This window comes from Rhizobium indigoferae, from assembly GCF_034554815.1.
In the GTDB taxonomy this organism is placed as follows: domain Bacteria; phylum Pseudomonadota; class Alphaproteobacteria; order Rhizobiales; family Rhizobiaceae; genus Rhizobium; species Rhizobium leguminosarum.
In genome coordinates this window covers 57,672-115,342 of record NZ_CP140636.1, presented here as the reverse complement: position 1 = coordinate 115,342, position 57,671 = coordinate 57,672, and the positions used below count along the sequence as shown (strand labels likewise).

The 57,671-nt window shown below is 60.5% G+C and carries 44 protein-coding genes and 2 pseudogenes (2 of these 46 cut by a window edge); 25 read left to right on the top strand and 21 right to left on the bottom strand.

Annotated elements, in window-relative coordinates:
* Positions 1–2,615, top strand: partial view of a GH36-type glycosyl hydrolase domain-containing protein gene (locus U5G49_RS24385; RefSeq protein ID WP_193444032.1) — the 3' portion only. The gene continues 673 nt to the left of window position 1, outside the view; 2,615 of the gene's 3,288 nt are visible here — the last part of the coding sequence; its start codon lies off the left edge, out of view; it ends in the stop codon at positions 2,613–2,615.
* A 6-nt stretch (positions 2,616–2,621) separates the two neighbouring features.
* Here the strand turns inward: U5G49_RS24385 and U5G49_RS24380 are convergent, their stop codons facing one another.
* From U5G49_RS24380 to U5G49_RS24340, 9 genes and pseudogenes are all read right to left on the bottom strand, one after another.
* Positions 2,622–3,362 (bottom strand): FadR/GntR family transcriptional regulator, encoded by a 741-nt coding sequence (locus tag U5G49_RS24380; protein ID WP_193444030.1) that lies wholly within the window; start codon positions 3,360–3,362, stop codon positions 2,622–2,624.
* Positions 3,363–3,558: 196 nt separating this feature from the next.
* Positions 3,559–4,323 (bottom strand): 2-dehydro-3-deoxy-D-gluconate 5-dehydrogenase KduD, encoded by a 765-nt coding sequence (gene kduD, locus U5G49_RS24375; RefSeq protein ID WP_028732556.1) that lies wholly within the window; start codon positions 4,321–4,323, stop codon positions 3,559–3,561.
* Positions 4,320–5,156 (bottom strand): 5-dehydro-4-deoxy-D-glucuronate isomerase, encoded by an 837-nt coding sequence (gene kduI, locus U5G49_RS24370; RefSeq protein WP_018448657.1) that lies wholly within the window; start codon positions 5,154–5,156, stop codon positions 4,320–4,322. Before kduI ends, kduD begins: the two co-directional genes overlap by 4 nt.
* 622 nt (positions 5,157–5,778) lie before the next feature.
* Positions 5,779–5,925, bottom strand: a complete 147-nt coding sequence (locus tag U5G49_RS24365) for a DUF1127 domain-containing protein (RefSeq protein ID WP_003548073.1) — start codon at positions 5,923–5,925, stop codon at positions 5,779–5,781.
* 190 nt (positions 5,926–6,115) lie between these two features.
* Positions 6,116–7,096, bottom strand: a complete 981-nt coding sequence (locus tag U5G49_RS24360; protein WP_193444027.1) for a 3'-5' exonuclease — start codon at positions 7,094–7,096, stop codon at positions 6,116–6,118.
* A gap of 94 nt (positions 7,097–7,190) precedes the next feature.
* Positions 7,191–7,361, bottom strand: a pseudogene (locus U5G49_RS24355) (ATP-binding protein); the annotation flags it as partial.
* Positions 7,362–7,425: 64 nt separating this feature from the next.
* The gene (locus tag U5G49_RS24350) at positions 7,426–9,861 is read right to left on the bottom strand and encodes an ImcF-related family protein (protein WP_193444164.1); all 2,436 of its coding nucleotides are present in this window, start codon (positions 9,859–9,861) and stop codon (positions 7,426–7,428) included.
* 32 nt (positions 9,862–9,893) lie between these two features.
* Complete coding sequence (locus U5G49_RS24345) at positions 9,894–10,793, bottom strand: M15 family metallopeptidase (protein ID WP_193444025.1); 900 nt, start codon at positions 10,791–10,793, stop codon at positions 9,894–9,896.
* Positions 10,794–10,798: 5 nt separating this feature from the next.
* A complete protein-coding gene (locus U5G49_RS24340; protein WP_193444023.1) occupies positions 10,799–11,569 on the bottom strand; it encodes a PP2C family protein-serine/threonine phosphatase in 771 nt (256 codons plus the stop codon).
* 120 nt (positions 11,570–11,689) lie between these two features.
* On the opposite strand from U5G49_RS24340, the gene U5G49_RS24335 reads away from it, so the two are divergent.
* Positions 11,690–12,430 (top strand): OmpA family protein, encoded by a 741-nt coding sequence (locus U5G49_RS24335; RefSeq protein WP_193444021.1) that lies wholly within the window; start codon positions 11,690–11,692, stop codon positions 12,428–12,430.
* Positions 12,431–12,466: 36 nt separating this feature from the next.
* On the opposite strand, the gene tssH is transcribed toward U5G49_RS24335, so the two are convergent.
* Positions 12,467–15,199 (bottom strand): type VI secretion system ATPase TssH, encoded by a 2,733-nt coding sequence (gene tssH, locus U5G49_RS24330; RefSeq protein WP_193444019.1) that lies wholly within the window; start codon positions 15,197–15,199, stop codon positions 12,467–12,469.
* 146 nt (positions 15,200–15,345) lie between these two features.
* Between tssH and U5G49_RS24325 the strand changes: the two genes are divergently transcribed.
* From U5G49_RS24325 to U5G49_RS24240, 18 genes are all read left to right on the top strand, one after another.
* A complete protein-coding gene (locus tag U5G49_RS24325; protein ID WP_193444016.1) occupies positions 15,346–17,439 on the top strand; it encodes a serine/threonine-protein kinase in 2,094 nt (697 codons plus the stop codon).
* Between the two features lie 92 nt (positions 17,440–17,531).
* Positions 17,532–18,698, top strand: a complete 1,167-nt coding sequence (gene tssA, locus U5G49_RS24320; protein WP_193444014.1) for a type VI secretion system protein TssA — start codon at positions 17,532–17,534, stop codon at positions 18,696–18,698.
* Entirely contained in the window at positions 18,695–19,231 is a 537-nt protein-coding gene (tssB, locus tag U5G49_RS24315) for a type VI secretion system contractile sheath small subunit (protein ID WP_193444011.1), read from the top strand. Before tssA ends, tssB begins: the two co-directional genes overlap by 4 nt.
* A gap of 3 nt (positions 19,232–19,234) precedes the next feature.
* Positions 19,235–20,743 carry a type VI secretion system contractile sheath large subunit gene (gene tssC / locus U5G49_RS24310; RefSeq protein WP_193444009.1) on the top strand — a complete coding sequence of 503 codons (1,509 nt, stop codon included), beginning with the start codon at positions 19,235–19,237 and terminating at the stop codon, positions 20,741–20,743.
* A 20-nt stretch (positions 20,744–20,763) separates the two neighbouring features.
* Entirely contained in the window at positions 20,764–21,213 is a 450-nt protein-coding gene (locus U5G49_RS24305) for an Hcp family type VI secretion system effector (RefSeq protein ID WP_193444007.1), read from the top strand.
* On the top strand, positions 21,200–21,961 hold the full coding sequence (gene tssE, locus U5G49_RS24300; RefSeq protein ID WP_193444162.1) for a type VI secretion system baseplate subunit TssE: 762 nt from the start codon (positions 21,200–21,202) through the stop codon (positions 21,959–21,961). Before U5G49_RS24305 ends, tssE begins: the two co-directional genes overlap by 14 nt.
* Before the next feature lies 1 nt (position 21,962).
* Positions 21,963–23,837, top strand: a complete 1,875-nt coding sequence (gene tssF, locus U5G49_RS24295) for a type VI secretion system baseplate subunit TssF (protein WP_193444004.1) — start codon at positions 21,963–21,965, stop codon at positions 23,835–23,837.
* Positions 23,801–24,871 (top strand): type VI secretion system baseplate subunit TssG, encoded by a 1,071-nt coding sequence (gene tssG / locus U5G49_RS24290; protein ID WP_193444001.1) that lies wholly within the window; start codon positions 23,801–23,803, stop codon positions 24,869–24,871. Before tssF ends, tssG begins: the two co-directional genes overlap by 37 nt.
* Positions 24,862–26,124 carry a type VI secretion system-associated FHA domain protein TagH gene (gene tagH, locus U5G49_RS24285; RefSeq protein WP_193443999.1) on the top strand — a complete coding sequence of 421 codons (1,263 nt, stop codon included), beginning with the start codon at positions 24,862–24,864 and terminating at the stop codon, positions 26,122–26,124. Before tssG ends, tagH begins: the two co-directional genes overlap by 10 nt.
* Positions 26,124–26,585: a type VI secretion system lipoprotein TssJ gene (gene tssJ / locus U5G49_RS24280; protein WP_193444160.1), complete on the top strand. Its 462-nt coding sequence runs from the start codon at positions 26,124–26,126 to the stop codon at positions 26,583–26,585. The genes tagH and tssJ overlap by 1 nt, the downstream gene beginning before the upstream one ends.
* Before the next feature lie 17 nt (positions 26,586–26,602).
* Positions 26,603–27,937 carry a type VI secretion system baseplate subunit TssK gene (gene tssK / locus U5G49_RS24275; RefSeq protein WP_193443997.1) on the top strand — a complete coding sequence of 445 codons (1,335 nt, stop codon included), beginning with the start codon at positions 26,603–26,605 and terminating at the stop codon, positions 27,935–27,937.
* A 4-nt stretch (positions 27,938–27,941) separates the two neighbouring features.
* Positions 27,942–29,267: a type IVB secretion system protein IcmH/DotU gene (gene icmH / locus U5G49_RS24270; protein ID WP_193443995.1), complete on the top strand. Its 1,326-nt coding sequence runs from the start codon at positions 27,942–27,944 to the stop codon at positions 29,265–29,267.
* 1 nt (position 29,268) lies between these two features.
* Complete coding sequence (tssM, locus tag U5G49_RS24265) at positions 29,269–32,799, top strand: type VI secretion system membrane subunit TssM (RefSeq protein WP_193443993.1); 3,531 nt, start codon at positions 29,269–29,271, stop codon at positions 32,797–32,799.
* On the top strand, positions 32,781–33,329 hold the full coding sequence (tagF, locus tag U5G49_RS24260; RefSeq protein WP_193443991.1) for a type VI secretion system-associated protein TagF: 549 nt from the start codon (positions 32,781–32,783) through the stop codon (positions 33,327–33,329). The genes tssM and tagF overlap by 19 nt, the downstream gene beginning before the upstream one ends.
* On the top strand, positions 33,326–34,438 hold the full coding sequence (locus tag U5G49_RS24255) for a DUF2169 family type VI secretion system accessory protein (RefSeq protein WP_193443989.1): 1,113 nt from the start codon (positions 33,326–33,328) through the stop codon (positions 34,436–34,438). The genes tagF and U5G49_RS24255 overlap by 4 nt, the downstream gene beginning before the upstream one ends.
* Entirely contained in the window at positions 34,435–35,478 is a 1,044-nt protein-coding gene (locus U5G49_RS24250; protein ID WP_193443986.1) for a beta-ketoacyl synthase N-terminal-like domain-containing protein, read from the top strand. The genes U5G49_RS24255 and U5G49_RS24250 overlap by 4 nt, the downstream gene beginning before the upstream one ends.
* Positions 35,478–36,464, top strand: coding sequence for a DUF4150 domain-containing protein (locus U5G49_RS24245; RefSeq protein ID WP_193443984.1), 987 nt, complete (start codon positions 35,478–35,480; stop codon positions 36,462–36,464). Before U5G49_RS24250 ends, U5G49_RS24245 begins: the two co-directional genes overlap by 1 nt.
* A complete protein-coding gene (locus tag U5G49_RS24240; protein WP_193443982.1) occupies positions 36,461–37,390 on the top strand; it encodes a hypothetical protein in 930 nt (309 codons plus the stop codon). The genes U5G49_RS24245 and U5G49_RS24240 overlap by 4 nt, the downstream gene beginning before the upstream one ends.
* Here the strand turns inward: U5G49_RS24240 and U5G49_RS24235 are convergent.
* The 8 genes from U5G49_RS24235 to U5G49_RS24200 form a co-directional block, all read right to left on the bottom strand.
* A complete protein-coding gene (locus tag U5G49_RS24235; RefSeq protein ID WP_064684122.1) occupies positions 37,381–37,731 on the bottom strand; it encodes a hypothetical protein in 351 nt (116 codons plus the stop codon). The genes U5G49_RS24240 and U5G49_RS24235 overlap by 10 nt on opposite strands.
* Entirely contained in the window at positions 37,731–38,156 is a 426-nt protein-coding gene (locus U5G49_RS24230; protein WP_193443979.1) for a DUF6484 domain-containing protein, read from the bottom strand. The genes U5G49_RS24235 and U5G49_RS24230 overlap by 1 nt, the downstream gene beginning before the upstream one ends.
* A gap of 11 nt (positions 38,157–38,167) precedes the next feature.
* Entirely contained in the window at positions 38,168–40,474 is a 2,307-nt protein-coding gene (locus U5G49_RS24225) for a type VI secretion system Vgr family protein (protein WP_193443977.1), read from the bottom strand.
* 192 nt (positions 40,475–40,666) lie between these two features.
* Positions 40,667–42,943 (bottom strand): glycosyltransferase, encoded by a 2,277-nt coding sequence (locus U5G49_RS24220; RefSeq protein ID WP_193443974.1) that lies wholly within the window; start codon positions 42,941–42,943, stop codon positions 40,667–40,669.
* Between the two features lie 58 nt (positions 42,944–43,001).
* On the bottom strand, positions 43,002–43,322 hold the full coding sequence (locus tag U5G49_RS24215; protein WP_193443972.1) for a hypothetical protein: 321 nt from the start codon (positions 43,320–43,322) through the stop codon (positions 43,002–43,004).
* A 187-nt stretch (positions 43,323–43,509) separates the two neighbouring features.
* On the bottom strand, positions 43,510–44,808 hold the full coding sequence (locus U5G49_RS24210) for a phosphoribosyltransferase family protein (RefSeq protein WP_193443970.1): 1,299 nt from the start codon (positions 44,806–44,808) through the stop codon (positions 43,510–43,512).
* 34 nt (positions 44,809–44,842) lie between these two features.
* Positions 44,843–46,984, bottom strand: coding sequence for a caspase family protein (locus tag U5G49_RS24205; protein WP_193443967.1), 2,142 nt, complete (start codon positions 46,982–46,984; stop codon positions 44,843–44,845).
* A gap of 558 nt (positions 46,985–47,542) precedes the next feature.
* Complete coding sequence (locus tag U5G49_RS24200) at positions 47,543–48,433, bottom strand: haloalkane dehalogenase (RefSeq protein WP_193443964.1); 891 nt, start codon at positions 48,431–48,433, stop codon at positions 47,543–47,545.
* Here U5G49_RS24200 and U5G49_RS24195 point away from each other — a divergent pair, their 5' ends adjacent.
* The 3 genes from U5G49_RS24195 (at position 48,434) to U5G49_RS24185 (ending at position 51,528) form a co-directional block, all read left to right on the top strand.
* Positions 48,434–48,946 (top strand): MarR family winged helix-turn-helix transcriptional regulator, encoded by a 513-nt coding sequence (locus U5G49_RS24195; RefSeq protein WP_193443962.1) that lies wholly within the window; start codon positions 48,434–48,436, stop codon positions 48,944–48,946.
* A gap of 61 nt (positions 48,947–49,007) precedes the next feature.
* Positions 49,008–50,276 carry a flavin monoamine oxidase family protein gene (locus U5G49_RS24190; RefSeq protein WP_193443960.1) on the top strand — a complete coding sequence of 423 codons (1,269 nt, stop codon included), beginning with the start codon at positions 49,008–49,010 and terminating at the stop codon, positions 50,274–50,276.
* A gap of 220 nt (positions 50,277–50,496) precedes the next feature.
* On the top strand, positions 50,497–51,528 hold the full coding sequence (locus U5G49_RS24185; protein WP_112908736.1) for an aldo/keto reductase: 1,032 nt from the start codon (positions 50,497–50,499) through the stop codon (positions 51,526–51,528).
* 97 nt (positions 51,529–51,625) lie between these two features.
* Here U5G49_RS24185 and U5G49_RS24180 read toward each other — a convergent pair whose 3' ends face one another.
* Together U5G49_RS24180 and U5G49_RS24175 are read right to left on the bottom strand one after the other, a co-directional pair.
* Positions 51,626–52,273: a LysE family translocator gene (locus tag U5G49_RS24180; protein WP_193443958.1), complete on the bottom strand. Its 648-nt coding sequence runs from the start codon at positions 52,271–52,273 to the stop codon at positions 51,626–51,628.
* A 117-nt stretch (positions 52,274–52,390) separates the two neighbouring features.
* Entirely contained in the window at positions 52,391–53,218 is an 828-nt protein-coding gene (locus U5G49_RS24175) for a helix-turn-helix transcriptional regulator (protein WP_193443956.1), read from the bottom strand.
* Positions 53,219–53,317: 99 nt separating this feature from the next.
* Here U5G49_RS24175 and U5G49_RS24170 point away from each other — a divergent pair.
* Positions 53,318–53,462, top strand: a pseudogene (locus tag U5G49_RS24170) (carboxymuconolactone decarboxylase family protein); the annotation flags it as partial.
* A 59-nt stretch (positions 53,463–53,521) separates the two neighbouring features.
* Here the strand turns inward: U5G49_RS24170 and U5G49_RS24165 are convergent.
* Positions 53,522–55,306, bottom strand: coding sequence for an APC family permease (locus tag U5G49_RS24165; RefSeq protein ID WP_193443951.1), 1,785 nt, complete (start codon positions 55,304–55,306; stop codon positions 53,522–53,524).
* 250 nt (positions 55,307–55,556) lie between these two features.
* On the opposite strand from U5G49_RS24165, the gene U5G49_RS24160 reads away from it, so the two are divergent.
* Positions 55,557–57,671, top strand: the 5' portion of a protein-coding gene (locus U5G49_RS24160) for a DUF1989 domain-containing protein (protein WP_193443949.1). It continues 255 nt past the right edge of the window; only the first 2,115 of its 2,370 coding nucleotides appear in the window; it begins with the start codon at positions 55,557–55,559; its stop codon lies off the right edge, out of view.

Sequence of the window (57,671 nt, the reverse complement as noted above, 5' to 3'; positions counted from 1 at the left end):
GCCCTTTCGGCACCAGCCTGCCGAGCAAACGGCGGCAGCAAGAGACGGCGTGTCCCGCCATCCAGTCGAAATCGCTCTCCGTGCCGGCAAGCGGTGTGACCGCGACCTTCTTTGCCGTCTTCGCCGCCGATCATCCCGAGGCGTCGAGCGATGCCGACCTTTCACGAGTTGACGAGCTTGCGGCGACCAACAGTGCGGCCGCCGATATCGAGGAGGTCACGCCGGTCCGCAGCCTGCTTCAGGATGCTGCCCTGCTGAAGGCCGAGGCGCTGGATAAAAAGGCGATCACCCAGCTCTATCCGGAGCGGAGCCTGGAAGAGCGCGTCGACGGAAAGCTTCTTTCGTTTTTCGTGTCGGACGGCGTTTTGAACCGTCATGTGGTTCTGCGCGACAAGGAGCTCATCGTGGCGCGCCGTCACGGCGCGATCGTCAGAAGCGGTGAGAATATGCTGCTCGACGATGCGACGCTTGCCGCGACCTGCTGGATGCAGGGCATTTTTGCGGCGCAGCTGACGATCGGCAATACGTCTTTTCACAAGCTCTTTTCCGTCTCCCGTGACCCCTACAATCTGACGCGCGCCAGCGGGCTGCGCATCATGGCGGATGTCGGCGCCGGCTGGCAGCTTCTGGCGGTGCCGTCGGCTTTCGAAATGGGACTCAGCGATTGCCGTTGGATCTATCGCCTCTCCGAACGCACGATCATCGTATCGGCAGTCGCCTCCGGCGAGGATGCGGCAATGCAGTGGACCGTCTCTGTCGAGGGCGAGCCATGCCGCTTCCTGGTGTTTGGTCATGTCGTGCTCGGCGAGCGCGAATATGACGCGGGCGGGCAGATCGCATTCGACACCTTAGCCAAGCGCATTCTTTTCCGGCCGGACCCGGCCTGGCTCTGGGGCGAGCGTTATCCCGATGCCAGCTATTGGCTGGTGAGTTCGACGCCCGATGCCATCGAGGAGATCGGTGGCGACGAATTGCTCTATAGCGACGGGATGGCGCGCAACGGCGGCTTCGTCGCGCTGCGATCGCGACCGACGCAGACGCTTTCCTTTGCCGTCGTCGGCTCGATGACCGATGCGGCGGAGGCCGAGCGCCTGGCGCAACGATATGAGGCCGGCGTCACCGGTGATGCCATGCTTGCGCCGGCATCAAAATTCTGGCGGAACGCCGTGCGCGGCGTGACGATCGCCAGCACCTCTCCCGACCTTGCCGCGCAGACGGCCCTGCTTCCCTGGCTCGCGCATGATGCCATTGTGCATCTGAGCGTGCCGCACGGCCTCGAGCAATATACCGGCGCTGCCTGGGGTACGCGCGACGCCTGCCAGGGGCCGATCGAATTCCTGCTCGCCTACGAGCATGACCGCGAAGCCAAGGAGGTGCTGAAGACCGTCTTCAGCGAACAGTACCTGGAAAAAGGCGACTGGCCGCAGTGGTTCATGCTGGAGCCCTATGCCAATATCCGGGCGGGCGACAGCCACGGCGATATCGTCGTCTGGCCGCTGAAGGCGCTCTGCGACTATATCGAAGCGACCGGCGATCTCGCCATCCTCGACGAGAAAGTCTCCTGGCGTGATGAAAAGACGATGGCCCGGGCACCGGAGCCCGACACCATCGCAATCCATGTCGAGAAGCTGCTCGATACCGTTGGCGAAGCTTTCATCCCGGGAACGCATCTGATCCGCTATGGCGAGGGAGACTGGAACGATTCCCTGCAGCCGGCCGATCCGCATCTGCGCGATTGGATGGTCAGCAGTTGGACCGTTGCCCTGCTCTACGAGCAGATCGTCCGTTATTCCGCGATCCTGCGCCGCCTCGGTCATGGCAACAAGGCCAAGGGCTTGCGGAAGATCGCAACGGCGATGCGCCGGGATTTCAACCGCCATCTCGTGCGTGACGGTATCGTTGCCGGCTACGGTATCTTCGATCCCAGCCATGATGGCGTCGAATTGCTGCTGCACCCGAGCGACCGGCGCACCGGCCTGCATTACTCGCTGATCTCGATGACGCAGGCGATGCTCGGCGGCCTCTTCACGCCGGTTCAGCGACGCGATCATATGAAGCTGATCGAAGAGCATTTGCTCTTTCCCGACGGCGTGCGGCTGATGGAAAAGCCCGCGACCTATGCCGGCGGCCCCGAGACGCTGTTTCGCCGCGCCGAATCCTCCTCCTTCTTCGGGCGCGAGATCGGGCTGATGTATGTACATGCGCATCTGCGCTACTGCGAGACGCTGGCGCTGGAGGCGGAAGTGGACGAACTCTGGAAGGCGATCGCTGTCGTCAATCCGATTTCAGTCACATCAGCGCTGCCGCATGCTTCGCTGCGCCAGCGCAATACCTATTTCAGCAGCAGCGACGCGGCTTTCCATGATCGTTATCAGGCGGCGGCCGAATGGGAGCGGGTCAAGGCGGGAGAGATCGCCGTCGACGGTGGATGGCGCATCTATTCAAGCGGCCCCGGGCTCTACACCAGAAGCTTCGTCGAAAATATCCTCGGCTTCAAACGGCGCTTCGGCCGACGCAAACGCAAACCGCTTCTTCCCGCGATCCACGCCTCGGTCGATCTGCAAACCGACCACGCCGCCTGGCGTCGGCTGATGAGGCCGAAGCCTGAGGTGTGAAAAGGATTATGCCGTAGCGTCGCGCAACTCCTCGAAGCGCGCGGCGCTCTTCGACAGGTGGCTTCGGATGGCGCGGCGCGCGGCGGATTCGTCGCGGTCGCGGATTGCCGCGAATATGGCATGGTGTTCCCTGCGCATGCGCGCCGCATGGCGCTTGCGCTCGGCTGATGTCATCTTGTCCAAGCGCGCCCACTGCCGCGGCACCATGATGTTGCCGAACGTGTCGAAGAGGCGGCCGTAATAGGAGTTCTGTGTCGCGACCAGAATGGACCTGTGGAAGGCGTAATCCTCCTGCGCGCCGTATCCGCCCTCTTCGAGCGCCTTGTCGAGGGCATCGAGACGATCCTGCATGCGGTCGATATCCTCCTGCGTGCGCCGCAGCGCGGCAAGGCCGGCGGCTTCGTATTCGATCCCCATGCGCAGCTCCAGCACGCGCAGAACCTCGTCGATCGACTGCAGGTCGTTCGGAATGATCGAGAAGGATCTCGGTGTCGGGTCGTTCGAGACGAAAGCCCCAAGGCCTTGCCGTGTGGTGATCAACCCCTTTGCACGCAGGGCGGCGAGCGCTTCGCGAACGATCGTCCGGCTGACGCCGGTCGCCGTCATGATCGCCTGTTCGGTCGGCAGGCGCTGGCCGGGCTTCAGGTCGCCGGACTCGATTTGCGCCGTCAACATATCGGCAAGGTTGCTGCGCAGGTTCGGCGCCTGCTGAATGGTATTGAAGACCGCGTTGTCCTTATCTGCCATCCTGTTTCGAAATCCTGGTGTCGAGGCGGCTTTGCCGACCCCGTTTCCTGTTCGCATTCCGCATCTACGCCGATGCGGTGGGCAGCAGCCCTAGCGCATAACCCCGAAAACCGGAATCAAGTTTCGGGGTTATGCGGAGAATCGAAGCGATAGAGCAGCCTTAGCGCGCCTGAAAAGAGGCACGGCGTGAGACCGATCAGCGCGCCAGCCAACCGCCATCGACGGGCAGCACCGTTCCATGCACGTAGTCGGACGCCGACGATGCCAGGAATACGGCCGCACCGCCGAGTTCGGACGGCGTTCCCCAGCGCCCGGCCGGGATGCGGGCAAGGATGGCGGCATTGCGGTCGGCATCCTCGCGCAGCGCCGTCGTGTTGTTGGTCACGAAATAGCCCGGGGCAATGGCGTTGACGTTGACGCCCTTGCCGGCCCACTCGCAGGCCAGCAGCTTGGTCAGGCCGGCGAGGCCACTTTTCGAGGCGGTATAGGACGGGATCCGGATGCCGCCCTGGAAGGAGAGCAGCGAGGCGATGTTGATGATCTTGCCCCTGCCCTTGTCGACCATGTGGCGGCCGGCGGCCTGCGACAGGAAGAAGGCGGTCTTCAGGTTGACGTCGATCACCGCGTCCCAGTCTTCCTCGGTGAAGTCGAGCGCATCGGCGCGGCGGATGATGCCGGCATTGTTGACGAGGATGTCGAGGCCGCCGAAGGTCTGGATGGTCTCAGTGACGATCCCCTTGACCGGTTCGATGCTGGCAAGATCGGCCTTGACGACATGAAAGCGGCTTCCCGCTTCCTTCACCAGCGCCTCGGTTTCGTCCATTGAGGAGCGTCCGACGGCGACGATCGACGCACCGGCCGCTGCCAGTGCGGCTGCGATGGCCTGGCCGAGCCCTGTATTGGCGCCGGTGACGACGGCAACCCGGCCGGAAAGGTCGAAGGGATTTGCCACGACGTTCACCTCAGATCCGCAATGGCGATATGGTCCATGTCGGTGAAGCTCTTATTGTCGCCGGCCATCGCCCAGATGAAGCTGTAGTTCTTGGTGCCGGCGCCCGAATGGATCGACCAGGGCGGCGAGATGACCGCTTGTTCGTTGGCGACAAGCATATGCCGGGTCTGCTGCGGCTCGCCCATGAAGTGGAACACACGCTGTTCCGCTTCGAGATCGAAATAGAGATAGGCTTCCATGCGGCGGTCATGTGTATGGGCCGGCATGGTGTTCCAGACGCTGCCCGGTTCGATCATGGTGAAGCCCAGCGTGAGTTGGCAGGATTGGCAGACTTCCGGGTGGATGAACTGGTAGATCGACCGCTTGTTGGCTGTTGCGGCTTCGCCCGGCGTCAGGTGACGGGCCTTTTCGCGGGTGAGCAACACGGTTGGATGGGCTTGATGCGCTGGCGTCGAGACCAGATAGAACTTTGCCGGATTGGCAGCATCGGCGCTCTCGAAGCTGACGTCCTTGGCACCCTTGCCGACATAGAGGCAATCATATTTGGCAAGATCGTAATTCGTGCCGTCGACGATGATGCGGCCGGCACCACCGATGTTCAGGGCGCCGAGTTCACGCTCGGCAAGGAAGGTTTCCTGTCCGATCGCCGTCGGCGCCGTCAGCGTCAGCCCGGGGCCGAGCGGCGTCGCGCCGCCGATGACCATTCGGTCGTAATGCGAATATGTGAGCCGGATCTCGCCGCTCGCGAAGACGGTCTCCACCAGAAAGTGACGCCGCAGCGTCTCCGTGTCGAAATCACGCACGGCCTCTGGATGGGAGGCGTGCCTCACGTCGATCTGCATGTCAATTTTCCTTCCGCTTCATTGTCGCCAGGGGTCGTCGCTATTGCGGAAGCCGGTCTTGTCCGGCCTGTTCCGCTGCTGCGGTATCCATCCGGTTACATAGTTGTACGACAAGTTTGGTGTCAACAGGTTTGTCGGTGCTCGCTTGAGGAGACGCAAAGCCCGCAAGAGCACGAAGGAAAACTGGGAATAGACAGGAGAATTTGCCGAGATGATGACGCCATCATCAAGCGATGATCGCAAGCGGCCGCTTCGGCGCGGTCCGGTATTTTCTTGGGCCAAAACGAAAAAGCCTGCCGCGGGAGGAGGTGCGGCAGGCTTTCGAAAAAAACCGAACGACAGCTGGGAGGAGGAGTGCTGTCATTCCACAGACGACCCTGGGAGGAGAATGGGGCGCCTGTATATCGAAGGGACGCGGGAGGAGGTGCATCGCTTCGATAGAAATAATCATACTTATTTCTTGCTCAGTTGATAGGCATTTCTTTGCAATGCAGCTATGCGCTATGCGAAAAGCGGGCGACTTGATCACCCCGCTCCGTCCGCCGGACGCACAAAGCAAAGCGCCCGCTCGGGAGGAAGCAGGCGCTGGCATAGTCTCCAAGATGCTTGGTCTAATTTGCCGTTAGCGGGCGATGGCCGCGCGGGCGACGTTGCGGATTTCGCTGCGGCCGATGCCGAGGTCGTCCAGTTCGCGTGCGGACATACGACCCAGTTCAGCGACCGTCTGACGGTACTTGCGCCAGTTATTGAAAGAGCGTGCTACGTTCATGATGATCCCCTTTCGTGGGCTTTCGAAGCTCAGCTGCCAGTCCTTGGCGCTTCGTTCGCTTCGATGAGTTGTATATAATATGAGACCTCTGACTATTACAGCGCCAATGCATCACTGCACCTATGCAGCAATTGCATGGATCGTCATATCTGGTAGCGATTTCCCGATCAGGATCCGAACCGCTTCGCGGTCAGAGTTTGAAACGATCGAAGGCCGTCAGCCGCACGATCGGCGGCTCCGCTTCTTTCCACCGGTAAATTTCCGAACGCAGATAGGAAAGCTCGTCGCCGAGATCCTCTTCGCCGACTTCTATCCACCAGGACTTCAGACGGCCGTCGCTTCCGTCAGACCAGCGATAACCCCTCGCCTTCAGGTGGTCCTTCATCTCGAACGGGCTGTGTTCTGCAAAGATGCGGATGCGCGAGCGCTGGCTGGCACGGTAGAGCTCGGTGAACGGGCTTTCACCGTCGCGCTGCTCTCGATCGAGGATCTCCAGAAGCGCGTGGCAGTCGTCCACGGCGCGATGGCCTTCATGGAAATACCCGGCCTGGCCGACGAGATAGCCGAGTTTCGTGCCCTCGAAGCCGCGGGCGCTCCAGTCGATCTCCGAAACCGAGCATGCCCAGGCCTTGCCGGCGAAAATCGTCGAGAAGGCCTCGCAGAACGGCCGGTCGAACCGGGCATTGTGGGCAATGATCAGATCCGCCGGTTCGATCAGCGCTCTCAGAGATTGGATATCGATGAGCTGTCCTTCGACCATCGTATCGGTGATACCTGTCAGCCGGGTGATCTCGGGCGGGATCGGTCGGGACGGCTGTTGCAGGCCGCCGTAAATGCCGACGATATCGCCGACCGCCCCATCATCGTTGAACGTGAAGGCGACGGCGCCGATTTCGATGATCTCGTCGCTGCGGTGGTTGAGACCGGTGGTCTCCGTATCGAGAATGACGCCGAGCTGCGGAAACCCCGGCCGTCTGACTGACGCAACCGGCCGGGCGGCCAGCTTTCTCAAGATGCGATAGTTGCCGCTTTCTTCGAGCGTCCGCGCCATGTCTTCATCAGAGTAGGCGGTCGGTTGGGAAGGTAGCCGGCGCGCTGGACCGCGCACCTTGGCAATCGCGGGCGATGCCTTGGCAAACATGTCGAGTTGCGAATCTCTGTGCACGCTCATCGAATCTATATGTCACGGAGACGCGATTTAATCCATCGCATGACAACGCTGCGCGTCTTTTCGAGAGCCGCAAAGGACGCTTTAGCCCTTTGAATTAAGCAGTCGCCAGGCGCGGCGGCGTGTGAACGCCTGCCGTTTTGTCCGGATTGCGGTTGTCGATCGTCACCTCGCCGCCGTGCATGCGCAGGATGTCACGAACGAGATTGAGGCCGAGATCGGCGCCGCGTCCGTCGTGATGGCGCTTGAAGAACGGATCGAATATCCGGCCAAAAGACTGCGGTTGGCGTTTCAGCATTAACTCACACCGGGCGGGCGCCCCCATGTTGCTCTCAGAGCGCCGACGGACATGTCAATCCCCGCATCAACAAACGCGCGGAGACGGGATTGGCTGGCCCGGCGAATGACATCTGAAGGTAGGCGCGCGCGCCGGTCGTCCGCACGTCGACGAGGAAGCGCTGGCCGCCTTCGCGTGGTCGCAAGCGTGACCCGTCCAGAAAGCGCAATAGGCCCCAGGGCCCGGGCGCGCTCTTTTTCTCGACCGCGCCACTACTGTCGAAGGAGATCTCCAGGCCGCGCGCTGGCAGGTCGCCTGGCCAGTTAAGAGTCACCGTTCCTCCTGACGTGGTAACCGGAGCGTGAGAGCCGCCGATCGAGATGGTTGCGGCACCACGTTGCGCCAGCGCCTCAAGCGACAAAGGGACATGCGGCGAGCTTCCCTGATGAAAGAGCGCGTCGCCGATCGCGGAAGCCCTTTGAAAGAATGCTGCGCTTTCGGGCGCGTATCCGGAGAGCCTGGCTTCGGGTTTCCAACGCCACGGGGACGCCGACGTATCCATCGAAGGCGCCAGCTGTGTACGGAAATATGTCTCTACGAGCCCATTCGGAGCGAAAATGCGCGCTACTTCCGCCATGTCCGCGTCCGCCCCGTCATAGAATGGATAGCGGCCTGCGACAGCCGCCTGGCAGGCCACAGCGACCTCGCCCCAAGCCCCCGACGGCTTTGCTGCCGGAACTGGATCGGCGGGCTTTTCTACCGGCTTTGGAGAGGCAGTCTGCGAGATCACGTCTTCGACCATTTGTACGACGAGGAGCGGGGCCTGCTGCAGGGCGACGACGGAATTGGCGCGATCCTGTGCATCCATCAACGACTTTTTTCCGATTTCCGTGTTTCCGTCCAGAAGGGCAAGCGCGACATTCAGCGATAAGAAAAGGCGCGAGATTTCAGACATGCGACCCTGTTCCACGAACTGGATCGCAGGCCCGAGTGTCGCGGCAATCCGAAGCTGGTTCGCGTGGCTTCGGCTACGGTCGGTGCCACCCGCCTGGCGCCATACCTCACGTATCAGTGCCGAGAGCGGCGAGTTGCTGGCGCTTAGTACACCGCTGACGATCACAGCACTCGGTTGATCGGTGAACGGCCGCACACGAAGATCGCCGAGATACTGCGACCATGTCTCCAGAGTTCGTTTCTGAAGGAGGTCCATAACTGCATCAGCGCTCGTTTTGTCGGCGGAGCCCAGGAGTTTCGCAGTTTCGGCTGTTGCCTTCCCGATCGCCTCCTCTGCGGCGCCAGAGCGCGCATAAGCCCACCCTGTCTCCGTATAAAGACTGGGCACAGTCCGCTCGATAGGTCGTCCGGACCTGCGGATCAAAATCTTGTCGAGACCAGGGGCCGCCTGCCCGAGAGACCAGGCAGGCAAGGCCGCGGGTTTCTCGGCACGGGAAAGCTCGAGCATGGCACGCTCGGTCGCAGAGCCCTCTGAAGCAAACTGTCTCGCCTGGGCGATTGCTTCGGAATCCGGCTTTTGAAGATCTGCCGGGCCCGCTGACATGGCAGCGACATGCACTGCCAGGCCGGTAAGTTCGGGAAATGTCTGAGCTCGATCGTCGATCCAGCCTGCCAGAAACCACGGTTGCCAGTCGGATGTGCCACTCAAGATGGACCAGGCGCGTAGGGAATCGTAAAGTGCAGTCGCCTCCCCTTCCGTTGCAAGAGCAACACCAAGGGCTTCAGCGAGCGGGCTGGCGGCCAGGGCGTCGACGGCTTGGCCATAGCGGCGGCGTGCGGCCTCTGCCGGGTCGAGCATGCCTATGTGATGAATGAGACCAAGCGGAGAACGCTTCGCATCCTGCTCAACGAGCTGAACTGCGGCCAGGAATGCATCGAGTTGAACCGCGCGCGCGGCAGGTGTTGCCGCCTGACCGGCTTCTATGACGCGTGCGACATCGGGCAGTTGCGACAAAAGCCGCTCGCGAAACTGCCATTCGGCCCATCCTGCCCAAACCACGAGGATTGCCAGGAAAAGTCCGATCACAAGAGCAGAAAGACCGCGATCCGCCCGGGTTTTATGCTGTGTGCCCGATAGAAGCGCCGCCTGGACAGCGTCGTTGCAGTGACCGAGGAAGCGGGCGAGATCCCGGCTGGCAGGCCCAGCCTTCGCCGCCGCCCTCGCCCGTTCGGCGAGGCTGCTGGCCGCGATAACGCCCCCGATGGGAAGAGCGGCGGCAAGCGCCCGCTCCCATTTTCGGATTGACAATGCCGGGTTGTTACGCGCTCGCGCATCAACCAAGGCGACAAGGGCATCGCGGGCGTCCAGGAGCCAGTCCTGGGGGACCTTCCTGCGTCGTGCTTCCGTCTCGAAAGCGGCGACGAGGGTCCGTGCCATTGCCGCAAGCTCGCGCGGATCTGGATTCTTCTCGCTTTCGGCACGTTTTGCAAGATCCAGCAGGGGTTGCGCCAGTGCGGCAAGCACATCTGCTTGCAACGCGGCTGGACCCGGCGGCTCGAGAACGCCCTTCACAGCTTGCCCTCGGCCGCCCATTTTCGCAGCAGCGCCTCGCCTACCTCGAAGTGCATGGAATCTTCGCGGCTATAGCCCGCACCCCAATACCAGCCAGCCTCATTGAAGAACTCCGCGAGCACCACGAGCCCGAATTGCGTGCTGTTATCGCCCATGTTGTCGAGGTTTTTCTTAAGCGTTAGGTCGACGGCCGCCCCCCACGCATGTGAGGACACTGACTTCGCCGACCCCCGTACATACCTTGCACAGAGCGCGCCCGCGGTTCCGATTGCGGCATAAATGTCGGGCTCTTCTTTTTTAAGGCGCGCCATGATCTGCTGAAGCGAATCGAGCGCTGGCCTGATCATGGTCAGACGGATACCGCCGATGTCCCGGGTTTCGAGTGCATGCAGCAATTTTGGATTGGTGACCGGTTCACAGGTCGTTGAGTAGGTGCTTCTCGGTTCGCCCAATATCTGTCGCAACACGGCCGGGGTCGGGCGTATGACATTCTCGTTGAAACGCTTCTTGGCCAGTTGCATCGGTTCAGTCAGATTTCCTTCTTCCTCACGCGGTGCCATACCGCCGAACTGATCCGTGAAGAGGGGTGAAGGATCGGTCTGTTGAACGGCTTGCGGATTAATGACAGGGGCTGTCTGAGCAGGGTCGGGATGTGGAGCTTTTTCCAAGTCCGTCACTCTGCCGCCGACGTCAGCCATCTGTCCTTTAAGGACGTTCAATTCAGAGCGCAGCCCCCGAATTTCATTGTCCTGCTGGGCAAGTTGCTGTGTGAGCCGATCTATTTTACCCGCATTCGGATCAAGCTCCGTATCTTTCAAAAGGTTTCCGACGAACGCAAAGATGACGGCTGCGAGAATGATGCTCATGCCGATGACGACGGCCGCGATGGCATTCATTTGCCTCAAGATATCGCAGCTCCATCAATTTCGACGACAATCACAGAGACATTATCCGGGGCACCGTTATCGAGAGCAGCGCCGATCAATCGCTGACAGGTCAACGCCGGCGTTGAAACGGCGTTCATAAGGGCAGCGATCTCTGCGTCCGCCACACAGTCGGTTAGCCCGTCAGAGCAAAGTATGAGGACGTCACCTGGGCAAAACGAAACTTCGGTGGTTTCGACGACAAGATGATCGGATGCTCCAATTGCGCGTGTTACAACATGCGCTTGCGGGTGCTGCCAGGCCGCAGCTGGAGAAAGGCGCCCATCGTCGAGAAGCTCCTGCACCACCGAATGATCGCGCGTCAGCTGTCGTAATTCCCGATCCCGCCAGCGGTAGGCCCGGCTATCGCCCGCCCATGCAAGCGAAATAGTGCCGCCGTCCAGAAGCGCAGCCACCACGGTTGCACCCATCTGCGCCACGTCGGCCGAGGTTGCCCATCGCCGAATGGCGGAATTGGCGGCCTCGAGAGCGCTCACCAGATCGGCACTTGTAATTGGAGCATGGGGAAGAAGGGCGAGGTGCTCGATCACCAGACCGGCCGCAACGTCGCCGTGGCCATAACCGCCCATACCGTCGGCAACGGCCCAAAGCACGCCTGTGGGATCTAGGAGTATCGCGTCCTCGTTGCGTTTGCGAACATGACCGGTGTGGCTCAGCCCGGCCCCTTTCGGCCTGCCCGGCCAGCTCGGGACCCGTGTCGAGGGACTATCGGGATACTCCGGGGTCATGACCGGAAGAACCTCATCATTCGCTCCGCCGTGAGGGCCGCCACTGAAGCGGTTGCACCCAAGATCATCCTATAGTAATTTTTTGGCCAGGCGAAACATTTTTGCCGAGAGGAACCTAAAATGAAGCGCCTGCTGACTTTGAAGCTGCTGGTGTCTCTCGCTTTATTCTTCACGTTACAAAGTGAATTGCGTGCACAGGAACTAAACGAGACGGCACTCAAGGAACGTTTCCAGAGGCAAATGGAATTGTTCAAGGCGGCCAAGCTCGGGCCGTCCCGCGGCCTCGTGCTGACCAATTCCGGGCCTGTGCCCGAGGCGACGCCGATGCCGATCGCCACGCCCGAGGCCAAGCCGGCCAAGACCGGTTCTACTCAAGCGAGTAGCAATCCGGGCAGTTCGGCAAATGCGGCGAAGGAGGAAACTGTCGAGGCCAGCCCGACTCCCGGACAGGGGCCGGTGGAAACGTCACCAACAACTGGAGCAGCGACGATAACAACACCGCAGACATACTGGAAGCTGCCAGACGATGATCAGGTTAACTACCGCGTGCAGTTTGCCTTTGATTCCTCTGCCATCGCACCCAAGCAAAAGCCGATGCTGCAGAAACTGTGCGGTGTCGTGAAAGAGATGGATATCAAGCTCATCCGCATTGTCGGTCACACCGATGCTTCCGGCGGAGCGAGGTACAATCAGAACCTCTCGACGCTGCGTGCAAGGGAAGTGGCGCGCTTCTTCATAGAGGATTGCCATATTCCTCGTGAACGGCTCGAGGCTGTTGGCGTTGGCGAGCAGTTTCCGCTCGATGCAAAAAAGCCGAAAGCTGACGAGAACCGACGCGTCGAATTCCAGGCAGTCAGCTAAAGGCGGCGCATAGCGGCCGCAAATACCGTCTAATCGCTATTCAAAGGCGTAGGTAAAGCCCTCCGCAGACGCTTCGACCGTCGCCTTCGTCAAGCGTTTGCCGTCCAGCGCCCAGTTCAATATGCCGGTGCTGAGGGCCGGCAGAAGTGTGTTGGTCAAGATCGCATCGATCATGCGACCGCCCGACTCGACTTCGGTGCAACGCGCCTTGATCAAGTCGATAACGCCCTCACCTATGACCAGTTCGGCGTTGTGGCTCGTGCGCAGTCGCTCTGCAATTTTCGCGAAATTTGCCTGCGTGATTGCTTCGATCATCGAATCCGAGAGGGGATAATAGGGGACGACGATGACGCGCCCGAGGAAAGCGGCCGGGAACACCTGTAGCAACGGTGCCCGCAACGCAGCCTCGAGTTCTTCAGTTGGCGTGCGGGAGAGCCCGTTGCCGGTCAGTCGCATGATGACATCCGAACCGACATTGGAGGTCAGCAATATGAGTGTATTCCTAAAATCAATCCGTCGACCCTCGCTGTCGTCCATCATCCCCTTGTCGAAGACCTGAAAGAAGATCTCGTGGACATCGGGATGCGCTTTTTCGACCTCGTCGAGCAAAATGACGGAATAGGGCCTGCGGCGAACGGCCTCGGTCAGAATACCTCCCTTGCCGTAGCCGACATAGCCTGGTGGCGCTCCCTTCAGCGTCGAAACCGTATGGGCTTCCTGAAATTCCGACATGTTGATGGAGATCAGGTTCTGTTCGCCGCCGTACAATGCCTCGGCAAGGGCGAGCGCCGTTTCCGTCTTGCCGACACCGGACGGTCCACAAAGCAGGAAAACGCCGACCGGCTTTTCCGGCGACCCTAGTCCTGCGCGGCTCGTCCGCACCCGACGTGCGATCGCTTCCATGGCAAGGTCCTGGCCGACAACGCGTTCGCCCAGAATTCCGGCGAGCTTGAGCGCCCTTTCAGTCTGGCCGGCCAGCATTCGCCCGACGGGAATACCCGTCCAGTCCTGAACCACCGAGGCTACGGCGTTGCGGTCTACCGACAGCAGCATCAATGGCGTTTCGCCCTGCATCTCGGCAAGTTCGTGCGTAAGTGCCCTTAGGCGCAAAAGGTCGGCATTTCCGTCGGGAGCCTCTTTTTCGCCTTCCTGAGGCGCTGAGGGATTTTCGTCGGTGACCGTCGGAACGGACGCGGTATCGCCCCGTTGCGACAACGCCGCATCGAGGCGAACTCCCTCTTTGCGCAGCCTGGCCCGCAGGTCGAGAATGTCAGACACCATCGACCGTTCCTTTTCCCAACGGGCTCGCGCCCCGGCAAGGGCCAACTCCGCCTCGCCAAGCGCCTTGTCGACCTTTGCTTGGCGGTCTGCAACCTCGATGCCGATGGACCTTTCGCGGCCGATGATCCCCTGCTCGATCTCGAGAGACTGTTTGCGCCGCAGAAGATCTTCGACTTCGGCCGGCGTTGCGTGCTGTGATACCGCCACGCGTGCGCAAGCGGTATCAAGCAAGCTGACTGCCTTGTCGGGCAACTGGCGGGCCGGAATGTAACGATGTGAAAGGCTGACCGCCGTTTCGATCGCCTCGTCGAGGATCTGCACCTGATGGTGTTTCTCGAGAATGCCCGCCACCCCACGAAGCATGAGAATGGCGCCTTCTTCGCTGGGTTCCTCAATCTTGACCACCTGGAAGCGCCGGGTCAGCGCCGGGTCTTTCTCGATATGCTGTTTGTACTCCGCCCATGTCGTTGCCGCGATCGTGCGAAGTTCGCCGCGCGCTAATGCTGGCTTCAAAAGATTCGCGGCGTCTCCCGTTCCCGCAGCCCCGCCCGCTCCGATCAGCGTATGCGCCTCGTCGATGAAGAGGATGATCGGCGTTTCCGATGCCTGAACCTCCTCGATCACCGTCTTGAGGCGTTTTTCAAACTCGCCTTTGACGCTCGCTCCTGCCTGCATCAAGCCAACATCCAGCATGTGGAGCGCAACCCCTTTGAGGGGCGGCGGCACGTCTTCTGCCGCAAGGCGAAGTGCAAAGCCTTCAACGACTGCCGTCTTGCCGACCCCGGCCTCGCCGGTCAGGATCGGGTTGTTCTGCCGTCGGCGCATGAGAATATCGACAATCTGGCGAATTTCCGGGTCGCGACCCACAACCGGATCGATTTTTCCGTCTCGTGCACGCCTGGTCAGGTCAGTCGCATATTTCGCCAAAGCGGAATCGCCGCTAGCCGGTCGTTCCTTGCGCACCGGTTGCCCAGCTTCGCGTCTGCCGCGATTTTCAAGTGATTGCGAGAGCACGTCGTCCAGGCGAGCAAGGACGGAATCGGCTTCGATGCGGTCGAACTCACTGCTGATCTTCAACAGCAAGCCATCAAGCACCGGCACCTTTCTACAGGCCAGGAGGACGTACGCGCCGCGCACCTCTTCCGAGCCGAATTGAAGGCTGGCGAGACTCCAGGCTTCCTGGACAGCGTGAAATATGTGGTCTGAAAACTCTTCAATGGACGTCGCGCCATAGGGCAGTTTGTCGATCGACCGTGCCATGTCGGCCGCAAGGCGCCCGAGGTCCACGCCAGCGTCGGCGAGGATTAGCTGGAAATCCGCGCGGTCGACGAGCGCCAGCTGCTCGATCCAATGCACGAGTTCGACATAGGGATTGCCCCGAAGCTTGGCGGCGTCGGCTGCCGCCTTGAATGCACGCAGACATATCGGGTCGAGTTTGCCGATCAGTTCTTTACGTTTGAAGCTGTGAGAAGACATGTTCTGCTGCATGCCGGTCGGGCTCCTGCCCACGTGCTCTCGAATGAACGAGCCTAGTCTTCAATCTCAATGGCAAACTGCCACATTATAGTGTTCTTGACAAATATTCGAACCGCATGTCTTTGATGAATAGTGACCGCGTGGTTTGGAGTTACCAGATGATCGACCCATTGCCCGGTGACATCTTTCGTAAGAACCAGGTTCTCAACAATACCTACGAGATCGAGGGTGTGCTTGGCCGCGGCGGAACGGGCGAAGTCTACCGCGCCAGCAACAAGATCACCGGCCGGGTCGTGGCGCTCAAGGCACTCAAGCGGGAGCTGTCCGCCGATGCCGGCTATCTGGAATTGATGAAGCGGGAAGAGGAGATGCGCGGCATCTCGCATGACGCGGTCGTGCGTTATACCGACTGCAGCCAGACAGCCGAGGGTTACGTCTATCTGGTCATGGATTACGTCGCAGGTACGCCACTCAACGACTATCTCGAGCGTGGCGGGATTTCTTCCAGAGACCTGCTGGTCGTCGCTCAAAGAGTGGCGGAGGGCTTGGTTGCGACACACGAACGCAAGATCGTCCATCGCGATCTGTCGCCCGACAACATCATCTTGCGCAGCGGCCGTCCGGAGGAAGCCGTCATCATCGACTTCGGCATTGCCAAGGACAGCAAGACGGGCGCACGCACAATCGTCGGCAAAGAGTTTGCCGGAAAATATGAATATGCAGCGCCCGAACAATTGCACGGGCAAGCCGAGCCGCGATCCGACCTATATGCCCTGGGCGCATCCTTGCTTGCAACCTTTCGAGGAAAGGTTCCCAACGTCGGAACGAGTCCCGGTGAGGTTGTCCGCTACAAAGAGCGCCGGCTGGACACAACCGGCGTTCCGGAGCCGCTCAAGGGCTTGATCGACGATCTCACCCAACCCGACCCTTCGCGACGCCCGCCGACGGCTGCGGCCGTCGTCAAGCAGGTGGGGGAGTTGTTGCGGACCGATCGCAGCGGCCAGACGGAAGGCGGGCGTGGCGGCAGGCCGGGCTGGCGGCCCTGGCCGGCGATCTTAGCCATTGCTGCCGTAGCGGCGATCGCGGGACTTTGGTTTGCCGGCTTTCGTGACAGCCTGTTTGTGAAAAGCCTTCCGGTCGAGGCGCCCTATAAACTCAGCGCCGGGCTCGACGGGCAACACCAGGCGACCTTGTCCGGCTTTGCTCCCGATGCCGACCAGCAACAGGCGATATTGGCAGGTTTTACGCGCGCAGCCGGGCTGCCCGCGCCCAAGGGTGCGCTCGCCCTTGCGAAGGGCGAACCTTCCGAGCGCTGGGCACAGGACATCGACAGCTTTTTTGCCGCCGCCGACGGGCTAGACGAGTGGAGGCTTGATGTCTCGGATCGCACCGTCCGCCTGACCGGCCTGGCTCCCGACAAGACAGCGCGTGACACTGTCGTCAGCCGGTTCAACGAGGCGAGCAAGGCCGCCGGCTACCAACCTGTCGTGCGGATCGCCGCAGGACCGAGAAGCCTGACGCCCCACCAGTTGAAATCGGCCATCGCACCGTTGGAGACTTGCGGTCCGCTTGTCGTCCAGGCACCGGAGGGGGCAAACCTTCCTCTTGGCGCGACAGTCGCCATTCGGGGAAACGTTGCGGCAAGCGGAGATATCGAAGCGCTCCGGCAGGCGCTCGCACCGCGTCTGGGTGATCGCGATCTGCGATTTGATACGACAGTGCTCAATAATCAGTTGTGTGTCGTCCAGTCATTGTTGCCCGACGTGCCACAAGGGCCGATGACGATCGTGCTCGGTTATGGTGACAAATCCGAACCGAACATGTCTGGCATCTACTCGGTTGGCGACAATCCGGTCATCGATGTGCTGGCTCCGGCCGCGATTACGGATGGCTACCTTTGGGTCGCGATCGCCGATGTCACCGGCAATCTGTTCAACGTCCTTCCCAACATCAAGCGCCCGGACAACGCGCTTTCCAGTCTCGGCACGGTGTCCGATGGCATGCGTACTATCCGCGTCGCCTACTCCACGGCAGATGGAGCGACCGATCCCGCAAAGCTTTCCTTCGCGGTCGACAATACATTCGGCAGAAGCCTGATAATCGCCATGCAGACCGACCGTCCTCTATTCTCGCAACTTCGCCCCACAACTGAATCCACCAAGTCCTTTGCCGAGGATTTACATGCAGTTATTGCCAGCCGGAAGGTTTCGATCCTATCGACTACGACCCGATTGATCGACACTCGGAATTAGTTGCCGCTCGTCGATAAGTGGCATTAGTACAGAGCGAAAATTTATGCTAAAACAGGATCGCGAGAAGAATATTCGGTAAAGCGGGGGATCTGTTGTTCGACTCTGCGCTCTGGTTGAATCCGATAAACGGTGACAACCCGTCCGGCGAAAGCCTACGGAACGACGGACGATTCCACGAGCTCGAACGCCTCGTACAGCCCCAGATCGAAATCAGCCGCGACGAGCGCAACAATCCCGTCGCACGAACGGAAGTGCCGGTCGACTGGTCGACGGTGCTTCGCAAATCAGAGGAGCTGCGGGCGCACGGGCGCGATCTCAGGCTGCTCGTGATTGTAACGCGTGCCCTTGCAAATGAGCGGGGACTGGCCGGCCTCGCCAACGGATTGAACCTGATCGGCCAAACCTTCGACATGCACTGGCAGACAATGCATCCGGAGCTTCGCGACGGTCTGCCTCCCCGCGAGGCCGCTCTTCGCCGCATCAACGCACTGATCCAGCTTCAAAATGACAGGGATGGTCTGCTCGGCGATCTGCGCAAAATGACGTTCTTTACGCCTCGTGGCGCTGGCCCGGTGACAGGACGCGATCTGGAGCGGGGAGCGGTCGACAGCCGCACCGTTCTGAACGAAGCGGCGCCTGGTTTGAGTGCGGCCGAGAAGGCCTCGCTCGTCAGCGAACATGAGCAATTGGTCAATCGCGTGCGGTTCGCTTGCGCGGCATTTGCCGAACAGGCCCCTGATGAAGCAGCGGCGCTGGCCGCCGATGCAAGGACTGCCGTTGCAGCTCTGGAGACCGCCGAACAGTCCCTCAACCTGCAGATCGGCGGCGATTTGCGCGTCACCCTACCAGATCTGAGCCGGTTTCTGCAGCGCGTTGCGGCGACCCTGGAGCGGGCCAAGGCTAATGCGCAGCAGGAGAGCCGGAAAGAGGACACGACAGGTGGCGAACGTGCGCCGGGTGCCACGACCAGCGCTGCGGCAGACCAGGCCCCGAGCGGGGCGGCGGCAGTATTCCCCTCGCGTCTGAGCTCGCGAGACGAGGTCACACGCTGCATCGACCTCATCATCGCCTTTTACGACCGTACGGAGCCATCTAGCCCCATTCCCCATCTGGCCCGCAGGATCAAGCGAATGGTGCCGATGGATTTTCTCGAGCTCATGGAGGACCTCGCTCCTTCCGGGCTGAAAGAATTCCGGCTTCTGGCCGGCGTTTCGGAAAGCAAGAAACCCGCCCCTGGGACAAAAGGTGACCAGCAATGAGCGAAACTAAGGCGAAGGTAATTGAACGCAACAGGGCGCCTCGCGTCCAGATCGCCTATGAAGTGGAAACATATGGCAGTCCGACCACGATCGAATTGCCATTCGTGATGGGGGTGATGGCGGATCTTGCCGGTGCGTCCGAAACGCCGGAGGCTGTCAAATCCGTGCGGGACCGGACCTTTGTCGAAACCGACGCTAACCGGTTCGGTCGCTTCATGGAGGCGCTGAGCCCGCGTGTCAAGGCACGGGTCAAGAACACGCTTCCCCAACCGCCCGGCGAAGAGCGGGACGAGGAACTTGCCGTCGACCTGACCTTTACGAGCATGGGCGACTTCGCGCCGGACCGGATTGCCGAACAGGTTCCGCAGCTTGCCGAACTGTTGAAGATGCGCCGCCAGCTTGAGGAATTGCTGGGCTTCATGGACGGCCGCGTCGACGCCGAAAAGCGTATCGCCCAGCTTTTGAACAACGAGCCGCTTTTAGCAAAAATCGCCGACCAAGCGATTGATGACGGCAGCAAGTCGGAGGGCTAAACCATGGCCGAACAGGAAAGAACCGCCGCTGTTGACGTCAAGGAAGCCGAAGGCGTCGATCTTCAGGAATTCAGTGATCTTCTTGAAAAGGACTTCAAGGTCAAGAAGGATGACAGCGACAAGCTGCAAACCCTGGTGCAGAATCTCGCGCTTGCAGCGCGCGCTCGCTCCCAGTCGACTACAATTTCCTCGAATGCGATCAAGTCGATCAAATCCCTGATCTCGGGCATCGACAAGCTCCTGACCGAGCAGGTCAACGAAGTCCTCCATGCGCCCGAAGTGCTGCAACTCGAGGGAACATGGCGCGGTTTGTGGTATCTCGTCAACAATACCGAGACGGATCAGAAACTGAAGATCCGCGTCATGAATATTTCAAAAGAAGCCTTGGCCGACACGCTCGAAGACTACGAGGGTCAGATGTGGGATCAAAGTCCCATATTCAAGAAAGTCTATACGGACGAATATTCCATGCTCGGCGGCAGCCCGTACGGCTGCCTGATCGGTGCCTACGAGTTCTCCAACCACCCGAAGGACGTCGCTCTCCTTCGCAACATGTCCGGCATCTGCGCGTCTGCGCACACGCCCTTCATTGCAGCCGCCGCCCCGCGACTCTTCCGCATGGAAAGCTGGCAGGAACTGCCAAACCCTCAGGACCTGCAACAGATTGTCTCGTCGCCCGCCTACGCCTCCTGGCAGTCGCTGCGAGAGAGCGAGGATGCGCGGTACATCGGCCTGACGATGCCCCGGGTCCTTGCGCGCCTGCCCTATGGCGCGGAAACCATTCCGGTAAAGGGCTTCGCCTTTGAGGAGGATGTCCAGGGCAATCATCAGCGCTACGTGTGGATGAACGCCGCCTTCCCGATGGGTGTCAATATCAATCGAAGCCACAAGCTATTTGGATGGGGCACGCAAATCCGCGGTGTCGAGAACGGTGGCGCGGTCATCAATCTTCCAGTCCACAATTTCCCGACCGACGATGGTACTGTCGCGATGAAATGCCCGACGGAGGTCGCCATCGACGATCGCCGCGAGGCAGAGCTTGCCAAGCTTGGGCTCATGCCGATCCTGCATCGCAAGAACACAGACATCGCCGCCTTCATCGGTGCGCACTCGCTACAGGATGACGAGACGCGCGCCGGGCGCCTGGTCGATCCGGATGCACAGGCCAATGAGCGCCTGAGTGCGAATCTGCCGTATCTTTTCCCGGTTTCGCGTTTCGCCCATTACCTGAAAGCAATCGCCCGCGACAAGATCGGTTCGTTCAAGGAGCGGTCCGACATGCAGATCTGGCTGACGGAGTGGATCAATCGCTACGTTCTTGCCAACCCTGCCTTTGCCGACGACAAGGCCCGCGCCAAACGGCCGCTGGCTGCGGCCGAGGTTCAGGTCGACAGCGTCGAAGGCCGCCCGGGATGGTATAATGCCCGGTTTTATCTGCGCCCCCATTATCAGTTGGAAGGCATCAATGCGTCACTGCGTCTCGTATCGGAGTTGCCGTCGACGAAGACCTGAATTCACAAGGGAGATTATTCATGAAAATTGACGGTTTTCTCAAGGTGCCGGATATTACGGGACCGAGCGTACGTGATGGCCACGAAGACGAGATCGAAATCCACGGCGTGGAGTTCGAAATGGTCGCCCCCTACGATCCCAATTCGCTCTCGCGACGGGGCCGCGTCAGTCTGGGCATGATCAATTTCATCAAACACTATGACAAATCCTCGCCCTATCTGAAGAAGGCGCTTTTCGAGAATACGCTTCTTGGCGAGGTCAAGTTCTCTGCGCGCAGAACGATCGAAGGCGAGACCAGCGATTATCTGGTCATTACGCTGAAGGACGCTTCGGTCACCCAGTACAAAATGGAGCCAAGCGAGGACGAACCCGATCTCATCGAGGAGCGCGTCGGCTTCGCCTACAAGAACATCACGTTCAACTACGACGACAAGGACGAGGTCGAAATGGATGTCTATGTCGGCAAGTGACGGCTGGCGAAAAGAATTTGGAATGGACTCGAGACCGCTTGGCGGGCACCAGCGCGCAACCCGCGAGACGATCCAGCCATCCTTGTGGGATCGGCTGGTCAATGACCTGCCGGGGCTCGGCTCCGAGATCAAAGATCTCCGGCAGATGTTGCAAAGCGAGATAGACGCAGAGCGGCTAGACGCGATGGTGGCCGGCGGCGTCGGACAAATAGAGTCTGCAACAGATCTTAGTATCGAGCAGAAAAAGAACATCCATCGTCTGCTTTCCCTGGAACGTCGTCGCATGGAACTGGAAAGTCGCGGCGTGGTCGTTTCGAGCGATGTGCTTCGTGAAGCGGTGCGGCGCGACATCGAGGCGCTTTTCAATGTGCAACGTTTCGAATCCTCGCCCCTCTTGACCGATGCGGAGGCCGACCTGGCGGGCGACAACCCTCCCTCGCTTGAGGATTTTCCGCTGGTGCGCCGCAGTGTGGTCAACTACGGCGTGCCGCCATTTTCGGGCCGCTCATCGCGTGACTTCGACCGTGAGGAACTCGCCAAGGAAATCGCACAAGTGCTTGCGGCATTCGAGCCCCGGCTCAAAGAAGGCGCGACCAAGGTGACCGTCAGCCTTGGCGACAAGTCGATTGGCCTCAGGATCGATATTGACGCGCTGCTCCTGACGACGCCGGCACCGGAACGGCTGCGCATCCGCACCATTCTCGATCTCGACAACGGCTCGGCGAGAACCGAGTTGAAGGAAACCTGAAATGGATCGGGTCTTCCTTGAATATTATGAGGAGGAACTCACCCATATCCGTGCGCTTGCCGCCGAGTTTGCCCATATGCACCCCTCGATCGCGCGCAATCTTTCTCTGGATACCATTCCGTGTCCCGACCCCTTTGTCGAACGGCTTCTTGACGGCGTCGCATTTCTGGCCGCCCGCACCCGCCAGAAGGTCGACGCAGAAAGCATGCGATATGTCCGCAGCGTGCTCGAAAATTTCTATCCCGACCTCGTCTCGCCGGCGCCAGCAACGGCCATGGCCTTGCTGAAGCCAGGCCAGCAAGTTCAAACCATGCTTGCCGGTCACCTATTGAAGCGGGGAACACGGCTCGTTTCGAGCGTCCGACCTGGAATTTCGACAAGATCCATCTTCACGACGGTTCAGGACGTGACGCTCTGGCCGCTTGCAATCAGCTCCGTGACCTACATACAGGACCGAAGCGCACTTGCGGCGGCGGGGATAGGCGCCATTGACGGGGTTGCCGGCGCGTCCGGATTGAGCATCACCATCAATCGAACCGGCAAGGGCAAGTTCGCCGACTTATCGCTCGATCGCCTGGACTTTTATTTCAGCGAAAAGAGCAAGGCGCCGTTGCTCTTCGATACACTATTTGGCGCCTGCAGTGGAGTGGGCGCGCGCCCGGAGGGGCGCGACAATCCCTTGAGCCCGCTGCCCGCGCCCGAGATGGTCGGCATATCGGACGACGAGGCGCTCATGCCTCGCACGCGCGAAACTTTTGAGGGCTACCGGCTTCTGCGCGAATATTTTATCGCTCCCGAGCGGTTTCACTATGCGCGTGTGACGGGGATGCGGCCGGTCGTTCGCCGTTGCAGCGAGAGGCTGGAACTGGTCTTCCTGCTTCGCCGGCCCGTTCCGGAGCTTGCAGGCCTCACCGCGAAGGATCTGGAGCTTTTCGCAACGCCGATCATCAACCTGTTCGAGCGCTCCTGCAGCGTCATTGAGCTCAATCCGCGGCGGACCCGGCAGGTCCTCCACGCCGATCGGACGCGGCCGCGCGATTTCGAAATCTATCGCGCGGTGCGTGTGGAGGATGCCGATGCCGAAGGCTCCGATGCCGAGATACCAGCACTTTTTAGTCTCGGCCAGAACCGCACAAACGGTTGGGTCTATTTTACAGAACGTCGCCCACGGCGTCCGAGCGAGGACGAGCTTCGTCAGGGACAGACCCGCACATCCTATGTCGGAGACGACGTCTTCATCTCCCTCTCACGCCCGGCGCAGTCGAAAGCGGGGCGACCGCTCAAGCGGATTGAGGTGACGGCGCTTTGCACCAACCGGGACTTGCCGATACTGGACGACACGCCCTCCCTAACGCTCGAAAGCGGTGATCCTGTCGAGACCGTGCAATTGCTTGGCGCGCTACGCCAGCCCTGGCCTGCCATCCCGGCAACGCTACCGGCCGGCGCTGCCGAGGCCTCAAGAGCCGATGAACTCGCCTGGCGCTTTATTGCACAATTGTCGCTGAACTTTCTCAGCCTGGCGGAGGAAGGCCGCGGGGTCGACCCTCTTCACGCCCTGCTCGATCTTTATGCGCAGCGGGGAGATCCAAGCCTCTCGCGACATGTACGCGCCATTGCGCGGGTCGAGGCCCGGCCTCTCATCGAGCGCCTGCCGATCGCTGGCCCGATGTGCTTTGCCCGCGGCAGCGACATCACGCTCCATGTCGACCAGTCGGTGCTTGCCGGGCACAGCAGTTTGTTGCTTACGGCGCTGCTCGCGAGGCTTTTTGCCCGCTACGCGGCGATTAACGGATTCGTGCGCACAAGGGCGCGGATCCTGCAGAAACAGGAGGATGTGCTATGGCCGATAACGCCGGGCAGCCGCTTCCTGATCTGAAGAATGACGTCATCCGATCTGCCGAGGAGTTCGACTTTTTTGAGCTCCTGCGGCGGCTCGAAAATGCGGACAGGATCTTCGGGCAGGCAGGCCCGCCGCAGCGGGAACCGGCCCGGCTCGGGCAGCATATACGGCTTGGTTTTGCCGTACAGGACATCGCAAGGCTCGAGCCTTCCACCGAAACAGCGCCCGCCCGGGTAACGGTAGCCACGATCGGCCTGCTGGGTCCGGAAGGTCCGATGCCGCTTTATCTGACGCGCTGGGTGCTGGATCGCCTCTCGCAGCGCTGGTTTGCCGGTGCTGACATGCGCGAGGTCAGCGACACCACATTCGTCGACTTCGTCAATGTGCTTCAGCATCGCATGATCGCACTCTTCTATCGGGCATGGGCGGATGCGCACCCGGCAGTCCAGATCGAGCGCGCCGAGGGCGGTCGCATTCGCGCCATGGCGGCGGCCATGGCAGGGATCGGCCTGCGAGGCAGAGCAGAGCGTCAGCCGACTGCGATCGACCTGACGAAGCTTGCTCACGCCGCAGCCCTTGCCCATCAAGTCGACGGGCCCGAAAGGCTCACACAGTTTCTTGGCGATCATTTCAAGGTTCCCTTCAGACTTCGGGAATTTGTTGGTGTCTGGATGGACATACCGCAAAGGATCCAGTCCCGCCTTGCCGGCGCCTACGCACAGCTCGGCAGAAGCGCCACGATCGGGCCGAGGACATTCCAGCGACAGCAAAGGATCGAACTTTCCGTCGGACCATTGACGCTTGGTGATTACGCAAGCTTTCTGCCCGGCAGCAAGCGACGTGCAACTTTGCAAACGGCGATCCGCGATCTGATGGGAAATGGACTCGATGTGGATGTCAGGCTCGTGCTCAAACGAGACGAGGTCCCTGCGGCGCAGCTGGGAAAAGCGCGCCTTGGGCATATAGCCTGGCTTGCTCCGAAACAGGAGCGAGGAGACGCAGCCGATTTGTGCATGCACACCCTCGTTGGTTTTCGTCCTGAGATTGCGGAGGCCGCAGCATGGCCTTGATCCTTACCCTCGAACAGTCCCCCAGACCTCAAGCCGTGCGTCAGATGCGCCTCGTCGAGGGCGAGCTCGTCATCGGTCGCAGCGCAGACGCCGATTGGCGGATCGACGATCCGGACATGTACGTTTCCCGTGCCCATTGCACCATTGCTTGCGTTCACGGTCGATATCAGGTGACGGATACGTCAAGCGGCGGCGTCTTTATAGACGGGTCGCGGGCACCCCTTGGAGCGGGAAATTCCGCCCCGTTGCATGATGGCGCCCGGCTGCAACTCGGCAATTATGTCGTCCGCGTCGAACTGCAAAGCATGCAGGCAGATCGCCCGCCTGAGCAACCGACATCGCCGCCGATCGGTTTCGAGCGGGATTCGTTCTTCTCGGAACGCAGCGAGCGAGTTGAGCCCCCCCGGCGACCTGCCGGATTGCCTGACCCGTTCGAACACCCCGCTGCGGCGCCGTTTGCCGATCCCAACCGGCAGGAGGAAAAAAGCGCGCCCCTGTTCGACGATCCGTTCAGCCTCGACCCGCTGCCGGCCCAGCGGCAGGACAACCGGGCCTGGGATCTTTTTCGCACGGCTGCAGAGCAGCCTGCTCCGGAGCTCGCCATCCCACAAATTAGGCCGCAACCCAGTGCGGAACCACAGCCGGAGCCGAGGCAGCAGAAGACAGCGCCGACCGAGACCGACCTGCGCGATGCCTTTCTGCGCGGATTGGGCTTCAGTGGCGAGGAATTCCCGTCTGCCGATCCCGTCGTCCAAATGGAGAATTTTGGCCGGGAATACCGGATGATGCTGGAAGGGTTGATCCATCTCCTGCGCAAGCGGGCCGAAGAAAAGGGCGAGGCCCGGATCGCACAAACTGTTGTCGGGGCCTCCGAGGTCAATCCTCTCAAATTCATGCCGACGGTCGACGATGTGATCGCGACGTTCCTCACGCAGCGCAATGTCGGCTTCCTGCCGCCCGAAGCGGCGATCAACGGCTCCATCCGCGATCTCGCCCACCATCACGTGCGCACGTGGCGCGGCGTCCAGGCCGCGCTGACAAGGATGGTGGACCGCTTCGATCCGGCGGCGCTGGAAAGCGAATTGAAGTCTCAATCCGCCTGGGACGCGCTGCTTGCGGGCGGGCGACGGGCAAAGCTCTGGGAACTTTACGAGAAACGCTATCGCGAAATTGCCAGGAGCGCATCTACGCGCTTCCTCGGCGAAATCGGCAGCGATTTCCGGGACGGCTATGAAGAGAGGGAGAAAGAATGATGCTTCACCGACGTGGTTTCTTGATGATGCTCGGCGCGACAGGCTTAATTTCCGGCTGCGTGGGCGGTCCGCCAAAATCCTCGACCGTGACCGTAAAGGCGACGGGACAGGCGGGTATGAACCTTGCCGCTGATGGCGGGGATCGCCCGGTGACCGTGCTCGTCCTCAGGCTCAAGGATGTCGGAAAGTTCAATTCTGCCGATATTTTCGCCCTCCAGTCCGATCCTGCTTCCGCACTCGGGGCAGACCTTCTCGGTTCCGACCAATTGACGGTCTCTCCCGGCGGATCGGCCACCAAGACGGTGGCGTTCCCGCCAGAAGCCACGTTCCTCGGGGTGGTCGCATTTTTCAGGACGCCCGGCGGCCGTGTCTGGCGACAGGCCGTCCCGATCAAGCCGGAATCGACGGTGACGGCGAATGTAGCATTGAGTAGCGGCGGCATGGCGCTCGCGCTCGCCTGAAGGGAGGGCGTTCCAGCATGACGGATTTGAATAAGGTGCTCTGGTCCGAGGGACTATTCCTTCGGACGCAGCATTTTCAGCAGCAAGACCGGTATACCGAGGCCCTGATACGCGGCGCGCTGCAGGCGGGGAGGTTGCAGACCTTCGGCTTTAGATTCCTTACGCTGGATACCGCACAGCTTGAAGCAGGCCGCGTTGCCGTCTTGTCTGCGCGCGGCATTTTTCCGGATGGTACGTCCTTTTCCATTCCCGAGACGATGGATGCGCCGACCCCATTGACCATCACCCGCGACATGGGTGCGGGGGCGGTGCAGCTTGCCCTGCCGCTGGAACCGCCGGGCGGCGCGAGCTTCGATGCCGCTCATAGCGAGCCGACCGGAGCGCGTTATAAGGGACAAATCGAACGCGTGCGTGATGCCGTGCATGGCGGCGCCGATCCGGAAGAGATCGAGATCGCCCGCCCTCAAGCCTTGCTCCTGTCGCCGGTGCAGACGACGGGCGGCTATACCGCGATGCCTGTTGTGAAGGTCAACGGGCTGCTGGCCGACGGCAGCGTCGCGATTGGGGAAAACTTTCTCCCACCAGCCCTGACGACCGGCGCCGTGGCCTTCTACGGCCAGCTGATGCAGGAGGTGATAACCGGGCTCGACCGCATCGCCGATGCACATGGCAAGATGGTTCTCGGTGGCGCCGGTCGCAGCGTGGAAAATCTGCTGGTACTCGATCTCGCCAACACGGCACGTCCGCGGCTGGCCCATATGCTTCCCCAGGAGGTTTTTCACCCGGCCGAACTCTTTCTGGAACTGAGCGGGCTTGCGGGGCGAATGGCGACCTACGGCTCCGGCTCGCGACGGCTGACCGAGCTTCCGACCTATGAGCACATGGCGCCGGGACCTGCCTTTGCGGCGCTCGCAGACACATTGCGGTCGCTGCTCCTCAGCCTGCGTTATGTCGAGCCCAAATCGCGGGCATTGCCCGTGCTGAAACACGCGACCAACGTCTGGAAGGTGCGTGTGGACAATCCCGAATTACTGACCGCCAGCCGCATTGTCGTGCGGGTCGGATGCGACATGTCCGAGGATGCGCTGCGCAAAATCTTCGTCGATCAGGTGACCGTGGGTGCCGCCGACGAATTCGAGGCCCTGTGGAAGTCACGACTGCCGGGCATCCGCCTGAAGCCGCTTCATTCGCAGCCCCGCGAGATCCCCTATGACGGTGACCGTCTTTGCCTGGAACTCGACCAGCGCAGCGAGCATTGGGAATCCCTTCTGCGTTCGCCCGGCTTCGTGATCGGCGTGTCCGGCGTTTTGCCCAGCGAACCGCAGGTCGACTGCTATTCGGTTAACAGGTAGCGCCATGGCAAGTGAGGATCCATTCGGTCTTTCGGGCGATAAGGGTCGCACACGCATCCGCCCGCCGCCCTCGGCGAGCGCAAGACAGGTCGCCGCTGCCGGAACCCTGGCAAGGAGGACGCGATCTCATCCAAACACACTGATCAGTGCTTTCGCCAAGTTGCTCGAATTTGCGCCGGAACTCGAAAGTGCGCTGCCACCGAGCAATCCAGAAGTGCTGCGAACGAGACTGATGGAAGAGCTTGTAGCAGCCCGCGACGCTGCGGTGGCCTCCGGTTCGCCCCTTGCGCGGGCGGACTCGGCTGCCTGGGCTGTCGCATCGCTGCTCGACGATCTGGCGCTGAACACGCCCTGGGGTGGAGCAAGCGCCTGGCCGCGCCAGCCGCTGGTCGTCATGCTCCGCGGCGATGTCGATGCCGGAGCGCAATTTTTTGCCAGGTTGGAAGAATTGGAACGCCATCCGGGTCGTGATCAGGAATTGCTGGAACTTTATTATTTCTGCCTGGCGCTTGGTTTTCGCGGCAAGTACCGTGTGCCTGGCCGGGCCGGCGACCGCTCGATCAGCGCCGTTCGCGCCGCCGCGGCTCGTTTCCTGCGTGATGCCGATGCTGAAGCTGCACCGCTCTCGCCCAGATGGGAGGGAGTTGCGGCGGCCGACGAGCCATCGCGTTTTGCCGTGCCGATATGGGTCCTTGCCCTAGTTGCTGTAGCGCTGTCGACGGCAATTTACATGTTGCTGTCGATGCGACTCGATAGCAAGGCTGAGACGCTCGCAACGCTGGTGCGGGCACTGCCGCCGCCTGAGCGGGCGGAAATATACCGCCCCGAGAAGCGGACACCGCCGCCGAACGCACCACCAGTAGAACCCGTAATTATCCAATTGCTACCGGAATTTCGCGCCGCAGCGCCTGCTTCCCTGCTGCCGGCCCTGAAGGGAAATGAAAACGCCTCTTCCGTCACGCTTCTTTTGCAGTCAAGCACACCGGAGCTTTTCCAGTCCGCTAGACCCGAATTGACGAAGAGCTTTGAACCCCTCGTTGCTTCCATCGCAGCAGTTCTCAAGCAGAATGCCGAGCTGATCGGCGGCATTACCATCACCGGGCACACTGATAATGTCCCGCTGCAAGCGAGCAACCCGCTGTCCAACAACCAGCGCCTCTCCGAGGCCCGCGCAGCAACGATTGCCTCATTGCTGGCCGCCTCCGGCGTGCCGACCGGGCAGTTGAAATCGCAAGGACGCGCGGCGACACAGCCACTTGCCGGAAACGACAGCCGCGAGGGTCGGGCCGCCAACCGCCGCATCGAAATCCTTATTCAAAAGAGGCTCTGAGATGGCGATCTTCCGGTTCCTCTGGGCTGTTCTCACCTCTCGCTGGCTCTGGACTTTCATCGGACTCATTCTGCTGTCGCTCATCGTCTGGATATTCGGCCCTATCGTCAGCGTCGGAGACAGTGCGCCGTTTGCTTCCGAGATCGTGCGGCTAGTCATCATCGGCCTTTTGTTCCTCCTGTTCATCATCTGGTGGGTTGCGGTGCGGCGGCGCGCGGTGCGTGCCAACCGCCTCTTTGTTTCCGAGATTGCCCCTCAGCCTGAGGCTCCGCCAAGTCCGGCGGAAGAGGGCGTTGCCGCCGTCGGAGTGAAATTCCGGGAGGTCATGGCGGGTCTCAAACGCCAGAAGGTAGGCGGCCGAAAGTTTCTCCGCGAGATGCCGTGGTATGTCATCATCGGCCCGCCTGCGACCGGTAAGACCACAGCGCTGCGGCAATCCGGATTGAGCTTTCCGATCGATCTCACCGACGACCTTCACGGCGTTGGCGGCACGCGCAACTGCGATTGGTTCTTTACCGAGGAGGCGGTGCTGATCGATACGGCCGGTCGCTACGTGCAGCAGGAGAGCCAGCCAGAGGTCGATGCAGCGGAATGGCTGGGCTTCCTCGATCTCTTGAAGAAGCACAGGGGCCGCCGTGCGTTGAATGGCGTCATCGTGGCGCTCGGCATAGACACGCTTTCGGAAGACGATGCGGCGATCCGGATGCATGGCAGGCAGATCCGCAAACGCTTGGCCGAGCTTCAGGAACGCATCGGGATCCGCTTGCCCGTCTATCTGATGCTGACGAAAGCGGACCTGATAAAAGGCTTCGAGAGCTTTTTCGGGGCGCTCTCGACGGCCGATCGTGAACAGGTGTGGGGCGTGACCTTCCCGCCGGGCGCCCGCATCGACGGCACCGAAGTCACCGGGGAATTCTCGGCCTTGGCGGGCGTGCTCGAACGACGTCTCATTCCGCGACTGGAAGGCGAAGAGAACCTGACCGCCCGGGCGGAAATATTTCGTTTCCCAGCCCAGGTGGAAAGCCTTTCAGAACCTGTTCGTGTGCTGATCGAGACCGTCTTCGGCGAAAGCAAATATGCGGAAAGCGCCTGGTTGCGGGGTATCTATCTGACCTCCGCGACTCAGGAAGGTACGGCAGTCGACCGGCTGACGGCAGCATTGGCATCATCCTTCGGCCTGCCTGCCCAACCCGCTACACCTATATTGCGGGCCGAAAAGCGCAGCTTCTTCCTTAAAGATCTGCTGACGAAGGTCATTTTCAAAGAGGCGGGCCTCGGCACCTTCGATCCGGCGGCAGAGGATCGGCGTGTCTGGATATGGCGCGGTGCCGCCGTGGCCGCAACAGCATTCGTGGTCATTGCCGGCCTGTTATTCACGATATCCTACCGGAAGAACGACGCCGCCCTGGCGGCGCAGGCCGAACAGCTCGAGGCCCTGCAGCTTCCCCTGACGCCGGTTGCGGCACGCCAAGCGCCGGTCGATCCACTCGACCTTGATTTGGCGCTCGAAGCCGCCACGGAAGTGGCGAATGCACGGACTGAGCAACCAGGCGGAATAGCATCCTTGATAGGTCCTTCCGCTGAAACTGAAATTCGCCAGGCGCAGTCGGACGCCTATAACCGCACCCTGCGCAATATATTGGAACCACGCATGGTCGCGCTGATCGAGGCGACGATGTGGCGACAGATCCGCGATCCCGAGTTCCAGCTGGGCGCGCTGAAAACCTATCGCATGATGACCGGCCTGTCGCCGATGGACCCGGACTTCGCCAAACAATGGTGGACGGAGAAACTGCCTGAATCGGCCCCCGTGCCACCTTTTAAGACCGAGATGGCAGCGGATCATCAGCTTGCAGCGATCGACAACATGGCAACGGAACAGGCTTTCGTCGCTCCTGACGAAGCGCTGGTGGGCGAAGCGCTCCGCACGATCTGCTCGATCCCGCTGCCGGTGCGCGCCTATAGCGCGCTCCTCTCCGATCCGGAGGTCACGGCGCTGAAGGAATGGATCCCGGCAGATCACGTCGGCCCGAACGGCCTGAAGGTTCTGGCACGGCGCTCCGACAAGACACTGAGGGTCGGCATCAGCGGTGCCTTCACCTATGACGGGTTCCATAACGTGATCCTAACCCGGCTTGAAGACGTCGCAACGCAGGCCGCGCTGGATCGCTCGGTTTTTGCCGGCGGCTGCTCCGAAAGCGCCAGCCCGTCGGTCGCCGCCCTCTCGCAGGATATCCTCAAGCTCTACTATGACGACTATATCGCCAAATGGGACAGCTTCATGCGTGACGTGAGGCTTGCACCGCTGGCCGACCTGCAGACGGCCAGCGAAAACCTCAAGGATCTGTCCAGCGCCGATTCCTCAATGAAGCGTCTGCTGACCGCGATCGTGCGCGAGACGGAACTGACCCGTCCCGAAGACGACGGCGGCGGCCAGGCGCCTCCGCCAGGAGCATCCAAGCTTTTGTCCAAGCTTGGCAAGATCGGCAAACTCGCTGCCAAGGGCGTGAAGATGATGCCTGCAGCCGGCTCCAAGTCGGATGTAGATCTGTCCGGCGCCCTCATTTCCGAGCATTTCAAACCCATCAAGGCCGCCATCGTTGAGGTCGATGGCCAGCCTCCCGCACTCAATGATGCGGTCGCGGCCTTGACCGCGCTGTCGAACATGCTTCAGACCGTGTCGGCAAGCCCGGATGCGCAGGACGCCATGAAAAGACAGGGCGGCCTGGCGGAACTGACCGGGGCGGTGGCAAAACAAGCCGTGACCCTTCCCGATCCGCTCGACGACTGGCTGGCCGGACTGGCGGGCAATACGAGCGCGCTGGCAACAGGGGCGGTCACTTCAGAGCTCAATGCTATCTGGCGTGCCGACGTGCTCCCCTTCTGCCAGGCAGCGCTTACCAACCGCTATCCGTTCGTCCCCGACAGCGCCATCGACGTCAATGTCGTCGATTTCCAGCGCGTCTTCGGTCCCGGCGGGCTGATCGACAGCTTTATCAATAATAATCTGGTCAACTACATCGACACGACCAGCCATCCCTGGAAATGGCGCTCCGACATCAAGCTCGATCCCGGGCCTCTGGCGGCGCTGGAGCAGGCGCGGCTAATCCGCGACAGCCTCTTTCCAGGAGGCGCAGGGCCGATCCTGACCTTCACGCTGGAGCCCAAGGATCTTTCGCCGACAGTCAGCCGCGTGACCTTGAATGTCGACGGCCAGAGTCTCTCCTACTTCAACAACCCGACGCGCCCGCAACCGATGACCTGGCCCGGCAAGGATGGAACCGGCGTGATCACCCTCGCCTTCCAGCCCCTCGACGGCTCGCCGGAGGTGATGGTCAGCGAGACTGGAAGCTGGGCGTTTCTACGGATGCTGCGCGCCGGTCGGCTGAGCGGGACGAATCTTGCCGAGCTCTTCAAGCTGCGCCTTGCTGCCCAGGGCTACTACGCCGATTTCGAGCTTCGCGCGGCAAGCGTCGCCAATCCCTTCGACTTGAAGATGTTTGCGAGGTTCTCGTGCCCGACGCAGCTTTGATCCTGCCTGGATTTTTCGGGAAGCTGCCGGCGATGGGCGATTTCGTCACACGGCGCCTGCCGGCCTCCTTCGTCGGTCAGTGGGATCGGTGGATCAGCCGGCATCTGGCTCACCGATTTTCGCAAGGCTCGATGCAAAACGCCCCGATCCTGCGGTTTCTGTTGGGTGGAGAGACATTCGGGGCGATGACCGGCGTAGTGATGGCAAGCGCTGACCGTGCCGGTCGCCGGTTTCCGCTGACCATCGCCGCACCGCCCCCACTTGCCGTCATCGAGATTGCAAGCGTTGCCGCAAACTGGTTCGACCAGTTGGAAGCGACAGGGACGTCAGCAAGAGACGATAGGATGGACGGCGACGCGTTGGCCAGCGCCCTTGCGGCACTGCCTTATCCGGCGGCCAAGGCGTGCAACGGCCCGGTTCGGGGCATGGTTTTCTGGACATCGGAGCGCGAGATAACAGCGATCGACGCTGCCTTGCCCGACGCCGCGCTTGCGCAGTTTTTCCCCGAAGATGAGAGCCATGTCCGATGAGGATCTGGAATCAGACCGGTTACCCGACCGAATTCACGATGGGCATGGATAAGCAGGGCCGGGAATACATTGTTGTCGTCGTCAAGGCAACCTTCGACTTTCCCGATGTCGCGGGCCGCGTCGCGCAGAAATCGCCCGAACAGGTACCGCTGGTCATGGCCGATACTTACACCGGCGAACCGGGTTATTCAGCAACTCTTTGGGAATCCGATTTCGCGTTCCGCAAAACGTTTTGCGACGTTATCGCCAATGGATGCGCCTACGCTCCACACGGTCGTCCAGCCGACCGCGTCACGGTCGGAATCAAGGTTGGAAACTGGTCAAAGGTTTTCGAAGTCCTCGGACATCGCGAGTGGCGGGCGCTGGGACCGGTCTTCATTGCCTCCGCCCCGCAACCCTTCCTACGCCAGCCCTTCTCGTATGATACGGCCTGGGGTGGCATCGACCGGCTCGATCCCGACGAACAAGCGCCCGCAAGTTACAAGCAAAACCCATACGGCACCGGTTGGGCGCGCACGAGCAATCAACGCCTTGTTCCCGGCCTGAGCCTCCCTAACACGCAAGCGGTAGACGAGGAAATCCGCTCGCCGTTCGGCGACTACCGGCCGATGAGTTTCGGCCCATATGGTCGGGGTTGCCCGGGCAGGATCGAGTTCGCGGGGACCTATGATCAGAACTGGATCGACAACATCTTTCCATTCCTGCCTCCCGATTTCGATGAGCGTTATTTTCAGATGGCGCCACCCGATCAGCAGATATCTCACCCCGAAGGTGGTGAGCAGGTGATACTCATCAACCTCACTCCCGAGGGAAAGACCTGGTTTTTGCTGCCCGATACGGCACTCCCAATGACGATCTTTCGCGATAACGAGGTAGTGCTCGACAAGATGATCCGACCCGACACGCTGCTGTTCGACATCGAGAGCAGGCGCCTATCAATGGTCTGGCGAACGGAGCTGCGGATACGGAAAGTCATCAACGAGTTCGAGGAGGCCTGGGTCGGCCGTCCGACTGCGACGATGAGAAGGGCTCGGGAAGAAGGCAAGCAATATATCCGGGACGTGGCAACGCAGAAGGAAGTGGTCGCTGATGATGAGGTGGGCGCATGACGACCCGTGCGCTGGACGTCCTCGCCTGCGGGATGGTGACCGCCGTTGGTCTCGATGCGCCGTCGGCCTGCGCGGCCATACGCTCGCGCATTGATGGATTTCAAGAAACCCGATTTCAGTCAGGCCCGGATGAGCCGATCATCGGCGCTCCGATCCCCTTAATCCCTGAAGTTGTGGGCGAGCAGCGTATGGCCTACATGGTCGCTGCCGCGATCCGAGAAAGTCTAGAGGCCTTGCCCACCCCGCGTGCAATGGCCGCCCAGCTGGTACTTTGCCTTCCCGAGGAAGGCCGTCACGGTTCACCGATCGAAGACAGCGTGCGGCTCGTCCGCCGAATTGGCGATCTCCTTGGGAATTCGGCCACCGGCCCCACGCGCGTGATCAGCGAAGGAAGGCCGGCAGGACATGCCGCCTTGCGAACGGCAGCGCGATTGTTGGCCGATCCGGACACAGACCACGTCGTCATCGCCGGCGTGGACAGTTATCTCACGGCTGGAACGATCACGCACTATCTGGCCAAGAACCGATTGCTGACGCCAGACAACGCCAATGGTTTCATTCCAGGCGAAGCCGCCGGAGCGATCGTCTGCGGCCGGGCGGGACAAGGCAATTTCCGACTCGCCGGGCTAGGTCTCAGTCGAGAACAGGCTTTCATCTACAACGGGCTCGATGCGGACGGGATGCATCTACCATTGCGTGGCGATGGCATGACGGCGGCCTACAGGGAGGCCCTGGCGGAATGCGGGATCGAAATGGCGGGTCTTGGCTACAGGATCGCAGATCTCGTCGGTGAGCAATATTGGTTCAGACAATCGGCCCTTGCGTCGATCCGGCTGGTTCGCGGAGCGCACGATTTCCAGGATATCCAGTCTCCCGCCGAATCGCTCGGCAACGTGGGAGCCGCCGTCGTGCCGGTCATGGTCGGAATGGCGATGACCGCAGCCGCCAAAGGCTATTCGGGCGGCAGCCCCGTTCTCATCGAGGCATCCAACGACAGCGGTGCTTGCGGTGCTGCAATCTTCTCATTCAGGGTGCAGTGATGGGAAATGTCTTTGCGAACGGATTGGAGATTTCGGGCAAGGACACCGATGGAAAGACCATTGCCGCATTCCCCGACACCTGTTTCACTCCGCCCCAGACGCCCGCTACGCCACCGGGCGTCCCTGTCCCTTATCCGAGCTTCGGCACGTCGAGCGATACCGACAAGGGCACGAGCACGGTCAAAATCGGCGGCCAGACGGTCAACATCAAGAACAAATCCTATCTGTCGAAGACAACCGGCACAGAAGCCGGTTGCGCTCCCAAGAAAAACCTCATCACCTCAAGGAATACAGGCAAGGAGTATTTCCACTCCTGGTCAAATGACGTGAAATTCGATGGCGAGCCGGTCATTCGTTTCAGCGATATGGCGACCAATGACCACGCATCGCCACAGGCTGGTACGCCGCCTTGGGTTCATGTGCTCTCGGCAAATGTCGGAGGAATAACGTGCGGCACACTCCTGCAAAAGATGAACCTACGTCTGCATCCGCACAACAAGAAAAATTGTCCGCAGGGATATCAGTCGGAACACTATGTCGGAAACGAATACTTCCAGCCCGATCGTGCTCACAATACCTCTTACGATCAGTGGAAGGATTACAGCGTGAACAAGGCACCATGTGTCTGCATCCGCTCGATGAAGCACAAGAAGGGCGGCGGGTTCCAGGAAACCGGCAAAGGAAGCCGCAAGGACACTCCCCATGACACGAAGACGAAGGCGGTCAACGACTACAACGCAAAACTGGAAGCTCAGACAGGCAGGTCCCCCAAGTTACGGGGGGCTGTCGCCAAGGGAACGAAGTCGATCTCCGAACAACACAAGGAGTGCAAGAATTCGAGCCCTGCCACGCAAGAGAAGGTCGCGAAATGTCTAACTATGATATTTATGGCCTATATCCAGAGCGTCGTCGGTCCCCCTCCTCCCAAGAAATCAATGGAGGAACTTAATGAGATGCGGACGATGCGTCACAGGACAGTGGCATGACCGGGCGCAAGACAATAGACGATGTGCCTTCACAGGAAGTCTACCTGGAGGCAATGCGCGGCTATCACCTTGGCGGCACGCTTTTTGGCGTGTCGATTGAACTCAGCGATGAATATAGAGAGTGCGGCCGTTCCTATCTGCTGTTAGTGGATTTCACTGGGCGGAGCGCTCGGCTTCATGTTCTCTTGCAACTTGAAAACCAGATGTTGTCGCACATCAGCGGTTCGCAAGATGATCACGTGTTGCTGGAGGTCGGCGGCCTCACCCATTTCCTGCGCGGCAGTTCGCACACCACCGCACGGGCGCCGGAACCCTTCTTTCACAAGCTGTTCCGCCTGCCCGACGGAACTCTCTTCACCTACGGCGAGGACGGCTGCGTGTGTCGTTTTGACGGCATTTCGTGGCAGCCGATCCAACCGCTGGTATCGTCATTCCTGAGAGCCATGCATGGGCCGTCGGCCGAGCTCCTTCATGTGGCGGGCAACAATGGTACTCTCCTCCATCTACAAGGGGACCGTTGGCGACAGGTCCCGCTCGATTTCAACCGCTCAATCGAAGCGATCCATGTCTCGCCCAACGGGACGGTCAGCATCGGCTGCGAAGACGGCATCTGCTTTGAGTACCGAGACAATCTGTTGAAAGAGATCAAGGCGCCCGACAGTGATTTCATGTCGATATGTGACTTCAAGGGCGCGCGGTTTTGGGGCGACAATGACTTCGGGGTTTTTGTCCAAGACAATCACCTCCTGAAAGAGTTCCGCGCCTTGGGCTTTGCCTATGCGATGCAGCCGTCGCCCGATTTGCTCGTCGTCACCGGGTGGAAAGAGATCTTCGTGTTTGACGGAAATTCCTGGTCGGGATTCGAATTTGGCTACGATGGACAGCTGTATATTCAGGTCATCGACATGAGCAGGCGTTATCTCTGAGCGCTTGCGCCGTTGACGGTCAGATATTCCCGGACCTTGTCCAAGTCCAGTTCCTTCACAGGGATCAATCGTCTGGCGCTCAGCATCCGCACCACAAATAGTTCGCCCGCCTCGGGAAACTCCGCATATCGCTCCTTGGCGATCTCCTGCCCTGCCTCCCCCGCCACTCGTAAGCCGTCTAGATGGGCCTCAAGCCGCTCGACCAGCCGAGCAAGCCGCTCCTCATCCATGTCAGGATTTTCGTCCGGGTGAAGCAGATGGTAGTCATAGACGGTCCATAAGAACGCCGCCATTTCGGCGTGTTGGCGGACGATCTCGCGAAGGACGGGCGCGGCTGGCATTAGTTGAGGTTCACCGATCCACCACGGACGCGATTGGCCGTGCTGGCGTGGCTCGTCACATAAGTGCCGCGGATGGTGATGTGCCCATCCTTTTCCATGATGATCGTCGCCTTACCGCAGCGAAGCTCGATCCGCTCCTCGGCGGTGATCTGCACGCGTTCGCCATCACGAACGACGCTTGGCATCGAAGACCTGCGGGCCGGATCGACGATGCGGCCAACGATCAGCGGTCGCGACGCATCTCCACCTTCGAAGAGCAGGGCAACTTCGGCCCCGACCATCGCGGAGGTAAGCTCGGCCAGGCTTCGCGCGCGTATGGCAACTTCCTCGGGATTGCCGGGAAAAACGACCAGTGGCACACCTGCATCGAAACCCAGCAGTAGCCCGATGACCACACCCTCGATACGTTCCACTACATCGGACATATGATCCTTCCTCAATTCTGATTGATCTTGCTGCCCTTCCATGTGACCTCTCCCGAGGCCTTTCCGTTGAATTTGCCCGACGCGTTGATCGAAATATCCTTGCCTTCGATCGAGATCGTGCCGTCTTTCTTCATTGCGATGCTTGCCGAACCGCACTTGATGACGACAGTATCTCCTGCTTCGATCAGCAGGTCCTTTCCGATCTTTATCGCTCCGTCTTCACCGATTTCGACGAGACTGCCTTTGGCGACTTTCACCGCCCTGCTTCCGCCGATTTCCGTCGAATCGTCATCGCCGATCTTGGCGCTACGCGCCTTGCCGATGCTGCTCGTCTGCCCGCCGCCGATCGACACGCTCTGGTCTGATCCGACGTTCCAGCTGTCGGAGGCGCCGATTTCGTGGCTCTGGCCGGCACCGACGCTGACAGAACGTGACGCGCCGATCGTGTTTGATTGGGTCGCGCCGACCGATCGTGTCTCCGCCCCGCCGACGGTATCGACGCGTGCCGCGCCAACGGTCACCGTCTGGACGATCGCGACGGTCTGGGTGTGATTGGCGCCGATCGTCTCCGTCGAGTTTGCGCCGATACTGATCGTCTCGTTAGCGCCCACGGTCAGAGATCGATTGACCCCCACCGTCTCGGTATCGTTCGATCCGATATTGACAGTGCGGTCGACACCAACCTTGGTCGTCTTGTTGTTGCCGACATCCTCGTCGAGGTTCACGCCAACCGAGTGCTTGGCGTTGTTGTCGATGCGGTCAGACTGATCGTGTTGGACGAGCTTGCTGCGATCGTGCTTGACCAGCAGGTTGTGATCTTTCTGCGCCTGGAAATAGACCTCCTCCGATCCGGCCTTGTCTTCGAAACGCAACTCGTTCCAGCCGCCCCCGCCAGGAGAGGAATTCGTCTTCAACCCGGATTGGGTGGCATGTCCAGGCAGCTCGTAGGGCGGCATTTCCTTGCCGTTATAGACTCTGCCGGTGATGATCGGCCGGTCGGGATCCCCCTCGAGAAAGTCAACGATCACCTCCTGACCGATTCGGGGGATCTGGACAAACCCCCAGCCCGCACCGCTCCAGGTCTGCGAGACGCGCACGAAACAGGAACTGTTCTGGTCCTTCTTGCCGAGACGGTCCCAGTGGAACTGCACTTTTACGCGTGCGTATTTGTCGGTGAAGATCTCCTCGCCCGCAGGGCCGACCACGGTCGCCGTCTGCGGCCCGCGCATGATCGGCCTTATCGTGTTGCGAGGCGGCCGATAACTGATGGAGGTCGGAGCGACCTGGAATGTCGCCCGAAAGGTTTCTTCCTCCGCATAGGCTGCGGGCCGGTAACCCGGATCGAACAGGCGATAGTCAGCGCGCAGCACGACATATTCCGCATTCTGGTCCTTGCGCGGGAAATTCTCGAGTTTGAACGTGCAGCCGGAAGCCAGACCCCGCACCGTGCCGGCAGCGGCGATCCGTTGATGTGCTGCCTGAATTTCCTCCCGCCGCACGACAGCCACCGCATCACCGCGACTGACCGTCAGATGCGCGCCGGGGTGGCGATAATGCTCGCCCTGTGCCTCCGCGTGAGAGAACGGTTGCGCAGATTGCGCCATGAGGTCGGCGCCAGGCTTGGTGAAGTCATAGTCCGTGTGGGCGAAGGTGCCGGGCAGGACGGAACTGGTCGCGACCCAGTCCGTCATGTATTCCTCATCCCGACGCACGGGATCGCCCTCGGCCCGGAACTTGACGCTCCCATAGCCTGGTGCCGGCTTCAACTTGGTCATGGCATCGGCAAGGACGAGAGTGTGTTCGCCCTCATCATACTCGAAGAAATACATGATGCCTTCGTGTTCGAGCAGCCGCTGCACGAAATCGAGGTCGGTTTCATCATATTGCACGCAGTATTCCCGAGCCTCGTAGGAACCCTGCAACCGCTTCTCGAATTTTGCCGCCTTGTATTCGGAAAAGATCTTCTCGACGATTTCGACGACGCTCATGTTCTGGAAAATGCGGCAATCGGTGCTGTTGCCGAGCAGCCAAAGCCAGGGTCGCACCTCCGCCTCGTAGTAGGCAAACCTCTCCTCGATGCGCGTGAGGCGAAAATCCGTGACAAGCCCGCTGAACCAGCGTTTCTTGTCTCCGCCTTCTCCTTCCACCGACAAGGGTTTTCCAAGCAGCTTCAATGCGTCGACATTCTCGTCGGAACTGATGAAGCCGACAGTGAAGGCAAAACACCGGCTGACCTCATCGCGGCCGATGAGATGGGTGAAGATCAGCGCTTCGGATCCGAGCGGCGTCTGGACGGTTGTCTTGCGATCTTCAGCCATGCGGAGAATGCCCCTGTCTCGTGACGCCGGCGATCTTGATGGAGAAGCCTAGCATAAAGGCCTGCCGCCCCGGAAGTGACATCGCCAGTTGCAACAATCCGCTGCCTGTCGCGTGGCCGTCCCGTAGACCGCAGGACACGCCCGAAAGGAGGGGACCTGTCTGACCTGCGCAATCGGGGCGGTGCGAAAATGTCATACGCGTGCGATCGATCCCCCGAGCGCGCGATCAGTCCTGACAGAGAATACGAGCTCTTCGATCGCCAACGCCGCTTCACGCGCCCCATTGGCAAAAACGATGCGACTTGCCCGCTCGCGATGCTGGGCAAGAAAATCCTCCGACAGAGCGCGTTCGATCGCCTCGTGCGCCCGTTCGACATCCACCGATCTCAGACATAGCCCCAACCCGGAGCTTTGTGCATAGGCGGCTCTTACGGCCTGCTCGTCCATCTCGGGCGCCTCATTCGGAACGAAGATTGCAGGGATGCCGCCATAAATAGACTCGTGGAAGCTGTTGTAGCCGGCATTCGTGATCATCAGGTCGACGGCGTTGAAATATCTGGCGATCGGATAGATGGCCTTTTGCACGGTGCCCCCGATATGATCCTCGCGCTTCGGGGCGAGGGGATTGACCGCATCGACGATCTGGACGCCATGTTTGAGCAGTCCGTTGATGATCGCCGGCCGCAGCCGGCTGACGTCGAAATTTCGTTCCGAACCGAGCTGCACGACGGCGACGAGACCGGCAGGATCGACACCGAAAGCCAATGCAGCTTCTGCCCGCGAGAGCCTGTCGTCATTGTCAACAAGGAGGATCGGAGAAACGGCGATCACGCCAGCGCGCAATTGCGCGGTGATGCCATGGTCTTCGTCCGCGGCAAACTCGCCCGGCTCGATCACCATGTCGAACCGATGCTGCATCGACGGATCGAGACCATGAGGGGAAGCCCACATCCCGCGGCGGATCCAGATCCAGTTCAGATCGGGGCGGGCAGCGAGTACTTTCAGCAGGCCGGGAAAGGGATGGTTGCTGTCGAAGACGACGCTGTTGATGGCAAACGCCTCCACGGCGGCCAGCAATTCCTGTGCGAAGACCTCGTTCCAGCTGTCGTCCCTTACGCCGATCTTCGGCGCGGACGGTATGTAGTCGACCGGATGCCCACGTGCTTCGATAATCGAAGATCCGGCTGACATCGTCAGGAAAACGGGCTCCATGTCAGGCGACATGCGCTCGGCGATTGCCATCAATCGCGTGATGTGGCCAAGGCCGATGCCGTTCGTCGCGACAAACAGGACGCGCCGCCGTCCCATGAGCGACCGTTGCGATCTTCCCGGCCCGGAACGGACCGTTGCGTGTCCGCGCGACGCGGAGAAAGCGTCAGCGTCAACGGTCTTGCCGGCCGTGGCAAGTGCGGGAGGCGAGCTAAGCCCGAGTTCGTCATAGAGCGCACGCATTCTTTCCGGGTATCGGCTCGTCGAAAACTTCTTCTCGACCAATGTGCGCGCGGCTGCCGACTGGGCGCTGAAGGCCTCGGGAGAGGCGAGAAATCTCTCCAGAACGTTGGTTGTTTCCTCAGGCCGGCAATAGACCGCACCGTCTTCGAACAGATCCCGAAACGATGGGTCCAGGATGGTCACAAGCCCGCTCGCCATCGCTTCGGCAATGCCGATGCCAAACGCCTCAATCCATCGTCGACCGTGAAAAAACACATAGAAATCAAGCTTCCTCAGAAACTCAGACACACCGCTGTTTGAGTATGGCAAGATGTTCCAGTTGGATCCAATCAGAGGCACGATTTGGTCTGGCACACCGCCCATGACCTTGATCTGGACATTACCAAGATCGGGATAGGCCGCGCGCAACTCAGCCTTGGTATCCGGCCATTTCAGGAGATCGCGACGTGAATGTCTGCCGATAATCGCTCGTTGGCGCGGCGGCTGCGCGGTCCTGATCGGCCACTCGCCAAGGTCGATGAGGTTGAAAAGATCATGACGCAAGAGCTCAGGTCTGCCGGCGATGATGTCTTCGAACTGATTGCGCACCTTGGGGCCGACCGGTGCGAAGATGACGGGCGCCCCGAACATTCTCTCCAGATTTCGTTTCACCACGTCGAAATTATATTGCGCATTCCCGGCTCCGTCGAACGGCGGATGCTGGACCGAAAGGAGGACGACCTTCGATCTGAGGCGCAGCGGCCGTGTCGGCATGTGCGCGAAAGCCAGGGGATTATGCGCGAAAAGAATGTCACACTCGACTGCTTCTTCGCCTGTCAGCCACGGCACCTCGAGACGCTCAAGAACGTCGAGAAGACGTTCCTCGAACCGCCTGGAACGGATGTCGGAAACGCCGAGGAATGGAAGCAGAGCCGTCGAGAGGCCAAATTGCCGGGCGGCTTGGATCTCGACCCGCACCGCTGATGAGGAGCCGCCATAAAATCGAGGATCGGCTGCATGGACAATATCAAAATGCATTCGAAAGCCAGATTGGGTCTATCAATGCTACCAATTCTCAGTTGTCAGGCCCGTTGTTTCAATAAGCGCTGCCGCTGCGGCCGAAAGACGAGCTACGTTCAGGACCGTCCAAATTCCTGACCGCAACCGGCTTTTGCTTGACCGATCGGGTGATCCTTGATGCCGCAACTGGGACATAGGAACTGTTCGGATACTTGCTGATAAAATTGCGATAGGCTTTATCGGTGTTGCTTCGACGTGCGTTGCGCCAGGCCACTTCTTCGGCGGCGGTCGGCGCGCCTCGGTAGCCGCTGATCATCGACGCCAGCGTCATATTCGAACCTTGAGAGGTACATGAGGCAAGTATCAGCGTTCCGAGGATCGAGAGTTTGCGAAGCATATATTGCCCTCCCCGCAGCTTATTTTAGTAAGCATTCACAAATGACGAAAGTCAATGCCCGTAGGGTGAAACTCATTATTTTGAACGGTCCGATGCAGCCCGGAAGAATTTCTCTGGCCTTTCAAGCAACGAATAGATGCAGTTTTCAACCTGAAGATTTCTGCGTTTCCTCTGCCTGCCTCTTTCGCTAAGACAACTGCTCAGCAAGGAATTCCTCAAAGCTCAACCCTAACGTCACTTCCCGCGAAATCGCCCATTTTCGCAACATAAGGTCGTAACGCCTGCGCACATAGTCCTGATATTGGCCGGACGAAAGCGACGGAAGGTGGCGCACCTGCGGAATGAATTCGACCGGCGTCTCCGCCCGGGACATGAGCTCCTGATGGAAATCGGAAAGAACGATGATCGGATATTCGTTCTTGGCCGTGCAAATCTTGCTAATAGACGCGATGGCCTCGGCAAATCCCTCTGGCCTTGGCCCGAGCCAGGTGACAAGAGTTCGGGATTTTGCGCGGTTGTGCGCGTCGGCAATCGCATAGCGGAGCTCCTCGGGCATTGTCTGCTCTCGCCTCAAAAACGCAAAAGCGTCGAAAGGCATTCTCATATTGAACAAGCTGCGCAAAGGGGTGGTTGGTAAAACCATCTGGTGGGTCTCCGTGCAAAGGACTGGCTTGTTCGATATCCTGGCAATCTCGTTTGCCTGCCTGAGACTGCTCTCGACAAAGATCTCAGCATCGCACTGCCGATAAAAGGCGGCCTTGAACCTTGCATGGGTGCCCCGCCGCCGACGCTCCGCTGCGCTCGGCAGATCGAGCATGATAAGCTTGCCGTAGTCGATCGCATTTGTGCGAAGCCAGGTTTCGGTCAAGGACCGGTACTTTTCGAGCCGGCTGGTAACGAGATATGCGATAAAACGCGTCGGTTTGTGAAGCGCGCGTGCATTTCTCAAGAAGGCTTCATAGGCCGGACCGTCGTCATTTTCCGTATCTGTCGGATCTAGGCAGAGCACCCCGTCAATGTCGACGCATGCCTTCGATAGCAGGCCGTGATGCATGAAATTCCACTGGAACAGCCTTGGCTGTTCGACGACCTCGAATATGAAGTCGACACCCTCGACGCTATCGCGCAGACCATAGACCGCCGCGAAGACAAATTCAGCGCGTATTTCGCATGCCATCAACTTGGCTTTGGCTTCCCGCATGGCGCCACCGGTATTGATGCTGTCGTCGAGGACAAGAACCTTTCGAATGTCCAATGCGCTCCTGAACGAAGCCGTATTCTTCGTCGCACCGAAGGAATAAACGCGGCCTTCGATGAAACTGTCCAGATCAGTCATCGGCAGGTTGGCGACAAGGCCGAGCATGTTGGCTGCCAGCAAGCCGCTGCGAGGAATACCGACGACCAGATCGATCTCGCGAGGCAACATGTGCAATCCGTTAACGATGGCTATGTGAAGATCCGATATCGAGCGATACTGCATCCGCATGCCGATGCTCCCCGTTCAGGTCAGCTCCGAACTGTCATTTGCCGTTCTGTTCCAGAAAGAGATCGACCTGAGCTTCCATCTTTTGCCGTGTTGCCGTATCAAGTTTCTTGCCAATTGCCGCGCGCGCTTCATCGGCTCGGTTAACGCCCAGCTTTTCGGCCAGCACCCCATAATAATAGGCAAGCGGCACATCCGCCTTTCCCGTAAAGCTGCCTTTGTCGTAACCGAAGGCAAGATCGAGATTGGCCAGTTCAAGGCCGCGATTGGCAGATAGCTTGAAAAGGGAAAGAGCGCGGCTTCGATCGGCAGGAAGTTTATCGGCGCCTTTCAGGTACAGCCTCGCGGCATAATAGGGGGCGTATTTATTGCCCATGTCCGTTGCCTTGAGCAGGGTCTCCAGGCCCCGTCCAAGGTCCTTCTTGGTGCCCTCTCCGCTGATATAGGCTTGACCCAGATTTGCCATGGCGTCGATCTGGCCCGTATCGGCCGCCGCAATGTAAAGTGCTACCGCCTGCGAGGCATCCTGCTTTACACCCGTGCCCAGCCTGTAGCAGTCGCCCAGCGCCGTGATAGCGTTCGCCCATCCGCTTGAAGCGGCAAGGCGATACCAGAGAATGCCTTCTTCTGGTTCCTTCGAGACACCTTGGCCAAGAATATAGGCCGTGCCGACGTTCGTGCGTGCGCGCAGGTTGCCCATTTTTGCGGCCGCCATGTAGTAGGAGAGGGCTTGATCGTAGTCGACCTTGCGGCCGATTCCCATGCGAGCCATGTAGCCGAGATTGACGAGAGCGGCGCTATACTGGTGACCGCCGGCGATCTTGTAGAAATATTCCGCCCAATTGTACCGACCGGCGATCTCGAGAACGCGACCAAGCTGATATTGCAGTCTTGGATTGTTCGGATCTGCGGCGAGCGCAAAGGCGCAGGCCCGTAATGCGTCGCGCACATTGACGAGGCCATTGCTGACCCCTGGTACCTGTCGCTGGGGATCGTTCGGGTCGGCACCGTAGAGATCGCAGTCGGTGACAAGACTGCGCATCCCGGCGGCCACCTCGGGCAAGACGCTTGGCCACATCCGGAATGTTTCGCTCACCGCTCGCTCGCCGGATTGCTGGAACACGAATTCTTTGGCCTCGGCGTCGTCTGCGCTCGGCGCCTGACTGGCAATGGAGGAGGCCACCAGGCTTTCGCGGACATAGAGCCCGCGTTTGGAAAGGGCGGCAACCTGGACACGGCTCTTTTCTTCCGCCTCCGCCGCATGCGCGCTGTTGGGAAAGATTTTGGCGAAGCGCTCGAAATCAGCAGGATCTGGACTATCCTTAATGAAGGTCCAAAGTACCTCGTCGATATCAACTGGACTGGACGTTTCCGTCGGCGGGACGACAGGGTCTGCGTTGAGAACGGCTGCCTGTGGCCGGAACACGAATCGTGTTTCGATCGAGCCGGTGATCCACGGTATTTGGGCATTGCCGGTGGCTTGCCTGACATCGCCGCGAACCGTTCGAAACGTGTCGTAGACATCCAGATTCGGTCGCTGCAGGGCATTGGCGAGCGCCGACGAATAGGGGCTGTTCAGCCCAGTACCATCATAAGCAACTTCACCGGCGCTGGTCGCGTATGCCATCAGGACCTGTCCGCTGCCGGCCTTGGTATCCGCCAGCCCCTGATGAAGACCCTCGAAATTTGCAGCCGGATTGTTGCGGCACGCATCAAGAATGAAGAGCTTCAGCCCGACTGGATCGTCCTTGACAATATCGATGAGGTCGTTGAGGGCGATCGCATCCGCGACGACTTTCTGCGCCGAGCTGGTATCGACATCCACTGGCAGCAGCAGATTGCGGCCACTTGCCTGCAAGGCGTGGCCGGCATAGTAGAACACGGCAATGTCGGCCCCGATCAGGTGGGTCCGGATGGTCTCTTTCAGGTCTTTGACCGCTTCTTTCTTCAGATCGTAAAACAGAAGGACGTCGAAGTTCAATTCAGTCAGGGTATTCGCGATCAGCTTGGCGTCGTTGTGAGGATTGCTTAGCGGCGCAAAAGGATAATCACTGTTGCCGATGACGATTGCAGCGCGCTTCTCTGCGTGAGCAGGTGACGTCAATATTTGAAACGCGATTAGCAGGAATAGGCAGATGAGGAAACGTGGGCCCCGCCCCTGCGCAAATGTGAACACCATCACCATCGCTCCCATGGAAAGGCCGTGCCCGAATCCATCGGTGCAAAGCCTCAAACGTTGCTTGTCCGCCTGCCACCCGTACGATCGAAAATAGGAAGTATATTTGTCGCCGAAATATCGGCTAATTTACCTATTTACACACGAAGCGATAGCCTTTCTGCAATACATAAATCGATCTGCCGCAATTGCTGAAGTTGACAAAGATCTCCTTCGCGTATCGATTGTGGAAAGTGAGCCTCGATGCGACACCAGTTGATCGCATAGACGTTCAGAGCTCCATATGGGTGGTTGGTGACTATCCGGAGGGACGAGAACAGACTTACCTCAGATCGAAATCGGCTGTTTTCTGTCGAATTTCCTGTTGCAGGGAGCAAGGCGGGAACCTGACGGCGTGATCGAGGCGATCCGCAGCGGCGCGCGAAGCCAGGCAAGAAGAAAGCGTCGTCGATCGAAACGTGGCATTGGACCTTCACAGTGGCTGATTGATCCCACCCATGAACCGGCTCAACATTGCAACAGTCTGTCATGTCGCAGTCACGGCGACGCAGACGCAGATTTTTATGCCTGAGAGGCGACCTTCCGCTGTGCTGTTCTGAGCCCCTTCCGATCGATCCAGCTTTTGATTTCGGCGGTAATCGCCTCGGGCTGGTCCTCGGGGGCAATGTGGCGCGCCGGCCCGCAGCCCCTGATCTCCAGGCCGGCGACGTTGTCGCGGCACCACGAAATCATCTCGCTGCCGATCAACAGCGTTTCGGAGGGACCGTCGAAGGTCAGCAGCAGCTTGGGAACCTCAGGGCTGGCAGAAAGCCAGCAGTCATAGCTCTCGATCCTGGCGACCACATCGGCCGGCTCGCCGTTGATCGGCATGGCGCGCGGCCATTCCAGCAGCGGGCGCCGGCTGTCGCGGTCCGGATAGGGGGCGCGGTAGACATCCCAGTCGGCATCGCTGAGCCCTTTCAGCGTGGTCGCGCGCAAGGCCTGTTCGATGAAGAAATTTTCGTCGAGGACCTTGGCCTCGCCGGTTCCCGCACCCCGCAACAGTTCATAACGCGCCTTTCCGCCACCTGGCAGATCCTCCCAGCTCATCGGCCGCAGGATGGTTTCCATGAAGGCGATGCCGCGCACCCGCTCGGCATGGCGTGAAGCCCAGTCGAATGCCAGCGCGCCGCCCCAGTCGTGGCCGACGAGCACGACGTCGTCGAGGTCAAGCGCATCGAACCAGGCGTCGAGATAGGCGATGTGATCGCCATAGTGATAGCCGATATCGGGTTTGCCGGAGCGTCCCATGCCGATCAGATCCGGCGCCAGGCAGCGGCCAGGCCCGATGCCGGGCATGATGTTCCGCCAGAGATACGATGAGGTGGGATTGCCGTGAAGGAAGACGATCGGGTCGCCCTCCCCCAGTTCCTCGTAGGAGATGAACGAGGTGAGGATATCGATGGTCGGCATATGGAGCTCCGCGCTTTCGTGCTATATAGGCAGGCGACTGTCTATTTATCATATAGACAGGTAACTGTCTATATTGCTGCGCGGGGTTTCATGTCGTCTTCTTCCCTTGGCCTGTTGTTGCGTCTGGTCCATCAACATTGGACACAGGCCGTCGAAGCGGCACTCGATGAGGCCGGCTATGGCGATATCCGCCCGCCGCATGCCAACGTCTTCACTTTCGCGCGGCCCGAGGGCATCCAGGTTAGCGAGCTGACCAAGCTCGCACGTGTGCGTAAGCAGACGATGACGCAGGCCGTGGAAGAACTCGAGCGCCTGGGTTATGTCGAGCGCCGGCCCGATCCGAACGATCGGCGCGGCCGGCTGGTGTTTTTGACGGAAAAAGGCCAGGGGGTCAGGCCGATAGCGATGGCGGCGGGCCGGCGTGTCGATGAAAGCTGGGCCGCCTTGACCAGCCAGCAGCAGATGGACGATCTGCGGACTGCACTCCGGCGGTTGCTGGAACAGCTGCAATAGCGAAGCGGGCTTGCTTGAGACGACCTTTCCACTTAACCGTCGCACGACCGAAGGAGAATGCATGTCAGGTGACAAAAGCAAGGGTGCCGAGGAGGATGTCGTCGTCATCGGCGCCGGCGCCGCCGGCATTGCCGCCGCCCGTCGCCTGCGGGCAATCCGCCCGGATCTTTCCATCCTCCTGCTTGAAGCCGGCGACCGTCTCGGCGGGCGCGCCTGGACGGTCGGACTGCCTGACGCCGATATCGCGCTCGATCTCGGCTGCGGCTGGTTGCATGGCGCGCGGACCAATGCCTGGACTGCGATCGCCGGCGAGGTCGGACTGACGGTCGACCGCACGCCGGCACCCTGGAATGATGGCGGACGGCGGCTTCAGCGGGATGAGGCGGAGGCGCATGCCGCAAGGGAGGCGATCGGCGCCTATTTCGAGCGCCTCGAGAGCCATGAGGGGAATGACGCAGCCATGGCCGATATGCTCCAGCCCGGCAATCCCTGGAACGGTCAGATCCGGGCGATCGGCACCTATATCACCGGTGCCGAACTGGAGCGGTCGTCGGTCATCGACTACAACAGATACGATCCCGGCCCTGGCCCTGACTGGCGGGTGCGCGAGGGCTACGGAACGCTGGTCTCGCTTTACGGCAAGCCGGTTCCGGCAAGGCTCGGCACGGAGGTGACGCGCATAGACCATCGTCACGCCGGCCGTATCGGCATCGAGACGAACCAGGGTGCGCTCAGCGCCCGCGCGGTGCTGGTGACCGTTTCGACGAATGTGCTTGCCGCCGGCAAAATCGCCTTCGACCCGCCTTTGCCGGAGAAGATCGAGGCGGCAGCCCGTTTACCCCTTGGGCTCGCCGACAAGCTCTTCTTGAGGCTCGCAAATCAGGAGGCACTGTCGGCGGATACGCATATGCTCGGCTCTACCAATCGCAGCGCGACCGGCACCTATCAGCTCCGGCCGTTCGGCGCGCCCGTCGTCGAGGCCTATTTCGCCGGCGACCTCGCGCATGATCTGGAGGGGCAAGGCAGAGAGGCCGCCTTCTCCTTCGCCGCAGACGAACTGGCGGCACATTTCGGCGCGGATATCCGCAAGGAACTGTCCATAGCTGCGATGTCGGCCTGGGCCGCAGCGCCCCATATCGGCGGCTCCTATTCCTATGCCGAACCCGGCGCCTCCGATCTGCGCGGGCGTCTCGCAGCGCCGCATGACGAGCGTATCTTCTTTGCCGGCGAGGCCTGTTCGAAGTCGCGTTATTCGACAGCGCACGGCGCCTACGAGACCGGCGTCGCCGCAGCCGATCTGATCGCCGGCTCGTTTTCGCAAAATCCGTGATCCTCGCCGGCCGCGACGGCAGGAATATTTTTTCTCACTTGTCGCGCGGGCGGGATTGGGTATGCTCCCCCCGGCCCCTGTGCTCCCAGCCTGGGGCGCTATACGTCATCCGGCGGCAAGCGGCCGCCTCAAGCACAATATTGTCATTGATTGCAGGAGCCCCGGCTTCTACCCCGACCGTTTGCGTGTCGGCTGCGGGTATCTGCATGAGGAGGAAGAAATGGACTATCGCAAGCTCGGTCCCAGCGGGACCGTCGTCACCGCCTATTGCCTCGGCACCATGACCTTCGGCGCGGAGGCCGATGAGGCCGCCTCGCACAAGCTGCTCGACGATTATTTCGCCTGGGGCGGCAATTTCATCGATACCGCCGATGTCTACAGCGCCGGCAAGTCTGAAGAGATCATCGGACGCTGGCTGAAGGCGCGCCCGACCGAGGCCCGCCAGGCGATCGTTGCCACCAAGGGGCGCTTTCCGATGGGCAACGGACCCAACGATATCGGCTTGTCGCGCCGGCATCTCGGCCAGGCGCTCGACGATTCGCTCCGCCGTCTCGGCCTCGAGCAGATCGACCTCTACCAGATGCATGCCTGGGACGCGCTGACCCCGATCGAGGAAACGCTGCGTTTTCTCGACGATGCGGTTTCATCCGGCAAGATCGGCTATTACGGCTTTTCCAATTATGTCGGCTGGCACATCGCCAAGGCCTCGGAGATCGCCAAGGCGCGGGGTTATACCCGCCCGGTGACGCTGCAGCCGCAATATAACCTGCTGGTGCGCGACATCGAGCTCGAGATTGTCGCAGCCTGCCAGGATGCCGGCATGGGTCTGCTGCCATGGTCACCGCTCGGCGGCGGCTGGTTGACCGGCAAATACAAGCGCGATGAGATGCCGACGGGCGCCACCCGCCTCGGCGAAAACCCCAATCGCGGCGGCGAATCCTATGCGCCGCGTAATGCGCTGGAACGAACCTGGGCGATCATCGGCGTCGTCGAGCAGATTGCCAAGGCGCACGGCGTCAGCATGGCGCAGGTAGCGCTCGCCTGGACGGCGGCGCAGCCGGCGATCACCTCAGTCATTCTCGGCGCCCGCACGCCGGAACAGCTCGCTGACAATCTTGGCGCCATGAAACTCAAGCTTTCCGACGACGACATGGCGAGGCTGAATGAGGTGAGCGCGCCTCAGCCTTTCGACTACCCCTACGGCAAGGGCGGCATCAACCAGCGCCACCGCAAGATCGAGGGCGGCCGCTGAACCTTGCTTCAGCTCTGATTGAACGAACCCTGTCCGCTTCTCGCAGAAGCGGACAGGATGTCCCAGGTTCAGGATGATCGACCGGCGCCGGCTCGCGTCACGACTGACTGCTGCCTTGGTTTCCCGCAAAAGCGGCCGTCAACCCGAGGCCGATCAGCAGGGCCCCGCTGACATAGCGTTCGGCTGTGAGATAGCGGCGATTGCGCCTCAACCAGTCGCCCGCAGTGCCGGCGGCGAATGCGTAGCTGCCGTCAGTTATGATGCCGAGACAGGTGTAGATCAGACCCAGGAACGCGATCTGCATCGCTGCGTGACCCCGGTCCACCTCGACGAACTGAGGCAGGAAGGCAAGAAAGAAGAGCGCGGTCTTGGGATTGAAGAGATTGACGACGAACCCGTCGCGGAGAAGGCGCGCGTACCCGAACGCCTTCAAGCCGGTCTCGGTGCCGGGAATCTCGCTTCGGCCGAAAATCTTCTTGAGCCCAAGCCATATCAGATAGGCAGCGCCTGCATACTTGACCGCGCTGAACGCCAGAGCCGATGAGGCCAGGACTGCCGATAATCCCAACACCGCGACGAGGACATGTACCACCGTTGCGGCATGAATGCCGAGAATCGAAACAAAGCCGGCGAGGCGGCCCTGCTCGACCGAGCGGGCAAAGATGTAGAGAACCGCCGGCCCGGGAGTCAGAAGCAGGGCCAAGGAAGCGCCGATAAACAACCAGATATTGCCGAGGGTTGGCATGATAATCGCCCCGCTCCTGTTTTCCTAAATCGCCGTGCGGGCGCATCGCTGGAGCCAGCCCTCGTCACCCGCAAGAGTGGACGGTATTCACATAAGCAAACCCTGCTGTCTTGAACGCTATAAACCTTTCGCATAATCGGCGGGCGTCACGCCCGTCGTCTGTTTGAACAGGCGGGAGAGATGGCTCTGATCTGCGAAGCCGACCATCTCGGCTACTTCGGCCGGAGGCGTGCCCAACCGAAGCAACTGCCGCGCCCGGCTCAGTCGCAATTGCCTCTGATAGGCATGCGGCGGCAGGCCGACAAACGAGCGGAAGGATCGGACGAGATACACGGGATTGAGCTTGACCAGCCGGGCAAGATCGGCAAGGGCAATACGCCTGTCGTAGTGGGCGTCCAGAAATTCGCGAATGGTCGTGACGTGCCGCGGCTCGCTGCCTGCTTCGATCCTTGCGTGCGGCTGCCCGGAGTAAGCGGCCAGCGCCGCGAGCCCGCTCGTCAGCAGCGTCTCGGCTTCAAAGGCGTCATCGTCAGTTTCGAGATATCGATGCACTTTGCCAAGGCTTTGGAAAAGCTCGAGGTCTCCAAGGCATAACAACCGCTCGAACAGCGCTAGGCGCGTCGCCCCCGGGTCGAGCACCGCGTACTGCAAAAACGCAGGCGATACGAACAGGCAGCGGTAGTTCAACGCCTGTTCGTCGGCCGGCAGGCACATGTGAACGACGCCGGGTGCAAGGACATTGATGTTGCCTGGTTTCAGGGCCACCTGAGGCTGACCATATTGGAACACCATTGTGCCGCGTTCATGGAGATGGATTGCGTAAGCGTCGTGGAAGTGCTTCGGAAAGTGATGCTGCGTTCCCGACGCGCGCAGCAATTCAACTCCGGCTAACGCGTCGTTGCGCCAGATTCGAATGCGTCCCGCATCCTGCTTCATCCGCACCATTCGATAGTCTTTCTACAGACCGTTGCCGCCTTCAAGCAATTTCCATGACAATCTTGCCTGTGCCGCTGGAGTCATAGATCGGAAAATTTCCGCACCCAGTTCACCGGAGAGGAGCAGATTAAGCTCACCGTGATGATCAATATCATCAATCGCTGGAATCGCATCGCTGTCGACTTCGGCCTCTATGTCGAACGCGGCCGCCGTCAATGCCGCAAGAGCTTCCGCCGCCTGCGTCCCAACATAACGAAAAAAGCCGCCATGTTTCCATGGCGGCTTTTCGGCCTTTCTGCTTGGGAGGCGATTTTAGGCCGGAAGTTGGAAGATAACGTTGGCGATCAGCACGATCGCCAGGCCGCCGGCGAGCGCGAGGTAAGGCAGGATGCCGGCTTTCTTGACGCCGAGATCCTGGCCGATCAGGCCGAGATCCTCCATCGCGCCGGCTGGGAATTTACCGCCGTCACGCACATAGTGGCGATAGGCGAAGACCGGCAGGATCAGAGCGGCGAAGATGAAGCCGACCCAGAGCGCATTGGAGTAGCCCCAGACCTTTGCACCGGCGCCCAGAAACAGCGCATTGACGAAGGCCAGCACGGTGTTGAGGCCGATCAGCCAGGTCGGCGCCTTCCAGGGGCGTTCGATATGGCCGGAATCCATCCGGTGGATCCAGCCCGAATTGAGGTTCAGGAAGTTGAAGATGATGTAGCCGACATTCGAGACGGCGAGCACGAAGAAATAGCCGCCGACATCCGAGGCGATCGCCAGCAGGAAGAGATTGAAGGCGAAATCGGTCCACATCGCTCGCGTCGGCGCGCCGTGTTCGTTGACGTGGTCGAGGTATTTTGGCAGCCAGCCGTCCTTCGAGCCCTGGTAGAGCGTGCGCGAGGAGCCGGCCATCGCCGTCATGATGGCAAGGAAGAGTGCCATGATCATCAGTACGACGAGCAACTGGGTAACGACGCGGCCGGCGCCGATCAGGCCGCCGAGCGCTTCGGCAACGCCCGTGCCATCGACGATGCCGGGGGCCAGCATGCCTGCATGGCCGAGAACGCCCTGGAAGGCGAAGGGCACCAGGAAGAAAAACAGGCAGCAGGCAAGGCCGGAATAGAAGATCGCCTTGAAGGTGTCGGTCTTCGGGTTCTTGAGTTCGCGGGTGTAGCAGACCGCCGTCTCGAAACCGTAGGTCGACCAGGCGGCGATATAGAGGCCGCCGAGGAAGAGCGTCCAGCCGCCGTTGCTCCAGGTGCCGTCGACAGCGGCATAGGCGGCTGTCGGCGGCACGAGACCTGTGACGTTGGTGGCAAGGATCTGGCCGCTGACGATCGGATAGAGGCCGATGACGAGCAGCGGCACCAGGACAATGATTGCCAGCCATTTCTGCACGCTGGCCGTTTCCGAAATGCCGCGATGCTGGATCGCGAAGATGATCAGCATCAGGATGCCGCCGATGAAGAAGGTGGCGTTGATGTTGGCGGTGGCAAGGAAGGGAATGCTGAAGCTGAAGAGCGACCAGCTGCGGATCGCTGGCGTCAGGGCGGCGATACCGTCGGTGCTAAGCAACGCCTTGATGGCGTCATCCGGGGTGGTGCCGGCATGGGCTGCAATATATTCGGCGACGCGAGGGCTATCGGCCGTGATGGAAGCGGCATGCGCGGAAATCCAGTCGAGGACCATCTGCGAATCCGCCGCCGGAATCGGGTAGAATGCGTTGAGGATGTAACCGGCGGCGATGGCGCAGCCGAGCGACAGCACCGGCGACCAGGCAAACCAGTTGCACCAGACCGACAGCGGCGCGATGAATTTCGAATAGCGCAGCCAGGCGGTGGCGCCATAGACGGAAGCGCCGCCGGACTTGTTGGCGAACATGCCGGCGATTTCGGCATAAGTGAAGGATTGCAGGAAACCCATCACCATCGAGATGATCCAGACGACGAAGGCGAGCTTGCCCGTCGTGCCCGCAATGCCGCCGATGGAGAAAAGAACGAGCGGCGGCACGCCCGCAGCCACCCAGAATGCGCCCTTCCAGTCGAGCGCACGTACAAGCTTACCTTCGGTGCCGGATGCAATCCCGGCCTCCACAACGTCTGTCATCGGTGAAATTCCCCATTCTATTTGTTCCGGACGTCTCTTTGTACGTCTCCCTGAACGTGTCTCCCTGACGGTCTCAAGCTCGCCCGGATGATTTTGGCGATCCGCGTTCCCGACGGACTCTCCGAGTCTGAACTCTTTATGCATAGTGAAGATTTTTTCTTTTTAGTCAACTCGACTTTACTTTCGTGGCGCATTTTGTAACCTGTATGGGTGGGCGTCAGAGGATGCCTGATCCTCCCATGAGGGCAGCATGCGAGAACTTCACCCTGCTATGACGGGCCTGCGATCGGCCGCTCCGAGCCTCGTGCATTATCCAGGCATTCCCACCCTGCCGGAGGGAACCGAGCGCTACAGGGCAAAGGGCGGCGGCTCGGTCGTTGTGCGCGTCGAGCCAGGCGACCGCGTCAGCGTTATCGACAGCGAGGGTGGACAGGTCTGCGAGATCTCTTTCCTCGATGAAAAAGGGCGCTTCCTGGCGACCGGTCTCGGAACGCCATTCAGCAATTCGGCCGAGGGCTTGAAGGCTATTCTTCAGGCGGAGGATGAGAGTGCTGCCCGCACGCGTGCAGCACTTCAGCGTCGCGGCGCCGATCTGGCCGTGGCCGGCGCGCTCAGCATCTTCGGGGCCGGATCGACCCCGGGCAGCCGGGCGGAATTCACGGTCTCCATGAAGGGCCTACTGATCGTCGCGGCACCCGCTAGCGCCATGTCGCCGGAGGCGCAGGATACGGCGACGCCGATCGAGATCAGGATCAAGCGCAGCGTGCTGATCCGCGATTATGCCTCTGCCCTGCCGGAACCGGCCGCTGATCCCATCGAGGATATCCGCATTCGGGCGGCGACCGCCGCGGCCTATTTCGTGCGGGCCGGCGAATTCATCCAGATCATCGATGTCTATGGACGCCAGTGCACCGATTTCCAGGCTTTTGCCGCCCGCAAGGTCGACAAGGGTCTCGATCTCGCGCTCGATTCCACCGTCACCCGCACGCTGCTCGGCCGCAGCTATCCGATGCCGGGCCTGCCCTCCAAGGCCTTCGACCGCGACTTCGAGCCGCTGGTCGAGATCGTGCAGGATACGGTCGGCCGCCACGACGCTTTCGCGACCGCCTGCAATTCGCGCTATTACGACGACATGGGTTATCCCGGCCACGTCAACTGCACGGATAATTTCAATGCGGTGCTGGCGCCCTACGGCATTGCCGGCCGCAAGGGCTGGGAAGCGCTGAACTATTTCTACAACACCAACATCGACCACAACAACCAGCTCTATCTTGACGAGCCCTGGTCGCGCCCCGGTGATTACGTGCTGATGCGGGCGCTGACTGACCTCGTCTGCGTCTCCTCGTCCTGCCCTGACGATATCGACGCGGCGAACGGCTGGGATCCGACGGATATCCACGTCCGCACCTTTTCCGGAAAAGAGAAATTCTCACGAGCGGTAGCCTATCGCATGACCCCAGATGCCGACGCCGAACTGACCCGCGAAACCTCCTTCCATCCCCGCCTCTCCACGCTGACGCGGGACTACACCGAATATCGCGGCTACTGGCTGCCGAACCGCTTTTCCAGCGAAGGGCCCGTCGAGGAATATTGGGCCTGCCGCGAGCGCGCCGCCGTCATCGACCTCTCGCCCTTGCGGAAATTCGAGGTGACGGGGCCAGATGCCGAGGAGTTGCTGCAATATTGCCTGACGCGCGACGTGCGCAAGCTGTCGACCGGCCAGGTCGTCTATTCGGCCATGTGCTACGAAAATGGCGGCATGATCGATGACGGCACGCTGTTCCGGCTCGGCGACAAGAACTTTCGCTGGATCGGCGGCGATGATTTCAGCGGCATCTGGCTGCGTCAGCAGGCCGAGAAGAAGGGCTTCAAAGCCTGGGTCCGCTCATCGACCGATCAGATCCACAATATCGCCCTGCAGGGTCCGAAAAGCCGCGATATCCTGAAGGAGATCATCTGGACGGCGCCGCGCCAACCGGCAATCGGCGAGCTCGAATGGTTCCGCTTCACCGTCGGCCGCATCGGCGGCTTCGAGGGTGTTCCAATCGTCGTCTCGCGCACGGGCTATACCGGCGAACTCGGCTACGAGATCTTCTGTCATCCGAAGGATGCGCTGACAGTGTTCGACGCCGTTTGGGAGGCCGGGCAGCCGCATGGGTTGAAGCCGATGGGGCTGGAGGCGCTCGACATGGTCCGCATCGAGGCGGGCCTGATCTTCGCTCATCACGAATTCACCGACCAGACGGACCCGTTCGAAGCCGGGATCGGCTTCACGGTGCCGTTGAAATCCAAGCAGGACGATTTCATCGGCCGCGAGGCGCTGATCCGCCGCAAGGAGCATCCGCGCCACCTGCTCGTCGGCCTC

Excerpts from the sequence above, each read along its gene's own strand:
- U5G49_RS24380 (WP_193444030.1), bottom strand. The coding sequence starts at position 3,362 with ATGGCAGATAAGGACAACGCGGTCTTCAATACCATTCAGCAGGCGCCG.
- kduI (WP_018448657.1), bottom strand. The coding sequence starts at position 5,156 with ATGCAGATCGACGTGAGGCACGCCTCCCATCCAGAGGCCGTGCGTGAT.
- U5G49_RS24365 (WP_003548073.1), bottom strand. The coding sequence starts at position 5,925 with ATGAACGTAGCACGCTCTTTCAATAACTGGCGCAAGTACCGTCAGACG.
- U5G49_RS24360 (WP_193444027.1), bottom strand. The coding sequence starts at position 7,096 with ATGAGCGTGCACAGAGATTCGCAACTCGACATGTTTGCCAAGGCATCG.
- U5G49_RS24345 (WP_193444025.1), bottom strand. The coding sequence starts at position 10,793 with ATGAATGCCATCGCGGCCGTCGTCATCGGCATGAGCATCATTCTCGCA.
- U5G49_RS24340 (WP_193444023.1), bottom strand. The coding sequence starts at position 11,569 with ATGACCCCGGAGTATCCCGATAGTCCCTCGACACGGGTCCCGAGCTGG.
- U5G49_RS24335 (WP_193444021.1), top strand. The coding sequence starts at position 11,690 with ATGAAGCGCCTGCTGACTTTGAAGCTGCTGGTGTCTCTCGCTTTATTC.
- tssH (WP_193444019.1), bottom strand. The coding sequence starts at position 15,199 with ATGCAGCAGAACATGTCTTCTCACAGCTTCAAACGTAAAGAACTGATC.
- U5G49_RS24325 (WP_193444016.1), top strand. The coding sequence starts at position 15,346 with ATGATCGACCCATTGCCCGGTGACATCTTTCGTAAGAACCAGGTTCTC.
- tssB (WP_193444011.1), top strand. The coding sequence starts at position 18,695 with ATGAGCGAAACTAAGGCGAAGGTAATTGAACGCAACAGGGCGCCTCGC.
- tssC (WP_193444009.1), top strand. The coding sequence starts at position 19,235 with ATGGCCGAACAGGAAAGAACCGCCGCTGTTGACGTCAAGGAAGCCGAA.
- U5G49_RS24305 (WP_193444007.1), top strand. The coding sequence starts at position 20,764 with ATGAAAATTGACGGTTTTCTCAAGGTGCCGGATATTACGGGACCGAGC.
- tssE (WP_193444162.1), top strand. The coding sequence starts at position 21,200 with ATGTCGGCAAGTGACGGCTGGCGAAAAGAATTTGGAATGGACTCGAGA.
- tssF (WP_193444004.1), top strand. The coding sequence starts at position 21,963 with ATGGATCGGGTCTTCCTTGAATATTATGAGGAGGAACTCACCCATATC.
- tssG (WP_193444001.1), top strand. The coding sequence starts at position 23,801 with ATGGCCGATAACGCCGGGCAGCCGCTTCCTGATCTGAAGAATGACGTC.
- tagH (WP_193443999.1), top strand. The coding sequence starts at position 24,862 with ATGGCCTTGATCCTTACCCTCGAACAGTCCCCCAGACCTCAAGCCGTG.
- tssJ (WP_193444160.1), top strand. The coding sequence starts at position 26,124 with ATGCTTCACCGACGTGGTTTCTTGATGATGCTCGGCGCGACAGGCTTA.
- tssK (WP_193443997.1), top strand. The coding sequence starts at position 26,603 with ATGACGGATTTGAATAAGGTGCTCTGGTCCGAGGGACTATTCCTTCGG.
- icmH (WP_193443995.1), top strand. The coding sequence starts at position 27,942 with ATGGCAAGTGAGGATCCATTCGGTCTTTCGGGCGATAAGGGTCGCACA.
- tssM (WP_193443993.1), top strand. The coding sequence starts at position 29,269 with ATGGCGATCTTCCGGTTCCTCTGGGCTGTTCTCACCTCTCGCTGGCTC.
- U5G49_RS24255 (WP_193443989.1), top strand. The coding sequence starts at position 33,326 with ATGAGGATCTGGAATCAGACCGGTTACCCGACCGAATTCACGATGGGC.
- U5G49_RS24250 (WP_193443986.1), top strand. The coding sequence starts at position 34,435 with ATGACGACCCGTGCGCTGGACGTCCTCGCCTGCGGGATGGTGACCGCC.
- U5G49_RS24245 (WP_193443984.1), top strand. The coding sequence starts at position 35,478 with ATGGGAAATGTCTTTGCGAACGGATTGGAGATTTCGGGCAAGGACACC.
- U5G49_RS24240 (WP_193443982.1), top strand. The coding sequence starts at position 36,461 with ATGACCGGGCGCAAGACAATAGACGATGTGCCTTCACAGGAAGTCTAC.
- U5G49_RS24235 (WP_064684122.1), bottom strand. The coding sequence starts at position 37,731 with ATGCCAGCCGCGCCCGTCCTTCGCGAGATCGTCCGCCAACACGCCGAA.
- U5G49_RS24230 (WP_193443979.1), bottom strand. The coding sequence starts at position 38,156 with ATGTCCGATGTAGTGGAACGTATCGAGGGTGTGGTCATCGGGCTACTG.
- U5G49_RS24225 (WP_193443977.1), bottom strand. The coding sequence starts at position 40,474 with ATGGCTGAAGATCGCAAGACAACCGTCCAGACGCCGCTCGGATCCGAA.
- U5G49_RS24220 (WP_193443974.1), bottom strand. The coding sequence starts at position 42,943 with ATGCATTTTGATATTGTCCATGCAGCCGATCCTCGATTTTATGGCGGC.
- U5G49_RS24215 (WP_193443972.1), bottom strand. The coding sequence starts at position 43,322 with ATGCTTCGCAAACTCTCGATCCTCGGAACGCTGATACTTGCCTCATGT.
- U5G49_RS24210 (WP_193443970.1), bottom strand. The coding sequence starts at position 44,808 with ATGCGGATGCAGTATCGCTCGATATCGGATCTTCACATAGCCATCGTT.
- U5G49_RS24205 (WP_193443967.1), bottom strand. The coding sequence starts at position 46,984 with ATGGTGTTCACATTTGCGCAGGGGCGGGGCCCACGTTTCCTCATCTGC.
- U5G49_RS24200 (WP_193443964.1), bottom strand. The coding sequence starts at position 48,433 with ATGCCGACCATCGATATCCTCACCTCGTTCATCTCCTACGAGGAACTG.
- U5G49_RS24195 (WP_193443962.1), top strand. The coding sequence starts at position 48,434 with ATGGAGCTCCGCGCTTTCGTGCTATATAGGCAGGCGACTGTCTATTTA.
- U5G49_RS24190 (WP_193443960.1), top strand. The coding sequence starts at position 49,008 with ATGTCAGGTGACAAAAGCAAGGGTGCCGAGGAGGATGTCGTCGTCATC.
- U5G49_RS24185 (WP_112908736.1), top strand. The coding sequence starts at position 50,497 with ATGGACTATCGCAAGCTCGGTCCCAGCGGGACCGTCGTCACCGCCTAT.
- U5G49_RS24180 (WP_193443958.1), bottom strand. The coding sequence starts at position 52,273 with ATGCCAACCCTCGGCAATATCTGGTTGTTTATCGGCGCTTCCTTGGCC.
- U5G49_RS24175 (WP_193443956.1), bottom strand. The coding sequence starts at position 53,218 with ATGGTGCGGATGAAGCAGGATGCGGGACGCATTCGAATCTGGCGCAAC.
- U5G49_RS24165 (WP_193443951.1), bottom strand. The coding sequence starts at position 55,306 with ATGACAGACGTTGTGGAGGCCGGGATTGCATCCGGCACCGAAGGTAAG.